The following is a 45,655-nucleotide window of genomic DNA, read 5'->3' on the forward strand; positions in this document are numbered from 1 at the left end:
TAATGGCGATGGCTCCAGGGCTGGTGCTGCCGGAAAGAAGAGTGCGGCATTACCCAAGGGCGGTAAAAAAGAGGCCACAACGTTATCCGTTGCGGCCTCCATTAAGATCTTAACTGACAAGCATTACTTACTGGTGCTGCCATTTAACCAGCCGGTGGCGACAGGAGACGGTTATTATCTGGTGTGGCCGAAAAGCCGGCTGGAAGCGCCCAACATCAAGCTATTGCTTCAATGGTTGCTTGATCAGGTGCCCGTGTTAAATAGCAAGAATTTGGAGTAATGGCGGCCTTAACACCGCCTGTCACTTATGGTTATGCGCTCTGACGCAGGGTAAACACACTGACGCTGTTCACCATGTTTGCCGCTTGCTCGCTGAGCATGGCGGAAGCAGCCAGGGATTGCTCCACCAGCGAGGCATTTTGTTGTGTCGTGATGTCAATTTGGCTGATAGCAGTGTTGATCTGACTGATCCCATCGGCCTGTTCGGTGCTGGCCTGGTTAATCTGTGACAGCACTTCCTTCATGTTCACCACGTTGTTCATCATTTCCGACATCAGTTTGTTGGCATCCGCTACCATGTCACGGCCATCAACGATGCGCGTGGAAGACTCCTCAATCAGATGGCGAATCTCATGCGATGAGGTGGCGGTTTTTTGCGCCAGCGCGCGCACTTCCTGCGCGACTACCGCAAAACCGCGACCGTGCTCCCCTGCTCGTGCCGCCTCAACAGCCGCATTGAGCGCCAGGATATTGGTCTGGAAAGCAATCGAATCAATCAGATTGATAATGTCTGCCATGCGACCGGCTGAATCATGGATCTCAGCCATTTTGGTCGACACGTTGTTCATCATAGTGGCGTTCTGCCCCACGGCGCTTTCCGCCTTTTCAGACAGATCGGCAGCAAAGTGGGTGTTATTGCGCGTGTTGCTAATGGTGGCAGTGAATTCTTCAACCGATGCTGCGGTTTGTTCAACCGAACTGGCTTGTTCTTCAGTGCGCGCGGCCAAATCATGTGTACCCGACATAATTTCGCTGGCACCTCCTGAGATTTGCTCTGCGCTGATACGAATATGACTGACAATGGTCGACATTTTATCCTGCATCTGCTGAATGGCGTTTATTAACTGCCCCATTTCGTCTTTACGTTTTTCATTGAAACTCGTACTGAGATCGCCATCAGCAACACGGCCAAGAAACGCAATCACGTTTTTTAATGGCACAGTAATGGATTGGATAATAATCCAGCCAATCAACGCAGAGAGAATAACCGCCGCAATAAATATCACCACCATTGAAATTTTAGTGGTGTGATAGGAATCCATAAAGTGTGTGTAGGAACCATTCATCTGCTGCTCTTGCAGTGCAATAAAACGCTGCACTTCACCCGTATAATCCTTTTGTTTACTCGCCAATGCTGTCAGATAATAATCCAGCGCTTTATTAGGATCCTGACTAGCGAGTTGCAAAAATTCATTACGGCCTTCTAAATAAGCTTTGCGTTTATCATCCAAAATTTTGAGATAAGCAATGGAATCGTCATCTGTTGACAGTGCATGGAGTTGACGATAAATCTCCGTAATTTGCCCGGTTGCCCCCTGAAGCTCATTCATGATGGCGCTGCGGCGCTCCGCATTGATTGGACTGAGCAACAAAGCCTGTCGCTGAATGGTAGTGTTAATCTCATTGATTAACTGATTGCCCAACGCAATGGTTGGGTAATCATCTTTCATCATGCCGTTGACGCCGGTTTGTGCCATAAACAGCGAATTTAAACCCAGTACCGCGACCAAAAGCAGCATACCGATATTGATGAGAGAAGAAATAATGAGTTTGCTGCGCAATTTAATATTACGTGAAAATCCTTGAACTATGTCCATTTAGAAACCTCAATGATTTTTATTAGTGAGTCATGAAATTCAGGTGTTATTAAAACAAAGAAATGGAGACGCTCCGCGTTCTCATCGGCAGCATCCCTGCTGTTATCGTCAGCATGCTCACTAACCTTAATGCTTTTACTTAAATATAACTTACTCGTGCAAAACAATTCACTTCCTGTGGAATTGCGCAATTAAACAATTTGATCAGTTATATTAAATTGTTGGCAATAATAGTCACCTGAGTGATCAGTGTGCTTTACTTATTAAACTGAGTGTGTAGCGCTTGATCCTCCGTTTAGATAAACGTAGCGGCTTTTTACTGCAGTTTATGCAATTGCCGTTAACGTGCAATCATTAATAATGTTGGCTATTTTCTCTGCGGGCAGCCAGCAAGCTGCCCGCAGAAAACACTACACCGCGCTTGATGCTTCACTTTCAGCCAGCGAGTCTATCGATTGATTCGCTGCTTCAGGCAAGTCCGCAAGCAGTTTGGCCGCCATTTGCGCTTCCTGTTGCAAGATCCGCTGAAAAATGTCCGCGCCTTCAGTGTCATCAGCCTGTCTGGCGGCGGCAATTAACGTGGTGTAAGTCGCAACTTTATAACTACAAAAGACATAGACGCTGACGGCCATCCGTGCGTCCTGCTCAACACGCAGCATATCGCTTGCTGCCTGCCCCACCACAGACAGGCGGCCTAATGCCTCTTTCAATGCCGACCAACTATCGTCATGGCATTTCAGAACCTCTTTCACCTGCAACTGCTGTGCGCGTGATTGCGCAAGATAATGCGCGATGTGACTTCCGATGGAAGAATCACTGTCGAGACGCTCCATCGCTTGTTTTAATAACGTTTCACCGTGCTTCTCCATCGCATGTGCATCACGTAGCCAATCCAGATAAACAGATTCCCTCGTCATTCATTCACTCCTGGTTGATGTGCTTTTAATGAACTACCTTTGGGGATGGTATGCAGTTGCTTAGCAAGCTAACCGCCTCAACGCCGTCGCTAATGGAATTATCTGGAAATAAGCGAAGCGTTAATTAACGGACTAACAATCATCTTAATTAAACGTAGCAAGTAAGCCCTTCTACGCAAGCCAATCGGCGCAGAACTGAGAGGGAGGATTAATATCACCACTTTGCCGCTTCGCTTATATTTACCCTCACAACACTCTTTACTCAACATCTAAAGTGCGCTAACAATCATCATTCAAGTGAGTTTCATCCGCTTATAAACAAAAATCGACTTATCCTTAAACAAACAGTCCGCAAAATAATAAAACTTAAGATTAATCCTGACTTGATTATGGTAAAAACAACGCTACATTTATTTTTGCTTTATGTTGGTACAAATATAATGAGGAGAACGCATGACGGACCCTAACAAGCATCCTGAAGAGGAAGAGAAAAAGACGCAACGTCGTGGGGGCACAGGGAACTTCGCCGAGGACAAGGAGCGTGCCGCTGAAGCAGGCCGCAAAGGCGGTCAGGTAAGTGGCGGCAATTTTAAAAACGATCCGAACCGCGCCGTTGAAGCAGGCCGGAAGGGAGGAAAGATCAGCCGCCGGAAATAACACTATCAATAATTCAACACTGGGTTACGTTCGCTAGCCTTCATCACAACACTCTCCTGACGTGTATTAGCGCTTCGCTTAAATGCATAATTCGCTACGTCAGGAGGGTTATTCCCATCGCTAACAACAAAAAATCGATCATTTCTTGATCAATCGTACATCATTTGCCGCTTCGCTTATCGAGAACTTTTCCTATATATATTAATGATCAATTTAGATCCCAGAATAAATAACTAAACACGAATTAACCAACATATTTGTACACGAAGATTCAAGTTGTACACCTTAGTCAAAATTAAGATTGGTGATGATTAAGTTAATTACGAAAGTGGAGGGGCAATGACCTTGTTGTCGGTGAGGGGATGAAATAGCTATTCACTAAAAAGACTTTCCCTCTCCCTCATTCATACTGACGGGTATCTGCAAAGCCTTCCGATCAACGTCCGTTCCTTCGGGTTCTTCCAGCTTTCGCAAGGATCGCATGACTTTTTTACAGGCTCTTTGATAAAAGCGTTGACGTGGTAGAACGATAATTCTACTTTTAACCCATGATCAAAAAAACAACTGATACACGGGATAAAATCCTGAAAACCGCCGAAGAGCTCATCTACCAGAACGGTATCCACGCTATGGGCATGGACCTTTTGGTCAAGACCTCTGGTGTCGCCAGAAAGAGTATTTACCGCCATTTCGCGAACAAGGAAGACGTGGCTTCCGCCGCGTTAACAGAGCGCGACGAACGGTGGATGCAATGGTTCAGAACAGAGTCTGACAAAGGCAAGACTCCTCAAGAGCGTATCCTGAATATGTTCACTGTTCTGAAGAGCTGGTTCGAGTCCGACGGATTCCGGGGTTGCGCGTTTATCAACACGGCGGGTGAGGTTGGCGATCCTGAAGACCCTGTGCGTCAGATAGCCAAGATGCATAAACAGAAGTTGCTGGATTACGCTCTGGAGCTTGCCGAACAGTTGAACGTTGAGCATCCGGATGATTTGGCTCGACAGTTGCTGATCCTGCTGGAAGGCGCGATCACCATGTCATACGTCATGGGGGACGGGAGTGCTGCCGACAACGCTCAGGACATCGCGAAACTCATGCTGGAACGAGCCTCCTCCCGGCCCTGAGGATCGCAAACGCTTTTCCCCTGAATGAAGATTTAAATGCGTTTTTGAATTCGATTTATCTTCAGACAGGCGGAACCGATAAATGGCCTCGCCTTCAATCTGTGCGTATACCCGCAGCCATCATCATACACAACAGCGATGTCACCACACCGCCTGCCCGGACGTTCGCGCCGCACATACAGTCAACAGTCAAAGTCATCTTCTGCAACGGGATAGTTAATTTTCTACGGATAACCCATAGCTCGATGGTGTTTCTTCTTATCGCCGTTTGAGTCTATCGGGCACTTCCCTGGCGCATTCATAAGCGACATTTTGTTCCCTTACTCTTCCCTGTTCAGACCTGAAACGGGCGAATTTCAGTTAATTTAAAACCAATTAAAACAATATCTTATTTCGATTTTAATGCCGAATATTCTCTGCTCCCGGCATTCATTTCAGAAAAAATCATTGACGAGGTAGAACGATCGTTCTACCTTTAAATCACAGACATGACGCCGCGCGATACCAAAGGGGAATCCCTGAATTTGTTGAAAGGTCTCTTATCAGAACGGTATTGGTGCCACCGATGTGAGCCTTCTGGTCAAGGCATCAAAAGTAGCGAAGTTTTTGCTGGAACAGGTCCCTCACTGAGTCCTAAGTCACGAGATCGATCTTTAGACTGAAACTAAATTTACAGGAGTTTTACCATGACTGATTCACAAGTTCGTCCACCGCTCCCGCCTTTCACACTGGAAACGGCCATCGAGAAAGTCCGTCTGGCTGAAGACGGCTGGAATAGTCGCGATGCTGCAAAAGTGGCTCTGGCTTACTCACTGGACACCAAATGGCGTAACCGCGCCGAGTTCGCCAACAATCGTGAAGAAGCGCAGAGCTTCCTCGACCGTAAATGGAAGAAAGAGCACGAATACCGCCTGATTAAGGAACTATGGGCATTTGGCGGTAACCGCATCGCCGTCCGCTATGCTTACGAATGGCACGATGACTCCGGCAATTGGTTCCGCTCCTACGGAAACGAAAACTGGGAGTTTGGCGCTGATGGATTGATGGAGCGTCGTTTCGCCTGCATCAACGACATGCCAATCAAAGAGAGCGAGCGTAAGTACTTTTGGCCGCTGGGCCGTCGTCCGGACGATCATCCTGGCCTGTCAGATCTGGGGCTGTAAGTCATTTCGAGAAAACGCTCCCGCTTAGATTAAGCGGGATATCGTCGCCAAAAACGCCGATCCTGTGTTCATTCCTTACCAGAAATTTTGAGATAAGAGTTCTTATAACCAGATGCACCACGCTCAGGTTTAGATTTATTTCACACCCGTTCCGTTTACTTCCCAGGCGCTGTGCCAGGCTTACACCTGAAGACACATCAATGGAGAATGAAATGAATAAGGTCGCCTGGATTGCAGTGATGTTACCTCTGAGCGTCGGTGCATATGCCGAAACGGGAGGATATGAAGCCGGTAAGACGCCCCCACCTCAGAATAAGGAAGATGCCGGGTATAAGGGGTCGGAAGATACGGCAGAAACACCGGTTACGCTGATCAAAGATTTTCGTCAGGGGGGCTATGTCACGCTTGAGGGCTATATCGTCAAAAAGATCAAAGGCGACACTTATCAGTTCCGTGACAGCTCAGGCACGGTCAACATCGATGCTCCGGCCAGCACTTTCAAAGGCAAAACGTACAGTGCAGAAGACAAGGTCCGCGTAAGCGGGAAAGTCTACGGTAAAAGCGAAAGCGCGCACCTTAAAGTTACCCGAATCGACGAACCTTAACAGACAGTTCAAGGCCTCAGCTAAGGTTTCTGCAGGGGCCGGAATGCTTTCATTTCACTACAGCTTCAATAGACAAAGGCTAAGCGTTAATTTCATCGCCGCCCGCCCTTAGCAACTTTGCGGCATCTAATGCAAACGCCTTTACCTGCAGGTCTGATGACCCCGCAGCGATGCGTTCAAGTTCAATGATGATACTCACCCTGCTAAGCGGTACTCCTTTTGCTGCCAGTTCGACTACAGCCGATCCGATGGCACATCCAATCATTCCTGCGCGATTTGAATTCATTTCGTTCATATCAAGTAAAGAAAACGCCGGTTTGGTTTAAGTACAAAGTTAGTCGGAAAATATGAACTTTCAAATATACCTAACGTCATAACTTATATGGAGATTATCCCATGTAACGAATTTCGCCCGCCGATGCGGGCCTTTTTTTGCCCGATGAAGTTCAAACGGGTGAAGAATCCGACACGTTCAAAGCGCTCACTTCATGCGTCACCAGCCCCACAACGATCACATCCTCAAGCAAATCATCCTCAAGAAGCAGCCCGTCTTCAGTCAGGATACGGTTTGGATGAAACATCTTCACACCCCATTCCAGCCTCCCCGCCACCTTCAGAAGCACGGTGCTACCGTTACCCGGCCGCCGGAGTTCATCCACAATGCAGCATCGCCCTCTTGACTCGACCAGATACCGGCTTACCGCGCAGATCAGGCCGGAACACCGTATCGCAGCTGGCATAGAATGAGTTCACATCCACCAGGGCAAACATTAACGGCCCATCGTCTGAATGGAGTGCCGGACCACGCCGAAGATTTCAAACTGATCGGCATCGGGGATCGGGATAATGGCGTGCGCGGCGTTCATCGGTTTCAGGTGCAGGGAAGGTCTCGTCATCAGCTGCTTGACCGTAAACTCGCCGGAGATGGCGGACACGATGATATCCCATGCTCCGCGGTGACTGAGCTGATCACCACCAGCATGTCGCCATCGTTAATACCACCCTCGATCAAGGAGTCACCGCTGACCCGGATGAAGTAAGTCGAACTTGGATGGCTGACCAGTAGATTATTAAGGTCCAGCCGCTGCTCAACGTAGTCCTGAGCCGGCGACGGAAAACCACACGGAACTCTGGCAATGAAAAGCGGCAACTCAAGAATGTCGCGGATTTCCGCAGGTCTGAAAAACTCCATGATGATAGCCCTGATTGAAACTGTATATATAATCAGCAATCTTAAACAGCACAATCGATCAAGCCCGGCAGGAAGACTTTTTACAAACGTGTTGTGGGTAAAGGGGAATTAATCTGAGGTGGGCGCGGCATTTAAGTTTGACCGGACCGGTTGCCATAAGCGCAGGCGTTTTAGATTTGAGCATTATTCAGGCCGACATAAACCAGAGATAATCAGCAGCAATCTCTTGCCGCTTCGGTTAACTCTCTGAAATTTAGTTTATAAATCGTCAATTCATATAACTTACTGGAAATTACTGGAATTTTATCGCTTTTGTTAACACATCCTACCACACAGTAATTAATAGTCTAAGGTATGGGGGTCAGTCGTTGACTGGCAGCACAGCACACAGGATGCGTTTCATACGAGAGAGACATTCCTTAGCCACTGCTTTTTTGCCCGCCCTGAGCGGGCTTTTTTTAGCTTACCTTTCCCCTGAAACGCGCGGTTGAAAACCAACTGCTCGTTTGAGTGGCGTTTAGCTGTGAGGCTGCCCGTCAATTTCCGCACCCTGTAAAAAAACCTGTGACTTCGCTATACGGCTACGCTTTTGGTCTGTGAAGACCTGCACTACGCTTAATGAGCAAAATGCCTGTGCGTTAACGCGGGGATACATGCTGCGTGCCTGGCAGGTGAATTATCAGCACGGCAGTGTCGGTGATTTCAGCGATGACCAACTGGCCAGCAGCCCGACGTCGTGTCTTGCTGGATGCCGCTCGTTTACCTGAGGTGACTTATGGATGTTTCACCAAGATTCGTTATTGTACTGAATATCGTGGCCATTGCGTTGTTAGCGATAGGTTTACCGGAATATCTGAACTCGTTTTAAAGCGCTTAGCCCGGCGCTTTGCAGGCCTTAACACGACATAAGTATCCATCGCTAAACCGCCGATACCATTGAACGGTAGGCGATGAATAAGGGCGGGTTTTTCATCGTTTCAAATTCTCGTGGTCAGACAGACAGGAGATTGAACATGCGATACCTGATCATACCGGCCGTCACCACTTTACTGGTTCTGGTGATTGTGTTTCTGGTACAAACCCAGTGGGGACCCACGCCCTGGTGACTCGACGCATCAGAGCGGGCAAATAAAAAGAAAACTGAGTAGTCAGCAATCTGCATGAACCGGGCTCACGTCTGGTTCATGCTTTTTTTTGCTGGCGATGAGCCCCTAGCCCCTACCGACAGTTATCAGGATGATTTCTCAGCACCCGTTGGGATTGAATACCTTGAGAGATTACTCATCCCCACAGCAGTCATCCCTGAATGTTTTCTGGTGCATCTCGATCTAGTTTTACTAAATACCTGTAACTCGTTTCATGTAGCCGAAAGCAGGACCTGAAACAGATTAAAGCACTCGGGTTGCGTATACAGGAGAGATACGTTCCTCGCTACCGCTTGCAGGCCGTCATGTGGGGGCATTTTTTAATGGCAATGCCTCGTTTCCATACGACTCCCTCAGCCAGGGGGAGGTATGTCGTACAGGTGATGTCATTACTCTGCCGGGGGCTCGAGGCGATCACTGATGACATTGTACCCCTGCTCGATAAAATCATCAGGGTGAACGGGCAGACTACGGCTTGGCTTGAACCATCCTCCCCCTTCACCATCGGCGAAGTACCAGACTTCAGGTTGCGTCTCACCCTTCTGGACCCAGTAAAAACCCTGTTCCATTTGCTCACCCCCACGAAATTGGTGTTCGTCCAGTCTCAGAAAAAACAGACATTAGGCTTCATCTGCGAATCGATGAATGATTCACGAAGGAAGCACGGGAAGATTCAGGTGTCGGAAGCGACATCAGATCAGAAGTGTCAGTCACCGCGCAACTCGGTGCGCGACAGGTTTTTGACCTTTGAGATTTCATAATTGCCCCTTGTCAGAGGGGGAATGGCCCAGGCAAAGCCCAGGAGATGAGATTAAAGCATGCGTCAAAAGGACGTAAAAGGACAGGACGTCTGGGTGTTCCTCAACAGAATTGTTATCTGAGCCGCTTAATAATCAGGCATCCACCAACTTATCTTACAGGCCGGTTACCTGAACGCTTTTTGTGTCTGACCTCTGGTGAATCCGTTGCTTTTACCGTGTCATCCTCTACACAGATAATTTTATAGAGATTTACGCAAGTACTTTGAGGTGTGCCATGGGTGCCAACAGGATCTGCACAGTGACATGTTCCGCCTCTTCTGCTCAGTAACGTATTAACTTGTTCAGCAAAATGTCTGGATGCAAGGATGGATGAGAACCTCATACTTCCTCCTGTTTCTTTTTTCAAAGCAAGGCCGGAATGATTCTAACCGGCCGACTGTCTGGCGGATTAACTTCCCTCGATTACCGGTTTGCGCCTGCGGCTGATTTGTCCGCCCTTGCGACCGGCCTCGACTGCGCGATCAGGACAATTTTTGAAATTCCCCCCGCTTGCGCTTCCTCCTTTACGCCCGGCCTCACGCGCGCGGTCCGCATCTTCAGCAAAATTACCGGCTCCACCTCTTTTTGATGGCATGTCTCCCCCTTATATATCAGTCGAATATTTAGCGTGCTAACGTTCCCAACAAGAAATAATATGGCTGAAATTTTTGATAAAACCACATTTAAAATACATGTTTACCGCTTCGCTTGTTTTTGTTTTAAAACAATAAGTTACCCGTTACGCTTATATTCAATTGCTTTTAAAAGGGAAATTTTTGAAGTTGTACAAAACTAATACAAGCTGTACAAAATTATTGGATTTTCTTTTATGTGACATGCGTCACGGTTTTTAATTTTGTAATTATATTGATCTGGATTTTTCATTTATTTCAGCAAGATAGGGGAATTAATGTCTTGCTGTTCACAATTTAGTCCCATTGAATAACGCATAATCAATTGCCTGCTACGGGGTGTACCCAATTGAGCGTGGCACACGTTGCTCAATTCCTTCCATTCGGATTAAAGACCTGAAACATGCGGTCCTCCCCCTCACTTGTCGAGATGTCCCGGAAAGTCGTTGTGTGCATCTCTATCCATTTGTTGGCGGCGCGTAGGGAGTAGCGCCAGTTCAGACGATCCAGCTCTTTCACAAAATCGAGTGTGCTGATGGTGTAACGACCAGCGGCATCGCGTTTTACCGCCTGCCTGAAGGCAATCATGATTTCATAGTCACGGGGCATATCGGTGCCCTCCCAAAATCAAACTGTATATACATACAGTAATCGCAGTCTCTGAGAGTGAGCAAGTGCGTTAAGGCCGTTTTATCAGAACTCATTGGTAGTAAAGCGTATTTAGTTTTACGGCTTCGCTTTCAAATGCCCGCAGATATGACCAGGCTTGGAAAGCAACATTGGGTTGCCTGGATTAATGAGGGGGGTGTTATGGAGAGCTTTTTAGGTGGAATGTTTGTCATTGCGAGTCTGATGGCACTGGCGGGCTGTCAGGAACCCGGTCCTGCAGTAGGCCCGGATGGTCGCCCTCACGCACCAAGCCAGCAATCCGTGCCGGGCGGCCCACAAGGTCAGGGCCCAATTGGCCAGCCACAATCCTGATTTTATCCCGGCAAGCGTGACGGGTATTTGATATGTGGCGATATTAATGATGCCCGGTGATGAGAAAGAGTCCTGGAAGGTTAAGATGCCCCATCAAGTTCTTCATGAAAGTCTCAGCAGTGGCTAATTTTGTTGTCTTTGCCATCATTTTTTAATGCACCTCTATGCCGGCGGTACTAGCCAACTCTGCCGCATATGAAATTGTGCCCAGTGCAGGCTCGCCAGCACAATGACTTTTTTCTAAAATCACTTTAAAGGGTGGGTTCGATGGGCAAGGCACCCTTATTAAGCGCGAAGAGTCATTAAGGATGAAAAAAGCCGCACTTTGACTGGCACAGCTCTTAATTTTTCGCAGCTTATATCATTATTTATAAATTGATAGAATGATTTTAAGAAGCGTATACCCCTGCATAGTGACTGCGTATTCAATCAGCTATTAATTTTTTTCTTATGGCCTTGGTTATCATCACGCTTATGAGGGATCTTACTATTCTCATTCGGATTATTACTAGCTGGATTATCTTCGTCCTCATACGTATGTCGGGCATTCGAAGCGGCTTCAGGCAGCCTTTTATGCACTCCCATACTTCCCTTTACTGTTCTTAAGTAAAAAAAACCCGCCGAAGCGGGGGTCATATGATAGTGACAACACCAGGGAAAATCGTTGTGGCAACTCATGCTACTGATTTGCTAACACATGATATTTAGCTTAGCCTTTTTCATATATGTTATTTGTAAATCGCAGTAAATATCTGATAAATGCTTCCCCGCCCCGCTTAATCATAATATTTAAGAATAGATTAGCATGGCAGATATTCTGTATTCCGGCCGAAATATAACGTCATCCAAACAACGTGTTGACCATTTTAAATTGAGGATCGCTAATTTGCATTCCCTGGTTTATTGGGCCTGTTTCGATTAAGCATTTGATGCGGTTCGTTCGCCGTCCAGGGGTAGGTTCATCCCCGTAAATTACATACCCGCTTTCATTTGGCCCAATGACCCCGTGTAAACGACTTCATCCGCCCCAAACCCAGTTGCGCACTTCAGGCATATCCTCGCCATGCTCTCTGACATAACGATGGTGCTCAGCGATTCGCTCCTGCAGATCATCGAGGAGTTCCGGATGACGCTCAGATAAACCCGGCACGTGCAAAATGGCCGACTGCGCCAGATGATAACGATCCAGTTCATTCAGCACCGTCATATCGAATGGCGTGGTGGTGGTGCCCTCTTCATTGAAGCCATGAACATGGAAGTTGCCGTAATTATTACGCTGATACGTCAGTCGATGAATGAGACTCGGGTAACCGTGGAAGGCAAAGATCACGGGTTTATCTGTAGTGAACAGCGCATCAAATTCCTGCTCAGGTTTGCCATGCGGATGCTGCTCCTGCGTCTGCAACGCCAGTAAATCCACCACATTGACGACTCTGATACGCAATTCCGGCAGATAGCCCCTCAGTAAATCTACTGCCGCCAGGGTTTCCATCGTAGGCACGTCCCCCGCACAGGCCATGACAACGTCTGGTTCACCCTCACAACTCGCCCATTTCCATATACTCATACCCGCCTCACAGTGAGCAATGGCACTCTCTACATCCAGCCACTGGGGTGAAGGTTGTTTACCTGCAACAATGACATTGATCCGGTCCCATGTTCGCAGGCAGTGGTCCCCGACCCACAGCAGCGTATTAGCATCGGGTGGCAGGTATATGCGCACTATGTCGGCTTTCTTGTTCGCGACATGATCAATAAATCCCGGATCCTGATGGCTGTAGCCATTGTGATCCTGACGCCAGACGTGGGACGACAACAGATAGTTCAGCGAGGAGATCGGCTGTCGCCAGCCCAGCTTGCGGGTGACCTTCAGCCATTTAGCGTGCTGGTTAAACATCGAATCGACGATATGAATAAAGGCTTCATAGCAGTTAAACAGCCCGTGACGCCCTGTTAGCAGATAGCCCTCCAGCCAGCCCTGACACTGATGCTCACTGAGGATCTCCATGACACGACCGTCACGTGACAGCTGTTCATCATAATCCTTGATGGGTTCCATCCAGGTGCGGGAGGTGACGTCAAACACGGGTGACAGACGGTTGGATGCCGTTTCATCCGGGCCTAACAGGCGGAAGTTATCAAGATTCTTTTGGAAGACTGCACTCAGGTAACGGCCAAACTGTTCGGTGGCCTGTCCCTGTGTGCTGCCGGGCTGACCGGTCTCGAGCGCAAAGTCGTGAATATCTGGCGTAATCAGTTTACGGCGCAGCCTTCCCCCGTTGGCATAGGGGGGTTGCACCCATACGCTTATTACCCTTCGGGGCAAGCGCGCGCAATTCAGGTGCAAGCGCTCCGCTTGGCTCAAACAGTTCCTGCGGCTGATAGCTGCGCAGCCATTGTTCAAGGATCTGGCGATGGCCATCATCCTCACGGCAAGCGGAAACAGGTACCTGATGGGCTCGCCAGAATCCCTCCACTTTTTTGCCATCCACCTCACGCGGGCCGGTCCATCCTTTCGGGCTGCGCAGAATAATCATGGGCCAGCGTGGCACAGCATCAGTTGCATTACCGCTGCGCGCCTGGTGCTGGATATCAGCGATGATGTCAAACGCCGTGTCCAGCGCGGTGGCCATCTGCTGATGCATGGCAAGCGGCTCGTGGCCGCTGACAAAGAGCGGGGTATATCCATAGCCACTAAATAGCTGCTGAAGATCTTCATCACTGCTGCGTCCCAGCAACGTAGGGTTTGCGATTTTATAACCGTTGAGATGGAGAATTGGCAGCACCGCACCGTCTCGTTGGGCATTCAGAAATTTAATGCCGTGCCAGCTGGCAGCCAGTGGCCCCGTCTCCGCTTCACCGTCACCGATGACACAGGGTACAACCAGTTCAGGGTTGTCGAAGGCCGCGCCAAACGCATGCGACAGCGAATAGCCAAGTTCGCCCCCTTCATTAATCGAGCCCGGCGTTTCAGGGGCAGCGTGGCTCGGTATCCCGCCCGGGAAAGAAAACTGTTTAAACAGCCTCTGCATTCCCTCTTCGTCTTCACTGACGTGAGGATAAATTTCGCTATAGCTGCCTTCCAGCCAGCTGTTAGCCACCATGCCGGGGCCACCATGTCCGGGCCCGCAGACGTAAAGGAGATCACGGTCCGCTGGCGAATAATGCGGTTGAGGTGAGCATAGATAAAGTTCAGGCCCGGCGTGGTTCCCCAGTGCCCCAGTAAACGAGGTTTGATATGTTCTGGCTTCAGGGGTTCCCGCAGAAGCGGATTTTCCATGAGATAGATTTGTCCCACAGAGAGGTAATTTGCCGCGCGCCAGTATCTGTCTATCAGAGCAAGTTCATTGGTCCCGGTGACTGTCGTCATACCTGTTCCTCCGATATTGCGTTCGTCGTTGACTTGTGAAGATGCGGCCCTCTTTCCGGACCGCCTTTCGTTACCTTTTTTTAGAAAACAGCTGGCTAGCCGTGTCTTTGAGTATCTGCGAGGTGCCATGATCGCCTTTTGCCATCGATGACATAAAGGCTTTAGCCTGTTTAAAGGTGATATGCGGTGGGAGCGGAGCCACTTCCGGGTCAGTTTTGACCTCCAGCAATACGGGGCGATCTGCGCTTAACGCACGTTGCCAGGCGCTGGCCAGCTGTTCCGGGTTGTCGACATAAATGCCCACCAGCCCCAGTGATTCAGCAAACTCAGCATACTTCACATCAGGCAGTTGCTGCGTGGCTTCGAAGCGGGGATTGCCCTCCATGACGCGCTGCTCCCAGGTTACTTGATTCAGATCTTGATTATTGAACACGCAGACAATCAAACGGCCATCCGCCCACTGCTGCCAGTATTTCTGGATGGTTATCAGCTCTGCCATGTTGTTCATCTGCATGGCACCATCCCCCACCAGCGCAACAACCGGACGTTCAGGGTGCGCAAATTTGGCCGCGATCGCATAAGGAACGGCTGCGCCCATGCAGGCCAACCCGCCTGACAGTGTGGCCCGTTGTCCCTGTTTCACGCGATAATCGCGCGCAAACCAGTTTGCACAGGATCCGGAATCAGAAGTGACGATAGCGTTATCCGGCAGCTGCGGAGACATCTCCCACACCACCCGCTGGGGATTAACGGGATTGGCTGGTGCCAGCGCTCGCTCTTCCATCTGCTTCCACCAGTCCTGAACCTGCACCGCAATCTCTTCCTGCCAGCTGCGGTCCTCTTTGTGATCCAGTAAAGGCAGGAGTGCACGCAGGGTTTCAGCAGCATCGCCGTGAAGATTCACCTCACAGGGGTAGCGTAAGCCGAGCATGGCCGGATCGATATCGATTTGCACGGCACGTGCCTGCCCTTCTTTTGGCAGGAACTCCGTCCAGGGAAAACCGCTGCCAATCATCAGCAGCGTGTCGCAGTGCTGCATCAACTCCCAGGAAGGTTTAGTGCCCAGCAGGCCTATCGAGCCGGTCACAAAAGGGGCGTCGTCGGGCAGGACATCTTTGCCCAGTAACGCTTTGGCGACGCCAGCACCCAGTTGATTTGCCGCCTGGACGACTTCAACCGCCGCGCCGCGTGCGCCAGAGCCGATGAGGATCGCCACTTTATTCCCCGCATTGAGCACATCGGCGGCGCGCTGCAAATCGGCTTCATAAGGGGTAATTTTGGGACGCTGATAGCCACTGCCTGAATGGGTAAACCCGTGCAGATGTGGCGGTGACTGCCACTCTTCATCCTGAATATCTTTTGGGATGATCAGCACAGCAACGCCGTTTTGCGCTTTGGCGATACGCACGCCACGATCGACGAGATGTCGAACCTGAGCCGGTGCGGCCGCTTCCTGCACAAAATTCGCCACATCCGCAAACACGCGATCAAGGTTCATCTCCTGCTGATAGCTTGCGCCTCTTGCCGTTGCCTCGGCCTGTCCGGCAATGGCCAGCACCGGCGCATGATCCATTTTCGCATCGTAAAGCCCTGTCAGGAGATGCGTAGCACCTGGCCCACCCGTTGAAAGGCAAACGCCCAGTTCACCGGTAAATTTTGCATGACCCGCCGCCATGAAGGCCGCCATTTCTTCATGGCGCACCTGAATAAATTCAATGCCTTCCCCTTTCTCATTCGCGCGCTGTATCGCACCCAGCACCCCATTGATTCCATCCCCCGGGTAACCGTAAATGCGCGTCACGCCCCACTCTTTTAGGCGCTGAACAAAAAAATCGCTGGTCTTGATGCTCATCGTTTTCATCCCTCTTTATTCATGCAATTCGTGAGGAGAGTTAGCAAAAAGTTGTCGGGTTTCCCCCATCATTCAAAGCATTGGTTCGCATTGAAGCGCTAAACTCTGAGAAAGATTTATCTGGCAAACGTTGGCCGGTATTAACCAGTCTGCTTCGGAAGGGATGTGACCGCTCTGTAAAGCGGCCACCTGACAAATAGCAGGATGAAGATGTCTCTCAGGCTGCATTGAGAATGCGCAGCGCTTCCCGATTGAACGCAGGCAGATCATCCGGCGTGCGGCTGGTGACCAGTTTATCGTCATCCACAACGACTTCTTTGTCATAAAAGTCAGCACCTGCATTACGCAGATCAATAGCGATGGCTTTTACACTGGTCATCTTGCGGCCGCGCACACCATTAGCACTGATAAGCAACTGAGGTCCATGGCAGATGGCAAACACCGGTTTGCCGCTGGCAACAAATTCTTTGGTGAAATTCACGAAACGATCATCACCGCGCAGTGAGTCAGGTGAGTGACCGCCAGGCAAAAGTAAGGCATCAAATTCTGCAGGAGTAACGTGATCGATGTCCCTGTCGATTTTGACTTCCGCCTTACCCTGTTTACCTTTCACAACCTTCCCCGCCTGCATCTCAATAGTCACGACTTCGTGGCCGGCTTTGGCATAGGCATCGGCGGGTGAGGTGAACTCTGAGTCTTCGAATTCATCGGTGATCAGGACAGCTATTTTCTTACCCATATGTTTCTCCTTGCGGTTAAAAACGCTCAGCGTTTGGGGCTCGGTTAACCCAATAAGTCTGGTCGCCATGGCATAAAACACAAGCCAGGCGGTTGGTGCTAAGCAGAAGAAAATGAAGGAGAGGAAATAACAGACACCTAAACACAACGAGTCATCAGATATTTATGCAGGATTTAACAACCATTTATGTATCCATGGCAAAATTCATCACTGAAACTGTAAACAGCATTTTGATGAACCGCCTTGTAAAGGTTAGCTCTATTTTCATGTTAAGAGTCGTCAAGTAAAAGAAATATACGCTCTAAGTATCCCGCCTCATCGAGATTTTGTTAGATGCGCCTTACAAGATTGTTAACCGTCTCGTTTAATGCAGATCAATCCCCAAAATAAACTTGGTGAGCTTTTTATTTAGTGACTACGCTAAATCATAACGTCTGTTTCGTGATGTTGGATAATTATCATAAATTACCGGAGAAATATCATGGCTGAGCCTTGGGTAAATGATGGTGCAATCGTCACAGATTCTTATGGCGGCCTGCCGCTGAAACGTATCTCATGGAGCGCGGTATTTGCGGGTGTTATCGCCGCGCTTATTGTTCATATTTTATTAGGATTACTCGGCACTGCGATTGGTGCTTCTGTCATTGACCCTCAACAGGAACGCAATCCGCTTGAACATATAGGGACGGGTGCGCTGATATGGACCGGTGTCAGTATGCTTATCGCCATCATTGCCGGCGGTTACGTCGCTGGCAGGCTGGCTCAACGTGAGGGCGCACTCCACGGTTTACTGATGTTTGGCGTCAGTACACTTATCACCCTCTGGCTGGCATTTTCACTGGCAACTGGGATTATCGGAGGCGCATTTAATATCCTTGGTGCCGGAGCAAGTGCGCTAGGAAGTGGTGTTTCGGCCGTTGCCCCGTCTGTCGGGAACATGGCCAAAGAGAAACTTCAGGAGAATAATATTAATTTAGATTCGCTCCAGAATGAGTTACAGGCCACCCTCCGTCAGACAGGTAAACCTGAACTTCAGCCGGATAAGCTTCAGCAGGATGTGAACAGTGAGGCAAATAGCGCACAAGATCAGGCTAAACAAACGGCTCAGAACCCGCAAAATGCGGATAACGATATCGTGAACTGGATCCGTGGGGTTATTAATCGTCATTCAGACACCCTTCAGGCTGCCGACCGGGATGCGCTCAAAAACATTATTAAAGCCCGGACAGGTAAGAGCGATCAGGAAGCTGAGCAGATCGTTAACCAGACGGTTGAGAGTTATCAAAAAGCCGTGGCACAGTTTCAGCAACTAAAACAGCAGGCTGAGCAGACAGCCCGTGAAGCCGCAGAGAAAGCCGCCGCCGCAACCGCCAGAGCCAGCTGGTTCACCTTCTTCGTATTGATTATTGAGGGCGTGCTGGCTGCTGTATTCGGACGCATTGGCAGACGTACTCAGCCTCATACCGTTCTGGTCGGTGAACGACCTCTCTGACACATTACGGTGAGAGAAATACTGTTTCGATGATCAGATCCTCTCGCTAAACCCCATGCCGCCCTGTGCATTAAAATCACATGGCGGCAAGCGAGTAAGTTCTATCCCCCTTGAGGTTTAAGTTAAGGAATCTTTTCTAAGGGGTAGTTAAATAATAAAATCCTCGTTTCGGTTTATGTACAGACGAATTTGCAGCTGCTTCGGCCAGCAAGTGAGCATATAACACCGCTGGCTCATCACTTTATCCAAATACTCCAGCGTAAGCTCCAAAAGAACAAACACCACAAAGGATGACGGATAAGACTGCGGCTGACAGCGTGTAGTTCTTCATTTTCTAACCTCATATTTACGTTTAATCATTCAGCCTGGCAGGAAATTCAATGCTGTAAACCTAAAGGCATTTTCCAGGACAAATCTGTATCTTCTTGCGATTAAATTTAATCATTCATAACCCAGGCAGAAGCCTTCTATCCGTAGTGTCATTAGTGCATGTGCTGACTTGTCTGAACCCCCTGTACTTGAGTTGGATAGAAATAATCAACTTATAAATTCTCAATGTGACGAAAAATGATGATTGTGACGTCAACAATCTGAATCCTGAGCAATATTCTGAAGTGAATTTTATATAACCTCATCCACTTAAATAAACGTTGAAAATTGTCACAAGTGAACCAGGCTTAAGTCTCAAATCAAAGGAGGCCAACAATGCCGTATAAATCACGAGATTCCCTACCAGACAGCGTCAGGCATGTCCTCCCTGCTCATGCGCAGGATATTTATCTGGCAGCATTTAACAGTGCCTGGGATGAGTATAAGGACAAAAAGGACCGTCAGGATGACAGCTCTCGGGAGGAAGTGTCACATAAAGTGGCCTGGTCTGCAGTCAAGCATTCCTACGAAAAAGGCCGCGACGATAAATGGCATAAGAAGTCCTGAACAATTCCTCGCCGATACAGGGTGGAAAACGCTCGTGCTTTACCAGAACGACGAGTGAATTTTGCCAGAATTTAAAAATCATTTTGGGTAAGAGTTTTGGCGAAAGGATTCAGGCCGCCCTTGCGGACGGCCTGTGATTCAGACCTGATTAATGCGCCGCCATCTGCGGAGGCAGGCGCAGCAGGGCTCGCTTGTCTGCCACCTCATCCGCACGAACCGGTTTTGCCGCATTTCCCCAGCTGTTCCGCAGGTAGGTTGCCACCGCTGCCACCTGTTCGTCCGAAAGCTTCCAGGCAAACGAAGGCATCGCACCGCTTGTTGGGTTGCCTGCTGTGACCGCGCCGCGTCCCCCCTGCAGCACCGTCGTGATGATGGAAGAGGCATCATCCGCTAACAGGCCAGGGTTATTCGCCAGGCTCGCCGCGAGGTTGGGAATCCCTTTACCGTCACTGTTATGGCAGGCAGTGCAGTTGGCTGAATAGACATTTTCACCCATCTTCATTTGCGCATTGTCCATCGACAACGGCTGCGGCAACGTCGTGGTTGAGGCAGGAACCTGCTTGAGATACACCGCAATCGCGCGCAAGTCAGCGTCGGTTAAGTGTTGTGTGGAGTTAGTCACAGCTTCCGCCATCGGGCCTGAAGCGACCGCCACATGATTGCTGCCGAGCTTGAGGTAATCCACCACCTGTTGCTCAGACCAACTCCCAATGCCAACATGAGGATTGGGCGTGATATCAGGCGCGTGCCATTCACCCAGATTACCGCCTTGCAGATAATCACTGCTGTCACCGCCAATCAGGTTCTTAGCCGTGTGGCAGGCGGCACAGTGTTCTGGCCCTTCCACCAGATAAGCGCCTCGGTTCCATTCAGCACTTTTACTGCTGTCTGGCTGGAAACCTGCGTTGCGGAAAAACAGCAGGTTCCAGCCCATCATCGCCAGACGAATGTTATACGGGAAGCCCAGGTTGGTTTCCGGCACCTGATAGTGAATTGGCTTAACCGAGCGCAGGTACATCCACAGGTCGTGCATGTCCTGATCCGTCAGCTTCACATAAGCGTTGTAGGGCATCGCAGGATAAAGGTGCTCCCCTTCTTTGCCCTTACCGTGACGCACGGCGCGGAAGAAATCACGCTCTGTCCAGCTACCGATACCGGTTTCGCTATCCGGCGTGATGTTGCTCGCGTAAATACCGCCAAACGGCGTGCTGATGGAGTAGCCCCCGGCCAGCGGTAGTTTGCTTTCCGGCATGGTATGACAAGCCGTGCAGTCACTGGCAATCGCCACATAACGTCCGCGCTCAATTGCGGCACTGTCTGCCGCCGTTGGCGGTTGGCTGGTGAGTACGTTGTCGCTGGCGACATCATCCGCGGAGGTATCACCGTTCATCCACAGCATGCCCGCTGCCACGGCCGCAGCAATCACCGCTACGCCCGCAATGAGTTTGGTTTTCTTCATCTCACACCTTCACCAACGGACCTGGGTTTTTCAGGTACTGTTCAATAATGGCTTTCGCCGTCCACAAACTCAGTGCGCCAATCGTGCCCGTCGGGTTGTATCCCGCATTGTTTGGGAAGGAAGACGCCCCCAGCACAAACACGTTGTGCGCATCCCAACACTGCTGATAACGGTTGAGCACCGACGTTTTCGGATCGTTGCCCATCACCGCACCGCCAATGGTGTGGTCGCTGGCAAAGTTATACGGCGAGTAAGCACCCGAAGCAGAGTTGGTGCCGATGACGATTTCCGCGCCCATGGCTTTACCGATCTCGACGCTTTTCTCTTCGATAAATTTCGCTGAACGGCGATCGTTATCGTTGTAGTCGAAGGTGACGCGCAGCAGAGGATTGCCGTTGTCATCCTTGTACTCAGGATCAAGGTCAAGATAGTAATCTTCGTGCGAGAAGCTGGTGCCCTGGCCGAAAATGAAGGTGGTGTTCTGGAACGCGTGGGTATAAGCCTTCTTCCACTCTTTACCCCAGCGTGGCGAGCCCGGCGGCAGTGCATCGGCGTTGCCGATAGGACGCGCGCCACGCGCCACGACCAGAATCCCTGCGCCACCGATAAAGCCCAGACCGGTATGGTCAAAGTTATCGCCGTTCCAGTCGTCCACCTGCGAAGAAAGGGCTCCGGCACCGATATACTGATTCAGATTTTCATCTTTGAAGTGGATCGCTGCACCCGATACCGTCTGGAAGCTGTAGGCACGCCCTACCACGCCGGTTTTGGTCACCGGGCTGTAAGGCACCCCAATTTTGGACAGCAGCAGCAGACGGACGTTTTGCATCTGGAAGGCGGATAAGATCACGATGTCTGCGGGCTGTACCCACTCTTTCTTGTTCTTATCGAGATAGGTCACGCCGGTGGCGGTTTTACCGTCTTCCGCTTTATTGACGCGAACCACTGCGGAGTCCGTTAACACCGTGAAGTTCTCACGTTGCATTAACGCTGGGATGACACAGGCGTTAGGGCTGGATTTTGAGAAGTTACCGCAGCCGTAATACAGGCAGTAGCCGCAATAGGTGCAAGGCCCCATGCGCACACCCAGTGGGTTAACATAAGCGCGTGACGCCTGGCCAGCGGGAACCATGAAGGGTTTCAAACCGATCTTCTTCGCGCCTTCGGCAAAAATATCCGTTAGACGCATACTCTCTAGCGCAGGCAAAGGGTATTCGCTTGAGCGGTTGCCCTCGTAAGGGTTGCCGCCTTCAATGACTTCGCCGTTCAGCTTACCGGCCTTGCCTGACACGCCGGCGATCTTTTCAAAGCGATCGTAAAACGGTTCCAGCTCGTCGTAAGTCACTCCCCAGTCTTGCAGAATCACCCCTTTGGCAATCTGCTGTTTTCCATAACGCTTCACGGTCTGGCTGTAAGGCTCGAAATCGAACGGCGTAAAACGCCATGCCATCCCAGCCCAATGGGTGCCCGAGCCTCCCACGTTGTAACCTAGCTCATTCAGGTTCCACTCACGAGTTGGCAGAGCCGTTTGCGTGGTGTTATTACGGAAAGTGGTGGTTTCGACGGCGGGCGGCAGCAGCATACTGCGGCGCGTATCCCAGCGCAGTTCATCGGTATCGACCGAGGGGGGAAAATCTGTCGCGGTTTCAAACCACGGGCCACGTTCAATGGCAACGACATTCAGACCAGCGCGGGTCAGCTCTTCGGCGATCAAAGAGCCGCACCACCCCAGGCCGACGATGGCGACATCAGCTTTTGGACGGACGTTATTCATAGTTTATTGCTCAGCAAACAAATTAAAGGGTGTTATCAATCAGGCTGGTAGGAATGATGTTGAGCTTCTGTCCTTTTTTCGGCAGCAGATCGCGGAAGTCGTAGCGAGCGCCAGGGAAGCCAATCATTTTCCAGCTGGTCATGTCTTTGTTCCCCCCATAAATCGGGTCAGACAGGAAGCCCTCACGCACGTTCTGCAGCAACAGTTCAAAGAACACTTTGGTTTCAACTTCCTCACCGAGATCGAGGCTGTTCTGCTCCATTGCGGTCAGCACCTGATCCTGCTGATCACCACGTAGTGAGAGGAAGTCTTTGCCATAGTGTTGCTGAAGGGCTTTATCCAGCGCAGCAATGCCAAGACGATAGCGTTGTGCAGGCGTCAGCGGAGATTGCGGACCCTGCTCAGCGGTGCCTTTGACAAATTTGCCTAAACGGTAGATCGCCACTGCGTTGCCGTAATCGCCCGCGAGTTGCCGATCAATAAAAATGGCGCACCCTGCCTCTTTGCCACTCAGGCTGGTTTCATCCGCTGGGATAAATCGTTCAGCGATGGCGCCTACCGTGTCAAATTCATGCTGAGTGAGATATTGCAGCCCCCCTTTTCTCGGCGGTGCGGGCGGCGTTTGGATTTTGCCGGGTTCCCAGGGCTGGCCACCCTTCACCTCATCGGCCTGCGCCAATGTCGGGATCGTGGAAGCCACTCCCAATGCGGTGATGGAAGTGAGAAATTCTCTGCGTTTCATGTTTTCCCTGCTTTCACATTGCAAACCAGGTCAAATAACAGACGTATTTGTGCCTGGCATTGAGCCATATAAATAAGGTTTATTGGATAAATAATGACGCTGCCCGGTGGGCTTTTATTAGATAAATACTGAGGTAAGTTTTTACATTCAAATCACGTAATTAATTAAATATTAACAACGCAGCAAAGAGTAATGACTCCCCCTTCGCTTTGAAAGGTTTTTGTTGATGGTTTCCCATCATTGAAGTTTTTAATAAGCCGGACTGGACGATGTAGAGTGTGGTTTCGTCTCGCAACATTTAACATCTTGCCAGTCACGAAACGTTGCGCATAATACGGCGAAAATAGACACCAGGCTGTGACCTGATGCGCACTCTGCGTAGTTGAAATAGTGAACATGAAATTTACTGGGGCTCAGAAACAAATGAAAAAACTCACCCTGATTAAAGTGGCTGAACTGGCCGGGGTTGGGATCGCCACGGTTGACCGGGTGCTGAATGAGCGTGGCGGGGTTCGTCCGGAAACGGTACGCAAAGTGCTGCGCGCCGCGCGTCAGGCCGGGTTACAGCGTTTACTGCCGGATGACACGCAGCATCCCTGGCAGATTGAAGTTTTCCTGAGCAGTAATGGCACCTGGTTTTTTCAGCAGTTAGCCGATGAATTTGCCAACATTGCCGATCGACTGGGTTATCGTAAAATAAAATTATTTCGTACACTGGTGACGGAAAATCCACCGGAAAAACTAGCGGAAAAGATAAAAAAAAGCGGTGAGTTGCGCGACGGTATTATTGTTTATGGGCATGACTATCCTGTTATTCATGAAGCCTTATCCTGGTGTAAAGATAAAGGTGTCCCGGTGGTTTCGCTGGTTTCAGACTTACCCAATTCACATCGATTCTGCCATGTTGGAATAAATCAATATCAGGCTGGGCGTACCGCAGGCTTATTAATGAGCCAGACTATGCCCCACAAGGGTGACGTGATCATGGTTAGCGGGCGTTTTGATTTCAGCGCACATATTCAACGTATTTCAGGTTTTCGTGATGCCATCACCCAACGCGCCCCCTGGTTACAGTTGCGTGAAGTATTGGCGGGGGAAGATGAACGGCACAAAATCCGAACGCTGCTGAATCACACGTTACAGCAATCAAGTAATGTGGTCGGTTTGTATAACTCTGGCGACAACAACAGCGATATCAGTGCTGTATTGCAGCAACACCAGTTACTGGGCCGCTGCTGCTACATCACCCACGAATTGTATGATGTGACGAAAGATCTGCTGCAAAGTGGCGCGCTCTCCTACACGCTGGATCAAAACGCCCGTCAGCACGCCGTGCTGGCCACTGACCTGCTGATACGGCATCTGGAACAGGGCTTTGAACCCGATCTGTATCAGGACGGCCGCGTTGAACTGCGCATTGTGACAGCGGAGAATCTGGATTAGTCAGTAGGTACAGCGTTACCCCACAAAATAAGAGGCTTAAGCGAAAGCAAGATAAGCGAACCGCAACAATTAAATATTCACTTGTTCAGCATGATTATTCTGCACATAAATGACAGAGCGGTTTACACTGGCAGGCCACCATTCAGGAAGAAGAGGTCATTGTGCTGTCGAAGATCCCCGATTATGAAACCGATCGCGAAGGCTATCTGGAGTTCATGACCCGCAGTAACGCGCTGCGCATGGAGCTACTGATTTTGTCGGAAAAGTTTGTTGAGGTGCACGGCTCTTATGAAGCGGGCATGGCGGAACTCGGAGAATGGCTACTTAACTATGCGGATAATGCCATGATTCAGAAGTTAAGTTCCGGCCCCATCAGCAAAGAATGGTTGTTTGATGAGTTGAAAAGACGCCACAAATAGTCGTCTGGTTCTATAAGTTAACGCCAACATTAACGCAGGGTCTTCAAGCTTAGATCTCATTAGCACGGTAATGGTCTCCTGCTGAAAATGTAATCTATAGTAATCAGTCAAACCAAAATGTGACAAATTTATGGCAGAAATAAAACTCAAACTGGCGAATCCGCCACTGCGAAAGAATCACATAACCAATTGTTTTTAATTATAAAACAAACAAATATCGATTTTATTGCATCTCAAAAATTTCATTTATATGACTAAATTTTGACAGTTCTGTCATAAAACTTTCATAAATTTTCTATATGTTAGCCGCACATATCGTTGTGCTTATGCTGCTTTAGCGATCTATAGGAAATTTTCACTAATGAGTGATTACGTTACGCCTCAGACTTTACATGTTGCCGCTTCACCGCTGTCTTCCGCGATTCCACTCCCTGCAAAAAACAGTAAGAAACCGCTTTTCCTGTTCGGCATGGTTTTACTCGCCGGCGTTCTCTTTGCGGGAACGCAATTAATCGGTGATATCCAACAAACCGGGGTCACCTTTAGCAGTGTGCTACCGCTGATGCTCCTGGGGTTTGCCTTGTTAGCGGCATTGGGTTTCGAGTTCGTCAATGGTTTTCACGACACGGCCAACGCCGTGGCTACCGTCATTTATACCCGCTCACTCTCTCCGACCGTGGCGGTGGTGTGGTCAGGAATTTTCAATTTCCTTGGTGTTTTATGCTCTTCTGGCGCGGTGGCTTTCGGCATCATCTCCCTGTTGCCAATTGAACTCATTATGCAAACCGGCAGCAGCGAAAGCTTTGTGATGATCTACGCCCTGCTGTTCTCGGCGATCATCTGGAACCTCGCCACCTGGTGGTTGGGCCTGCCCGCCTCCTCATCGCACACCTTAATTGGTTCCATTATTGGCGTGGGCATCGCCAATGCCGTGATGCACGGGCGTAGCGCCATGAGCGGCGTAAACTGGGGGCAGGCATTAAACATCGGCAATGCGCTGATCCTGTCACCGATTGTCGGCTTCTTCTGTGCTGCACTGTTGCTGGTGTTGATGAAGCGCGTGGTGAAAAAACCTGAGTTGTATGCCACCAGCAAAGATGAAGGTGCGCCTCCGATGTGGATTCGCGGTTTGATGGTGCTGTCCTGCACCGGCGTCTCTTTTGCACATGGCTCGAATGATGGCCAAAAAGGCATGGGGCTGATGATGCTGATTCTGGTGGCTGCCCTGCCCGTAACCTACTCTCTCAATCGTTCCGTGCCCCAGTCCGATATTCCACATCTGATCACACTGACCGAAAGCAGCCAGTCACAATTGCTGCAATTCAGCAACACACCCACTCCTGCTCAGCTTAATGATGTATTAGCGACTTATCTGCGCACTGGCCAACGCGATACGACGGTGGTCGCCGCGCTGGCTCAGGTCAGTGGCAACATCGGCGCCACGCTGAAGCAATATGGCGCGTTGCAGACAATCCCCGCCGATCAGAAACCTGCCGTGCGTAATGAGATGTATCTGGCAGCTGAAACCATCAAACGTCTGCAAGCCGATCACTCGCTGATTTTACCGGCTGCCACCCAGCAAAATCTGCAGGCGCTGAAAACTGCGCTGAACGGTGCAACGCAATTTATCCCGACCTGGGTCAAAGTCGCGGTGGCACTGGCTTTGGGATTAGGCACCATGGTGGGCTGGCGCCGCATTGTCACCACGCTGGGTGAGAAGATCGGCAAAAGCCAGCTTAACTATGCGCAAGGCATCAGTGCGCAGATGGTGGCGATGGGCACCATTGGCGCAGCGGATGCCTTTGGTCTTCCGGTCTCAACCACACACGTGCTCTCCTCAGGTATTGCGGGCACCATGGCCGCCAATCGCAGCGGCTTACAGTTCGGCACGCTGCGCAATATGGTACTGGCCTGGGTGCTCACCTTGCCTGCCGCCGCGCTGCTCTCTGCCGCCCTCTACTGGATCATGACTTCACTGTAACGCTCGCTTCGACAGGGATAAGACGATGTCTGCACATGAAATGAATAACAACAATATGTTTGATGCGCGCTTTTTACAGGAATTCTATGACAGCTATGACGAATCGCTGGAGATGGAGTTAGCGGATGTTGGTCTGGCGGCCAATAACGATCCGCAAGAGATGGCGTGGCGTCGCCGCTATTTTATGGAGTTACTTCATCTTCAGGGCGAATTGGTGAAGCTGCAAAACTGGGTGATTCGCACCGGCCATCGACTGGTGGTGATTTTTGAAGGCCGCGACGCGGCAGGCAAAGGCGGCGTGATTAAACGCATCATGCAGCGACTCAATCCGCGCTATTGCCGCGTGGCGGCACTGCCCGCGCCAAATGAACGTGAGCGCACGCAGTGGTATTTTCAACGTTACGTCTCTCATCTGCCGTCAGCGGGCGAGATCGTGTTGTTCGACCGTAGCTGGTACAACCGCGCGGGCGTCGAAAAGGTAATGGGATTTTGCAGCGATGCGGAGTACGAGGAGTTCTTCCACAGTACGCCAGAGTTTGAACGCATGCTGGTGCGCAGCGGCATTCAGATCGTGAAATACTGGATCTCCATCACCGATGAAGAGCAGGAAATGCGTTTCCTTAGCCGCATTCATGACCCGCTGAAGCAGTGGAAGCTGAGTCCGATGGATTTGGAAAGCCGCCGCCGCTGGGAGGATTACACCGCTGCCAAAGAGATGATGCTGGAGCGCACCAATATTTCTGAGGCGCCATGGTGGGTGGTGCAAGGCGTTGATAAGAAGAAGGCTCGGCTGAACTGTATTTCTCACCTGCTGCAACAGGTGCCGTATGAAGCCGCAGAAGGCGAGCAGATTTCATTACCTTCCCGCATTCATCATGAAAATTATGCCCGTCATCCGGTGCCAGAGAGCATGATCGTGCCCGATAGCTACTGAACTATACTTTGACCAGTCGATGAATATCAGGAGGGATTATGGCAGGCGGCTGGTCTGAAGATGGTGCAGTGCAAAAGCAGATTGATGCGACCGTGGATGATGCGATTGCGCGCGCCAGGAGTCACCTCAACCACGGCGAAAGTGCAGAGTATTGCGACGAGTGCGGGGAACCGATTCCCGAAGCGCGTCGCAGCGCGTTGCCTGGGGTGCGTTACTGCGTGAAGTGCCAAAGTGCGTTAGATAAACAAGAAGCCAGCCACAGCGGGTATAACCGCCGTGGCAGCAAGGATAGCCAGTTGCGGTAGATGAGTCGTAATCCCTTCAGGACGCCACTGAACATTGAACAGCTGGTCATGACGTGACAAATCGACCAGCCAGTTCCCGCTCGATGGGATGCGCAATTCCAGCTTAAGACTCTCAGGTCGCAGTTTGTTGCGCTTATAGAACCAGTGCTCAGGCGGTTCGTTCGTGAGGACGATACCACACACACTGTATGACACTTCTTCAATACCCAGACTGGCAAACCATTCAGCGACTTCGGGTTGGGTAGGATGGTCGAACATATTGGCTACGCTCCTGAGTCAAAGTGAGACAACGCAAAAGCCTATCGTTGAAAACACTGTTTTTAAATCCTTTATTTCGCTGCCTGGTAGCAAGTGCGGACGATGCTCCGATAGCGCACCTAAAGTTTAAACTTCGGTATTTCTGCAGAGAAGGGCCGTTAATTACGCAATTTTTCAATATCATCGGACATTATTGCCGTGATATTTTTGGTGATCTTTTCAACCGGCCAATTCCACCACGCCAGCTTTTCCAGTGTCGCGATGGTTTCATCTGGGAAGCGTTTCTTAATAATTTTTGCAGGATTGCCACCGACAATCGTATAGGCAGGCACATCGGAGGTGACGACCGAACGTGATGAAATGATCGCGCCATTACCGATTTTCACACCTGGCATAATCAGAGCGTCAAAGCCGATCCATACATCGTTGCCAATCACAGTGTCGCCTTTGTAGGGTAAATCACCGGCTTGTGGCATGGCGTTTTCCCATCCGTTTCCGAAAATATAAAACGGGAAAGTGGAGAAGCCAGAAAGTTTATGATTTGCCCCATTCATTATGAATTGAACGCCTTTAGCTATGGCGCAAAACTTACCAATGATCAGCTTGTCTCCAATAAAAGGAAAATGATAGAGAACGTTACGCTCGAAGTTTTCCGAGTCCTCTGGATCATCGTAATAAGTAAAATCACCCACGATGATGTTAGGGTTTTTTATCGTGTTTTTGATGAAGCAAACCTGTGGGAATCCCTCCATTGGGTGTGTATTGGATGGATCTGGTCCGTGCATAATTCCTCCTGATAAAAATAGTTTGTTGCTTGAAGGCTACCACATCACGATAAGGGTAGTGCTTTAATTATGAGCGTTCTTTTGCGCATTGCACTCCCCTCTTTTTGTTCTAAGCAGACAGTTCACGTCCTGAGAGCCGCTAAGTGCAAGGAGCAGACGTTAACGTACTATGACAATTTAAGGATAATTAGGGGTGATCTAGGCTGCTGATATAACCTTTCAACAGAATACCAGGTGCTTCGAAATGGGCTTTTTAGTAATATGCCAATCAGATGATCAATAAAGATGTCTCTGAATGCTCAAGGATTAAAACAATGCCACTGCCGGAAAGGATGAAACCTACCAAAGTCAGTAGTAAAAAGATTAGTGAACTAGCAAAAAAAGCTGAAATGATACTTTCCAAAATTGATGAAGGTGCAGAACAGGACGATGCTGATCTGGCGGCTATGATGGTCGAATGGAATAACCAGGTTGTGCACCCCTATACATTTTCTGATTTCAGGGACTTCTCCTCCTGGACAAATGCCAGAGAATTTACCAGGATGGCTTTTAATCTGGATAAATTTTATCCTGACTTTACGTGGGAAGAATTGCTTCAAACAATAACATTCATCTGTGTCTGCGAGGGCAAGGAGTCCGAGCAAAACTTCGCACTTTCATTACTTGAATGTAATTTTGCAGGTAATCCATCTGACCTAATCTTCTGGCCGGATAATTGGTTCCAGAATCCTGAAATGTTAAATGCTAACCTGAGTGTCGAGGAGATTGCCGGGTATTTAATGGCCCGCTCAGGGCGGAACTTAACGGATGCACCTGATATAGAGTTGAAATATTCAATACCGGATGATAATTGATTTTTGCATTGCCGCTACACCTACATTTCCCAGGCTGTATTTTTGAGAATGGTTGCAGGACAGCGTCCGCTTTCCGCTTACAGTAGCCCTTTCGCTTATGTCCTTAGCCAGTTCCATGCCACCCGTGGAAGTTTCTTGCTTATTTTAATGGTGGTTTACAGAAGCTATTCCGCTGGGGCTAAAAGGCCGGTATCAATTTCTGTTATGCAGACCTGATAATTTTTTTGGATATTTCACCGTTCAAGACCAAGTCATCGTGTGTTGAAATAAGCCATAATTCTCTGAGTTCATCTTCCCATAGCGTTTCATTACAAAAACGATTGAGGATCTCAGAAAGCTCAATTGTTTCAGGCTGATTGAGATGATCTGTCAGGTTAAAATAACCTACAAGGAAAAACTCTGATTGCTTAAGCCCAAGCAGTGACTGGATCTCACCGAATATATGCCCCGAACCGGTCGCTTCGGGATACACTTTTAGATAAAGTCTTCCAGTATTGACTGGCCCCATAAAAATCCCGCCAAGCCTGTATTTTTTTACTGGTTGTGTATCCATAAATGTCTGAAGTGATTCAATGGTAAGTTCTATGCAATTATCGTTCAATCCGCTACTGATTGTCGCATGTAACAGGTTTTTCCTTTTTTCCAGCAAGTCCCAGGCTATCTTATTTGTAAACGATGCGTTACGAAGAGCTTTCTCAATCTCGATAAACGTTGTTGTTTGGCGCAGGCGTTCATCACTAACGGGCAGTACTATAGAATGCCGGGGGGTATTATACGTCCCCATACAGTAGTCTTCATCACTGGTTATGACATCTGGATGGGACGAGTTAACCAATGGGAGGTGAGCGCGGCGGTAATTTTTGTCTAAAACAAGTTCGTCACCGGATGAATAAAACTGATGTGAACTGCCATATCCCAAAATTGTATCGTCAGTAAAAATCATCTCAGTGCTCCTTTTCTGCAAATGATAGTTAGAACGGTGGTAACTATAAAAAGGATAGTCTGTTGGCCTAAAGGACTTAAAGACCTGCTCAGAAATAAGCTAACAGGATATTCTTACAGACGTGTTCTGCCCCACCGTTGATTCAAATAGAGTGCTGTCATAAATGTCTGCAGATCGCTCGGAGCGTACATTAGCTGTTGTGGATGTCTGCTATGTGCCAATAGCGGATAAATTTACGCCACATGGTGACAAATAACACCACACAGCTATCATGGCTATACGAAGTCAATTTGTGGATTATAAGATCATGATAAATATGGAAGTGGGTACCCCAATTGATTACCCGATCTTACTGAAGGTTTGGGAATCATCTATACGTGCCACACATGATTTTTTAGAGGAGCAGGATATTCAGGCACTACGCCCCCTGATACTGCATACGTATCTTCCTGGCCTGACTATTACGCTAGCTCGTCGAAGCTATGACCATTCGATCGTGGGCTTTACTGGGGTAAGCAAAAATCGTATTGAAATGCTCTTTGTGGATGCAGATCAACGCGGTAAGGGCATCGGGAAACGACTTTTGCTACAAGCTACCCACGAGCAAGGTGCTGATGAACTTGATGTAAACGAACAGAATCTTCTGGCTATTACCTTTTATAAAAAACACGGTTTTGAAACTGTTGGTCGTTCTGAAGTTGACGGCCAGGGCATGCCATACCCTTTATTGCATATGAAGCTACGGGGAACATAATCTTCCCATACAAAATCAAGTCCGCTCACAACGGACCATCGCTGATAACTTCCAGCAACTAAAATTCATCCATCTTTTCGCCATCAGACCGTAGCCGTCAGGCCCGAAACGTCCATTCTGGCGGTGCGGCGGAGCTTGCCGGTCAGCACAGTCGGGCTGACGACTCGATACGCCTGGGAGCCAAAGGGGGCCATCTGGCTTCAGAGAGTTTCAGGTTTAATGGCCAGAAAACCGGGGATGCAGTTCCATTTACCGCGCGGGTTTTTAAACGTGAAATATTTTCGGTCGCCATAACCGCGACCGGTTCAATTAAAATGACCAGCGCACGCCCGCGTTGTAACGCCAGCCTTTCGCGCCGTTGCCGTCGATCTCTTTGCGGTAATCCGCTTCGGCGTAGAGCGCCACATCCTTGTTCACAGTTGCGGTGCCGCCCACGCCGATATCCCATATTTTGCCGAACTGGCCGCTGTCGAAGGTTTCACCATCACCAACATCCGCCGCGCCGATCTTCGCCTTCGCGGTGCCACCCCAACCCTGCGTGTAATTCACGCGCAGATACGGCGTGTACTGATTCGCACTGCCGTCCTGCCAGGTTTTATCCACGCGCGCGCCAACCCGGCCAATTGTCTGGCTGTAATCGTCGTAGGAAACGCGGGTGTTATCGCGGTCGGTGAAGCTGTCCATCTTCATTTGCAACCAGGTGATCTGCGCCTGCGGTTCGATGCGCACGCCGCCGCCCAGTTCCAGCGGATAACCGGTTTCAACCGAAGCCGTCCAGCCGTTGCCTTTTGGTTTGGCGACATCTTTCTGCCGTGCAATGTCAGTCGCGCCGCGATGCCAGCCCCAGCTCAGTGAGCCGTCCACGTAAAAACCGCTGTCGCGCAGCCATGTGCCGTACAGAGAAAGCGTGTCGCTGTCGAAGCTGGTCGAGCTGTAGCCATCTGCTGCGTGCGGGCGAATACGCGTGTTGCCGCGCGTGTAGGCCACGCCGCCACGCAGGCTACTGTCCGCGCCGTCCACGCGAATCACATTGCCGCCGAGTTGCACCGCGCTGTAGTTGAGATCGAAGTCGTAGCCGTAATGACTGACGCTTTGACTGGTCTGGTATTTCAGGTTGGAGCCGATATAGCGGATGAACATCTCGCCGCCAACCGCATCCGGGTTTGCCTGCTGCTTGCGCAGTTCACCGAGGCGTTTATGCAGATCGTCGGTGATTGCCAGCGAATAATAAGCGAGGCCAACCGGCGCAGAGAGGTAGGACGGCACCTGGGGCGTGACCGCCAGACGTGCGCCGCTTTGTGCGCTGCCTGCTGACGGCTGGCACAGGCTGCCGTCGTCGCACACGAAGGCGTTCGCCAGTCGATAATCCCACGCGCTGCCGCCTACCGCGCTGCGGGCTGCGTCATTGCTGCCCGGTGTGAAGCTGTATAAACCGTATTGCCACGGCCCGGATGCGACATAGCCGCTTTTCAGCACAAAGCTGTTGGCATTCGCGCTGCCGGAAACCTGCGCCAGCGACACACCTTCGTTCGCAGCGATCACGCCATCGCCGTTGCTGTCAAACAGCGGCGCGCCCGCGAGTTTTACGTCAACCTGCGTCACGCCCGATGCCGCGCCATTCACCAGCACCACATCGCTGCTGGCCGCTGTGGCGTTCAGCCTGACGCTGCCGCCCGCCGACGCCAGTTCGCCGTCAATCGTCAGCGTATTCGCCGCCGTGTTGCCGCCGTTGGTGAGATCCAGGGTGCCCGCGTTATTTACCACCAGTGAATCACGGGTTCTGCCCTGCAACAGCGGATTGACGTTGTCACCCGCGAACAGCGTTGAACCGCTATCGACGTTAATCGTGCTGTGCGCCAGTTTGATGTTGTCGGTTAACGTCCATTGAGTGTTGTGGAAGTTCAGCGTGCTCCAGCCCGTGCCGAGGTTGGTGCCTTTGCTCAAATCATCGCTGGCGAACGAACCGCCGCGCGCCTTGAGTTGGCTGAGATTAAGCGTGCTGCCCGCGCCATTTTCCGTGGTGATGTGGCGCGTATCAGCCAGACTCACCTTCTGCACCGAGGCCTGATTACCCGCACCGCTGCCCATCGTCAAACTGCCTTTGATGGAGCCGCCGGTGACAATCAGTTCATCGCGTCCGTTGCCGGTGTTGACATCGCCGACCACCACACCATCCAACAGTGCAATGACGTCATCGGTCGCGCCGCCCGCCACGACAACCTGATCAGGGAACGGCGCGTTGATGGTGCCTTCATTGATAAACACCGTTTGCCCGCCGCGCAGGTCGATCAGCGGCGCAACGCGACTTTGCGAACTGATGGTGCCCTGGTTAATCACCCGGCTGGCGGTTTGGGTGACAATCGCCGAGCCGCCGTTCGCCGCCTGAATATCAATCAAGCCCTGAGAAATCACGTTGCCGCGGGTGTTGGCGATCACGCCATTGCCGGTTCCTGTTACCACAATCGAATAATCCGGCCCGATCACCAGATCGTTGCTGGTGGTTGAGCCATTGGCGTTTTCAAAGCGATAACCGGTGCCCGAACCGCTAACGTTAATTTGCACACTGCCAGCGGAATTGAATGAGGTCGCCGAGCGAATACCGTTACCGTTTGCTACCTCTAAACGCACGTTATCCAAATTGATATTTGGTGTTTCGGCGCGGTTGTTGATCGCGCTGCCGCTGCCGTACGCGCCGATAGTGATGTTGTCGGCTTCGAACCCCTCCGCGCCGACAGCCAGCAACAAGCCGTCGGCGCTACCATTCGCCTGCATCACGCTGTAGCCCTGGCCATCGCCGTAGATTTTCATCCATGCGCCGCTGCCGACGCGCATCGCCGCAATGCCACTATCGACGCGTAATGCGCTATCGACCGGCACGTATTGGCCGTAACCGCTGCTGACATCGATGCCGATGCCTGACGCAATGTGCATGCTGCCGCGATTAATGAAGTTGCCGCCGTCATGCACGCGCGCGCCGGTGCTGTTCGATCCGCTGAGATCCACCACGCCCTGATACTGGTTAAACAAGCGTGCGCCGCCGCTGACGTCAAACGCCGTCGCATTCGCGCCGTTGCCGCTGATGGTTGAGGCCGCGTAGATTTCCGTTTCATCGCCGCTGGCAATCGCGGCAGTGGTATTTTCGCCGCTGAGCGTAATGCCGCTGCTGATCACGCCCTCGGCGCGGTTACTGGCATTCATTACGCTGGCACCTTTGCCGCTCGCGACATAATTGTCGGTGCTGGACACTTGTGTGCCTTCACCACTCAGCACAATGCCCCGGCTATTTTCACCGCTGAGCGTCACGTTGCCGGGATTCTGTGTATACAGCCACGCGCCATTGCTGATGTCATACAGCGTCGAATTGGCGCTGCTGACATCCACATTGTTGCCGTTGCTGATGAATTGTGTGCCCTCATCAGAGGCGCGATAGCCAGTTTGATTCGGGTCGTTGAAGGTGATGCGGCTGTCTGGGCCAAATGTGATACGACCGCCTAAAAAGGCGCTAGCGCCCATCGCTTCTTCGCCATACAGATTGATGGCGCCGTTTTGGTAGATGCGCGCCAGATAATTGCTGGCGACCAGGCCGATGGTGGTATTCAACTCAAAACTGTCACGGTTGAAGATGTTGATGGTGCCGCTGTTGGAAATTTCGGTCAGCGGGGCGCTATCTAAGCGACGCTGCAAACCATAGGCATACAATGCTTGCCCGCGCAGCGTCATGTTGATGGTGCCGCTGTTGGTCACCTTCCCACCGTCTTGCGCGTAAATGCCGGTGCTGTCCTCGCCGGTAAAAGTGATGTCGCCGGTATTGGTAAGCTGAGCCAGATTGCTGGCGATTAAGCCGGTTTGGAATCTGCCGCTGCCGTTTATCTCAGCATGGTTGGTGAGATGCGTGTCGGTATTGAATCCGTGTTCGAAATCAATGGCCGCGCCTTGCAACGTGTAGGCTAAGCCATCGACTTCTGCCGCCAACACGCTAGAACCATCAAGGTTAAAGCGTGTCGCGGCATCAATCATCCCTTGCGCGCCATGCGCAATTTTCAACCCGGCACCTCCGATACCCCCATTGCCCCCGTTGCCAATATTAAACGTTGCGCCGTTAGTATTTACCTGGGTTCCCACGCCGCCGCCATATACGCCCGTAGTACCCCTTTCGTTCGTGGAAAGCGTTAAACCGCGGCCGTCAAAATCCGCGCCATCCTCGACGCGGAAAATCGTGCCGTCGACCACCGATGTCGAGAAGCTGCCATTTTTTGGCAGGTTAATTTTGGCGTTTTCGCCTTTGGTGTAAAAACTGATTTGCCGCTCCAGGCCAAATATAACGCGCGGTCCGGCAACCGGAATCGCGTTGGCACTGACGTTCACCGTGGCGTTGCCTTCGGCGCGAATACCGATCGCATCGTTGCCGCCAAGCTGAATCGGGCCGCTGACGTTGGCGACGGCATTGCCGCCCTCTTCGCCGATGACCCAAACGGCAGTGTTGTGATCGGTTGTGCCATATTGGCCAGCATCGCTGAGGATATTGATGGCACCGTGAGAATAAGCTTTTGCGCTTTCGCCCTCGTGGGCGATGACTTTGAGGCCGGTACTGTTGTAGCCGTTGAGGTTGATGGTGCCCGCTTTGCCATTGCCGACGTCGCCACCGCTGCCGGCATCCACCACCAGCATGCCGACGTTCTCGCGCGGTTGCCCTTCAACCGTGCCGTTCACATCGATGACACCGTTATTGCGCGCGATGGCACTTGAACCGTATTGAGCCAACATGCCAACGGCATTTTGCACCAGCGAGCCGATCACGATACGGCCATTGTTAACCACGCTGGAACCGAAAAACGCACTGATGCCAGTGACGCCGCCACTGAGATTTACCGCCACATCGCTGGATATATCTGTTTTGCGATTTTGCGGCGTGCGCCCGATGTAAATCGTGCCGTTTTTGGCATTCGTAAAATCGCCGGTGACACTCACGCCATCGGAGCCCCAACTGCCTACAGTTTCAGTGACACCGATATTAATGTTGCCGTGATTAGTCGCGCGCGCATCGTAGATCGAAATCGCCTGGCCGGGGTCATCGCCGGGTTGGAAGTTGATTACGCCATAATTGCTAAAGCGGCTGCCGTCGCTGACGAGCACGCCGCTTTCCCCACTGCCGATAGTGCTGCTATCCACGCCTTTGCCGTTGGCGTTGTTGAGGAACCCGGCATTGATCACACCGTTGTTACGGCCACGCGCGTTATTTATTAACTCTAAACTTGTGCCAGTACTGGCGAGCTTGCCACTAATCAACGCTTTCGCGCCATTGCTGGCACGCATCACTGCGCTGTGGCTGTCCAACACTTCCAGAGTTTTGCCACGATTGATTTTGACGCTGGCATCCGGGCCATCGGCGCTCAACACCACCTGATCATAAATCTGTTGCGTCACTTCATCGTCAACGTTGTTAACGCCCATGCGATACACCAACTGTCCTTCACGCAGGCTGAAGGCATTGTGGAATTCGGCGTTATAGCGGTCGGTACTGAGGTTGGACACGCTGACCTGCTCGATCAGCCAGTTATTGTAGTTGCGCAGATCGTTGATATTTTTGATGTTGAAACGGGTAGTACCACCATCCAGGGTTGAAACGCTGATGGCTCCGGCATAATCCACCACGCTTTCGGCAGTGTACACCAACTGATCATCGCCAGGGGGCGTAGCCGCGGTAAAAGTGATGCGATTATTCGCGTTCCAGTTGATATGTCCTTTATTGGTAGCTGTAAATAGTTGGCTTTGTTTCGCCGCCATCGACCAGCTATTAGTAGAGGAATTAGCCGCCGCACCATGTTCACCAATATCGATATTTAGCGTGCCGTTGCTGACGGAACCGATGCGCGCATTAATATATTGTTTGTCGTTTACATCATAATAATCTGGCACTACGGCATCGAGGCCGACACTCGGTAAATCCACTAAATCGGCGGTGTTATATACGTCGTACGTTGTATATGTCCAATCTTCGAAATTCGGTATTTGAATAGTGAGATTCTGCTGGCCAATTTGTAATCGCTGCTCGCCAATCAGGTTGTCATTGATTATTCGACCAATACTTTGCAATTCGCTAAACGCCACCGTGGTTGCCCCGTTTTCTCCCGGCGCGAATTGCGGTAAACCGCTGAGCGTTTGCGTCGAGCCATTGCATAAGCAATAAGCTCCAACTTTATTGTCATTAAATTCAGGCGTATAAGGTTTTAACTCCGCCGCCCACGACAGCGAAATAGGGAACATCAAACCTTGCGCCGCCACAAGGCTTAGTAACACCGGATTTAATTTGAACACAACGTATTCCTCAACAGAGAAAGACAACGCACGCAACGGCGCTCCGCTGCGCTGGAAGTTAAGTCGCTGATATAATTTGTTTCAGAAATTTAATGTTTGGCATCTGGTGTAATGAGTATCTACGTATTGCGCGGGAAACGTCTAGTTTGAGTTAAGGAATTGTGAGGCGGGAGATGGGATTTAGGAATTTGGCTAGAGAGCCGTTCATTATTAATTGGCACTAATTTCTTAAATGGCCACTTTAAGTAAAGTGGCCTTTGCATTTAATATTACGGTTTATTACTCGCAAACTTAATAAACAAGTCGTTAAATTCATCACTTCCAATTGGCACTTCTGCATTATGAGAGAAGTTCCTGACATAATACTTTCCATCAAATGGAGTTGGCGACTGCCCTCGCTTAGCAATTAAAATTAATATTTCCTTATCTTTATAGGTGAAGTTAACGCTGTTTTGTACGATACTTTCTAAAAATGCTTTTGTGGCTTTAGTGCTATTTTTCAGCAAATCCTTTATTTTCTTGATGTAAGAGTCAACAGAGTCAGATATGTACATAGCTTCAGAATCAATGCCAGTTATGTACACATCTGAATATTTTATATAACTTTTCCCAAAAGCCGCTTGGTGGTTTTTTGCACCTTCAATATTTTCTGCAACACCAACAATCACCATGCACTCGCCAGTGTAGGTATTTGTCATAGCTGATAGGGTTTTAATTATCTTATCAACTAGTTGCAGATTAATACTATCACTGAGAGGAGATGTTGTTACCAAGCCAGCCTTATAATCATAGTAATTTGATTCTGTTTTTGATTCATTAATTATGTTTTCAAGATTCTTTATCCAACCACCGGGTTCAAAAGTACCGTCTTTAGAATTACTAAAGTTATCTTCAATAACTCCAATGGTTGACTTTATCAAAGAATGACGGTCTGTGTTTGACCATTTTTTATCTTTAGATAAGATATTCTGATAATGTTTATCATATGCACCGCATAACGAAGTGTGTAAATTCTTATAGTTATTAATCCTCTTTCCTTTAATGATTATTAATTCGTAAATAGCCAGAAAAACAACTTGAAAACTTAATGCGGATTTAATCTTCTTTCCATTCCCATAAACAGATTCTGAAAAATTATCGCGATCATCTTTATAAATAGTCTGCATTTCATCAAAAACATGATTAAAAGTCTTAATAATATAATCTTGCGAGTATTTATATATCTCTTGACTTAAAAGTTGACTTTCATCGGAGCTATGATCATACAAACGATCCAAATAGTATGATGTTGTATGAGATTTATCTTTTAGTAGAGCATAAGAGAGCAAGTGAGCAATTAATTCTTCATCTCGAGATTTTTTTACATCCTCTTTAAGTATAATATTATTTTTAACCCAAAAAATATCTTTTATATTTATCCCGTAATTTAAATCATCATCCGATATGCTTATATTTTTCATCCCCCGTAAAGTTACAACGTCTGTTCTTGACGAGTCTTTACGTATATAACTAGCTATTTTATTGATGGTGTCAGGAATTAAACCTAGTGAACCTGCTTGTCGAACGTCCTGCTTAGAAAGAGTTCGTCCTCCAGTATTAATTCTTCTGAACGTCTCATCAATGAATTCATTAGTATTGCTGCTGCTCGTAGAGAATGGAACTTCATAATTTAGTAATCTTGAACAATTTTCACTTGAAAGAACCGGTTCTTTCTGACTTAACGCACCATTTTCTTTCAATTGCTTTGTCAGTGTGATTGAATCCAGATTAAAATAATGACCATTTAAAGAGTACTCACATTCAATAAAAGAAGTAATTGCATTTAACCTTTGCAATCCGTCCAATATTTCTATTTTGGTTGAATCGTTGTTTTGTTTAGAAGTTATTATCAATGGTATCGGATAGCCATTGACTAAAGAATCAATGAATTTTTCTTTTTCTGCAAGTGACCATACTAATTTTCTCTGATATCTTCTATTGACTGTCAGAATTTCTTTTTGATACATTTCAAACAGTGTTTGAACTAGTTTAGGCGTAATATTTGAACTCATCATTTTCACAACTCCTTTTACAAAAAATAAAATTTCGTACTATTTTTCTTTAAGTAATCCAATATAAATATATATCCGTTTGAGTATTAACCTCTTTTTTAAAGGCCAAGCCACCATCCCCTTTATCTCCTTCAGCACAAACATACTCTGCATCTATTTAATCCCCGGCAATCGACGAATGACCGACATCGCGAAATCCGCATACGCATCCATATCTATTGAAATCCGCATCGCCGCCGATGCTGTAGCAGGAAACCACATTATCTAGCGCCATCACTTCTTGTTCGAATTTGCGGGATTCGGCTTCGCTGTGGCTATCAATGATGACGCGCACAAATACCAATACATTAAGGCCAATCTTTTTTCGATTAATCACGGCGCGATAACCTTGGAACACATCGTCCTCTGCCAGCTTGCGGACTTTGCGCCAGGTCGGCGATGCTGAGAGGCCAATTTCATCGGCAAGGTATTGATTAGTTAAACGCGCAGCCTGCTGCAACTGCTGGAGGATTTTAATATCTGTCTTGCTTAAGCTCATCAGAGGAAGATCCTTTCCGTTTAACTGCAGTTATCAAATGGTTAGTCCCTAAATCACTCTTTTTGCAATGCATTGCGCAAGCACGCTTCTCACGCCCTGCCGCATACTGCTTGCACATTAACCGCTTAAATGAGAAGCCAATGAAATCCGACGCAAACACGCATCGCTGCACTATCGTGATCGATCAACAGCAGCCCGCCGGATTAGTAATGAACGCTGCAAGTGTTATCGGCATCAGTTTTGGAAAGTTGATGGGTAATTTAGTTGGAACGCGTCTCCGGCAATCGCGTTACCCGCGTGCTGCCGTCATCGCATTGCTCAATTTCGCAATGCGATGACGGCAGCCCCTAAAGATCTTCAGAGCAAATAGTCGGAAATTGCCATACACGATGTAGCAACCTTCATTCCGGTGCGGTGATAATAGGCTCTGATTCCTGGAATCTGGCATTAATAAAAATTGAATAGTGCAATTTTAACTTCCTGAGCATGTCTCTGATTTGCCATAAGGCTCAAGTAGTCAGGCCCAAAACAATGCGCATAACGGTTCGGCGAAGCCAGCCACTTTGCGCCTTAATGTAATCAGACTGACGAAACTATCTACCGTGGAGCTTAAAGTCGCTTCGGAGAGAGAGATACGAATGGCATCTGTGTGCCAAGAGCGGACATTCCTTTCAGGATAGCTTTCACTCCTCTTTTGACCTATAGGATGCCAGTTATTTCGGCTATTCATGGTTCAATGCAGTTGATTGAGTAAGTAATAGATCTGACTCGTTATGCAGGCCCTAGCACCAAAGCTTAAACCTGTAGACAAATTGCACAATCTGAATGTATAACGAACAATTGGGATTATTCTTATTTGCTAAATGGTATCTGGCACCCTACCCACGGCTCTCACCTGGATGACAAATGTGGAAATTGAGAAAAAAACGATTGATGATGTTATGCGGGCTGTGTTTGAAAATATCCTGTCAAATGGTGTTCCTGTTGAAACAACACGGGGACCGACAAAAGAGATTCTGGGTACACACATCATTTTGAGCAATCCGATTTGCAGGATTAGCAGAACAGAATCCAGAGGTAAAATATTCACCTGTCTTGGTGAGTTGATGTGGTACCTATCGGGCAGTGACGAGGTTGAATCTATTCGCTATTACATCTCAAAATACCAGGATTCTGCAGAAAGTGATGGCACAATTAATGGCGCTTACGGACCTCGTCTCTTTGGAACCAAGAATGGAATTAACCAGATTGAGAATGTCATCCGGCTTTTGAAAAAACGCAACACATCTAGGCGAGCAGCCATACAGCTGTTTGACGCAAACGATATAGCCCATCCCTTCGTTGATGTCCCCTGTACTGTCGGGCTCCAGTTTGCGATTAGGAATGATTCCCTCGATATGTTCACATTCATGCGCTCTAACGATGCGCGAGCAGGACTGGTTCACGACATATTTGCATTCACGATGCTTCAGGAAATGATTGCAAAAACCCTTGGTTTAAATTTGGGCGTTTATCGCCATTATGCGGCAAGTCTGCACATCTATACCGAGGATATTCCCCTCGTCGAAGCTGCGCTTAAAGAGGGTTACGCGCCATCTGCACCAGTTATGATGGCAATGCCCACAGAGGATATAAATCACTACTTATGCATTATTGTTGATGCAGAGAAACGTATCCGAGAGGGCGACATTCCAGACATTGATACGCTAAGCCTTAGTGAATACTGGAAAGATGTCCTTCGTATGCTGGCGATATTCAGATGCAAAAAAGACAAGGACTTGCCCGCTGCCCGGTCCATTGCCGGGAAATTGCAAAATCAGTCATACAAAATTTATCTTGAATGGTTGTGAGGGAGAAAATGAAACGACAGGATCTAATTAATGAAATTTCAGAGCAGCTCGAATCGTTCAGTACACACGAAATCCCGCTCAGGGGATTAGATACCCCCGACAAAATCACAACGCTCGCCGCACAGATACTCGACAGCAAGCGTCGTATTGAGTACGTCGAAGCCATTGGTAGAAATAAGATATCCCCGCTTCGGGGAAATCCCCACAGCGACATTTTTGATCCGCTACGAGCTGCGTGGTTGCATGTTTATGAAGGGAATGTAGATGAGGCGTGCTGGCTTATTTTCCTGTCCACCCACTTTGGCAAACATCTGAAATATGGTTGGCAATTATGCGCCGACATTTATGGTGGACTCGGTGGCGATGTATGGACTTGGGAGAAAGTGGTTGCGGAAGTGGACACCTTTCACGCCTGGTATGAGGGCTGCTATCGCCAGATGCTGGCAGACGGTCAGAAAAGAAGGTTTGGGAACCATAGAAAGTACGAATCCCTCAAACCGGACAGCAAGCGACCCCTTCCACGCATTATCAGCTCATACGTAGCGTGGGTAGGAAACGTAGGTAGTCACGAAGCGCGATTTGCTGAAGCCAAAGCCGCATCTAGTAGTCAGGAAGAGTACTTTGATATTCTTTACCGGAGCATGAGGGCTGTTTTGTCATTTGGGCGGGCAGGAAGGTTCGACTTTCTTACAATGCTCATCAAGTTCTGCATTATTGATGCCAAGCCGGGAACACTGTATCTGAACGGGGCAACAGGACCTCTGGATGGCGCAAACCTTTTATTTTACGGTGAAGCGAGAAATGCGGCCAATTATAAGGTATTAGACGATCTTCTGGCGAGGCTCAGCGCCTTCATGGACATGGGACTGCTTGAAATGCAAATTCTTGAGGATGCTCTTTGCAACTGGCAGAAATCACCCTCTCGCCACGTTTACTTTGGCGGATGATTTCAGGAAAGATCTTCACGGTTATATTTGACTTTGAATTTGGCAAAATGATCAAAGGGGATTTTTTGGGCGTGCTGTAACTGCCCCAGCACTATCCCTTTTGATACACCAATTTTCCGAGCAAATTTAATAATATTTTTCCAATTCCGCCCACTCAGCGTATCAAACTCTGCACGGTATGCTGGGGGAATCAGGACGTTGCTAGAAAACTCGTTTGCTTCCTGTTCTTCTTTTTCAGAAAGGCCACTCATTCCTTCTATGCGATGCTGTTCACAGTTGTGCAGAACCAGATGGCCAATCTCATGAAACAACGTAAACCAGAAATGATCGTCTCTGAGATACCGAAAACTCATTATTAGTGTCGCTTTGCCAGACTCAAAAAAACAGGTAGCGCCGCTCGCTGGACAACCTGTTGGCGTTGGCAGGATCACAAGCGCTACACCAGCGTCAGCGAGTATGCTGCGTATCGCAGGAAGAAATACTTTGGGATCAGCTTCAAGAGAATGTTTTCTTAACGCTTCTAGGCTGCCTTTAAGTATTTCCTTATCCCATGCATAAGTTCTCTGTTTTCGCGAAACATATTCAGCTTTCTTGAGCCATGTTATTACGGCCATTTCTTCCGTTCTGAAAGCTTCAGATTTTCTGAAAGCTATAGCAGTCTGTTTACTTTTATAATAATTAAACCATTCAGGTACAGATGAAACGCCGAAAAAAATCAGGCAATACTCTACTTTTTTATTACCACTCAGGCCTTTCGGGATCCAACCAAGTTTACTCATATCTGATGTAGGCAGAGACTGAACCCATTCATTATTTTGACGAATGATGGCATCTTTATGTTGGCGATATTTATTTTCACGACTGAGCCAGAAAGTCGTGCTGACATTGAAGAGAGATTCAAGTTTGTTGGCAATCTTCTCAGTGAGAATAAGCTCACCAGAAATCAACTCACGACTTTTAATCATGGAAAGGCCAACTCTTTTACTGAGCTCTTCTTCGTTGAAACCAAATTCGTCCATGAGGTCTATTATGGTATCTCCGGGGGCTGACACCCAATCCGTGTTAAATCCGTTATCAGAAACCATAATCTTCGCCTATATGAACCAATTTCAACCGAGTTACCCGACCCCAATCAAGTGAATTGTCTGCCTGACGGGGTGGTTTGAGATGACCATTTACAAAGTACATCTTAACCCCTTCGCTAAGGTTAATTGTAACGTAATCGCATCCATTTTCGCATAAAAACTCTGTTTTAAGGAACCCCGGAAGCTCAGCTATCGATGCTGAAGACCAGATATCAGCACACCGCACTCGCAGTTTTGCAGCTACGGCATCACCGAACAAATTTATCCCTGCTTCTTTAAACTCAACTGAATCTCTGAGTTCGGAACTGTCACAAAAAATCTGCAATGGGTTACCAACGCTGAGCGATTTATCAGAGAATATTATATTGTAATGTATAAAAAATCCACGATTTAACGGGCAGGTACATGAAGATGTCAATGAAATTTCAATAATTACGCTCACCGCTTAATAGAAACTGTCATCTAGGAACAGTGAACGAAGCTTATAACTAAAATCTCCTAATTTTTCCGCTGTAGCTCTCTGGTCCTACCCAAGAAATGCGAACTCACTTTGTTGCGGCCAATATTAATCTCCATTCGGCATTTTATTCTTTATCATCCATTTGGAACGTGGAGTTGCCCCCGCTAAAACGGACACGGTTAATTTATAGCTAGTAGCGAACTTCTGTATTCCCTTGGTGACTGCATTTTCAGCCCTTTATGGGGATGCCAGTTATTATAGTCTTCCATCCATTCT

Annotated in this window: 34 protein-coding genes and 5 pseudogenes; 19 read left to right on the plus strand and 20 right to left on the minus strand. The window is 49.1% G+C overall.

Annotation, left to right across the window (positions count from 1 at the left end; translation table 11 throughout):
- Positions 1 to 280, plus strand: a pseudogene (locus F3J37_RS26150) (hypothetical protein); the annotation flags it as partial.
- 31 nt (positions 281 to 311) lie between these two features.
- On the opposite strand, the gene F3J37_RS26155 reads toward F3J37_RS26150, so the two are convergent.
- Positions 312 to 1,877 (minus strand): methyl-accepting chemotaxis protein, encoded by a 1,566-nt coding sequence (locus F3J37_RS26155; protein ID WP_166936540.1) that lies wholly within the window; start codon positions 1,875 to 1,877, stop codon positions 312 to 314.
- A gap of 410 nt (positions 1,878 to 2,287) precedes the next feature.
- Positions 2,288 to 2,794, minus strand: a complete 507-nt coding sequence (locus tag F3J37_RS26160; protein ID WP_052127411.1) for a YciE/YciF ferroxidase family protein — start codon at positions 2,792 to 2,794, stop codon at positions 2,288 to 2,290.
- A 453-nt stretch (positions 2,795 to 3,247) separates the two neighbouring features.
- Here F3J37_RS26160 and F3J37_RS26165 point away from each other — a divergent pair, with 453 nt between their 5' ends.
- From F3J37_RS26165 to F3J37_RS26180, 4 genes are all read left to right on the plus strand, one after another.
- A complete protein-coding gene (locus tag F3J37_RS26165; protein WP_034822638.1) occupies positions 3,248 to 3,451 on the plus strand; it encodes a con-10 family general stress protein in 204 nt (67 codons plus the stop codon).
- Between the two features lie 548 nt (positions 3,452 to 3,999).
- On the plus strand, positions 4,000 to 4,575 hold the full coding sequence (locus F3J37_RS26170; RefSeq protein WP_166936542.1) for a TetR/AcrR family transcriptional regulator: 576 nt from the start codon (positions 4,000 to 4,002) through the stop codon (positions 4,573 to 4,575).
- Between the two features lie 686 nt (positions 4,576 to 5,261).
- Positions 5,262 to 5,738, plus strand: a complete 477-nt coding sequence (locus F3J37_RS26175) for a nuclear transport factor 2 family protein (RefSeq protein WP_034822635.1) — start codon at positions 5,262 to 5,264, stop codon at positions 5,736 to 5,738.
- A 212-nt stretch (positions 5,739 to 5,950) separates the two neighbouring features.
- Positions 5,951 to 6,343, plus strand: a complete 393-nt coding sequence (locus F3J37_RS26180) for a YgiW/YdeI family stress tolerance OB fold protein (protein ID WP_166936544.1) — start codon at positions 5,951 to 5,953, stop codon at positions 6,341 to 6,343.
- Between the two features lie 446 nt (positions 6,344 to 6,789).
- Here F3J37_RS26180 and F3J37_RS26185 read toward each other — a convergent pair whose 3' ends face one another.
- Complete coding sequence (locus tag F3J37_RS26185) at positions 6,790 to 6,930, minus strand: hypothetical protein (RefSeq protein WP_166936546.1); 141 nt, start codon at positions 6,928 to 6,930, stop codon at positions 6,790 to 6,792.
- Positions 6,931 to 7,113: 183 nt separating this feature from the next.
- A pseudogene (umuD, locus tag F3J37_RS26190) lies at positions 7,114 to 7,535 on the minus strand (translesion error-prone DNA polymerase V autoproteolytic subunit).
- A 1,525-nt stretch (positions 7,536 to 9,060) separates the two neighbouring features.
- Between umuD and F3J37_RS26195 the strand changes: the two are divergent.
- Complete coding sequence (locus F3J37_RS26195) at positions 9,061 to 9,441, plus strand: hypothetical protein (RefSeq protein WP_166936547.1); 381 nt, start codon at positions 9,061 to 9,063, stop codon at positions 9,439 to 9,441.
- Positions 9,442 to 9,889: 448 nt separating this feature from the next.
- Here the strand turns inward: F3J37_RS26195 and F3J37_RS26200 are convergent, their stop codons facing one another.
- Both F3J37_RS26200 and F3J37_RS26205 read right to left on the minus strand, forming a co-directional pair.
- The gene (locus tag F3J37_RS26200; protein ID WP_166936549.1) at positions 9,890 to 10,075 is read right to left on the minus strand and encodes a con-10 family general stress protein; all 186 of its coding nucleotides are present in this window, start codon (positions 10,073 to 10,075) and stop codon (positions 9,890 to 9,892) included.
- Between the two features lie 406 nt (positions 10,076 to 10,481).
- On the minus strand, positions 10,482 to 10,721 hold the full coding sequence (locus tag F3J37_RS26205; protein WP_166936551.1) for a DNA polymerase V: 240 nt from the start codon (positions 10,719 to 10,721) through the stop codon (positions 10,482 to 10,484).
- A gap of 201 nt (positions 10,722 to 10,922) precedes the next feature.
- On the opposite strand from F3J37_RS26205, the gene F3J37_RS26210 reads away from it, so the two are divergent.
- Entirely contained in the window at positions 10,923 to 11,093 is a 171-nt protein-coding gene (locus tag F3J37_RS26210) for a hypothetical protein (protein ID WP_166936553.1), read from the plus strand.
- Between the two features lie 1,018 nt (positions 11,094 to 12,111).
- Here F3J37_RS26210 and F3J37_RS28550 read toward each other — a convergent pair.
- The 4 genes and pseudogenes from F3J37_RS28550 to F3J37_RS26225 all read right to left on the minus strand — a co-directional run bounded on the left by F3J37_RS28550 (position 12,112) and on the right by F3J37_RS26225 (position 17,054).
- Positions 12,112 to 13,392: a phosphoketolase family protein gene (locus F3J37_RS28550; protein ID WP_369410698.1), complete on the minus strand. Its 1,281-nt coding sequence runs from the start codon at positions 13,390 to 13,392 to the stop codon at positions 12,112 to 12,114.
- Positions 13,352 to 14,592 (minus strand): annotated as a pseudogene (locus tag F3J37_RS28555) (phosphoketolase family protein). The gene F3J37_RS28550 and the pseudogene F3J37_RS28555 overlap by 41 nt, the downstream one beginning before the upstream one ends.
- A complete protein-coding gene (locus F3J37_RS26220) occupies positions 14,534 to 16,315 on the minus strand; it encodes a thiamine pyrophosphate-requiring protein (RefSeq protein WP_166936554.1) in 1,782 nt (593 codons plus the stop codon). Before F3J37_RS26220 ends, F3J37_RS28555 begins: the two are co-directional and overlap by 59 nt.
- Before the next feature lie 217 nt (positions 16,316 to 16,532).
- Complete coding sequence (locus tag F3J37_RS26225) at positions 16,533 to 17,054, minus strand: type 1 glutamine amidotransferase domain-containing protein (protein ID WP_058960710.1); 522 nt, start codon at positions 17,052 to 17,054, stop codon at positions 16,533 to 16,535.
- Between the two features lie 481 nt (positions 17,055 to 17,535).
- Here F3J37_RS26225 and F3J37_RS26230 point away from each other — a divergent pair, with 481 nt between their 5' ends.
- Together F3J37_RS26230 and chaB are read left to right on the plus strand one after the other, a co-directional pair.
- Positions 17,536 to 18,546: a YrzE family protein gene (locus tag F3J37_RS26230; protein ID WP_166936556.1), complete on the plus strand. Its 1,011-nt coding sequence runs from the start codon at positions 17,536 to 17,538 to the stop codon at positions 18,544 to 18,546.
- 705 nt (positions 18,547 to 19,251) lie between these two features.
- Positions 19,252 to 19,482, plus strand: a complete 231-nt coding sequence (chaB, locus tag F3J37_RS26235; RefSeq protein ID WP_166936557.1) for a putative cation transport regulator ChaB — start codon at positions 19,252 to 19,254, stop codon at positions 19,480 to 19,482.
- Positions 19,483 to 19,630: 148 nt separating this feature from the next.
- Here the strand turns inward: chaB and F3J37_RS26240 are convergent, their stop codons facing one another.
- From F3J37_RS26240 to F3J37_RS26250, 3 genes are read right to left on the minus strand one after another with little or no spacing between them, the layout of a single operon-like run.
- The gene (locus F3J37_RS26240; RefSeq protein WP_166936558.1) at positions 19,631 to 20,941 is read right to left on the minus strand and encodes a c-type cytochrome; all 1,311 of its coding nucleotides are present in this window, start codon (positions 20,939 to 20,941) and stop codon (positions 19,631 to 19,633) included.
- A gap of 1 nt (position 20,942) precedes the next feature.
- The gene (locus F3J37_RS26245) at positions 20,943 to 22,715 is read right to left on the minus strand and encodes a GMC family oxidoreductase (RefSeq protein ID WP_166936560.1); all 1,773 of its coding nucleotides are present in this window, start codon (positions 22,713 to 22,715) and stop codon (positions 20,943 to 20,945) included.
- Between the two features lie 22 nt (positions 22,716 to 22,737).
- Positions 22,738 to 23,457 carry a gluconate 2-dehydrogenase subunit 3 family protein gene (locus tag F3J37_RS26250; RefSeq protein WP_166936562.1) on the minus strand — a complete coding sequence of 240 codons (720 nt, stop codon included), beginning with the start codon at positions 23,455 to 23,457 and terminating at the stop codon, positions 22,738 to 22,740.
- Positions 23,458 to 23,880: 423 nt separating this feature from the next.
- Here F3J37_RS26250 and F3J37_RS26255 point away from each other — a divergent pair, with 423 nt between their 5' ends.
- The 5 genes from F3J37_RS26255 to F3J37_RS26275 all read left to right on the plus strand — a co-directional run bounded on the left by F3J37_RS26255 (position 23,881) and on the right by F3J37_RS26275 (position 28,539).
- A complete protein-coding gene (locus tag F3J37_RS26255) occupies positions 23,881 to 24,900 on the plus strand; it encodes a LacI family DNA-binding transcriptional regulator (RefSeq protein ID WP_034822592.1) in 1,020 nt (339 codons plus the stop codon).
- A gap of 161 nt (positions 24,901 to 25,061) precedes the next feature.
- Positions 25,062 to 25,319 (plus strand): hypothetical protein, encoded by a 258-nt coding sequence (locus tag F3J37_RS26260; protein WP_034822590.1) that lies wholly within the window; start codon positions 25,062 to 25,064, stop codon positions 25,317 to 25,319.
- A gap of 361 nt (positions 25,320 to 25,680) precedes the next feature.
- Positions 25,681 to 27,300 (plus strand): inorganic phosphate transporter, encoded by a 1,620-nt coding sequence (locus F3J37_RS26265; RefSeq protein ID WP_166936564.1) that lies wholly within the window; start codon positions 25,681 to 25,683, stop codon positions 27,298 to 27,300.
- A gap of 25 nt (positions 27,301 to 27,325) precedes the next feature.
- A complete protein-coding gene (ppk2, locus tag F3J37_RS26270) occupies positions 27,326 to 28,234 on the plus strand; it encodes a polyphosphate kinase 2 (RefSeq protein ID WP_166936566.1) in 909 nt (302 codons plus the stop codon).
- Positions 28,235 to 28,272: 38 nt separating this feature from the next.
- Positions 28,273 to 28,539 carry a DksA/TraR family C4-type zinc finger protein gene (locus F3J37_RS26275; RefSeq protein WP_160866876.1) on the plus strand — a complete coding sequence of 89 codons (267 nt, stop codon included), beginning with the start codon at positions 28,273 to 28,275 and terminating at the stop codon, positions 28,537 to 28,539.
- Here F3J37_RS26275 and F3J37_RS26280 read toward each other — a convergent pair.
- Both F3J37_RS26280 and F3J37_RS26285 read right to left on the minus strand, forming a co-directional pair.
- On the minus strand, positions 28,471 to 28,797 hold the full coding sequence (locus F3J37_RS26280) for a hypothetical protein (RefSeq protein ID WP_205299054.1): 327 nt from the start codon (positions 28,795 to 28,797) through the stop codon (positions 28,471 to 28,473). The genes F3J37_RS26275 and F3J37_RS26280 overlap by 69 nt on opposite strands.
- A gap of 158 nt (positions 28,798 to 28,955) precedes the next feature.
- Positions 28,956 to 29,582, minus strand: a complete 627-nt coding sequence (locus F3J37_RS26285) for a Vat family streptogramin A O-acetyltransferase (protein ID WP_166936568.1) — start codon at positions 29,580 to 29,582, stop codon at positions 28,956 to 28,958.
- A gap of 314 nt (positions 29,583 to 29,896) precedes the next feature.
- On the opposite strand from F3J37_RS26285, the gene F3J37_RS26290 reads away from it, so the two are divergent.
- Positions 29,897 to 30,436 (plus strand): hypothetical protein, encoded by a 540-nt coding sequence (locus tag F3J37_RS26290; protein WP_166936570.1) that lies wholly within the window; start codon positions 29,897 to 29,899, stop codon positions 30,434 to 30,436.
- 202 nt (positions 30,437 to 30,638) lie between these two features.
- Here the strand turns inward: F3J37_RS26290 and F3J37_RS26295 are convergent, their stop codons facing one another.
- The gene (locus tag F3J37_RS26295; RefSeq protein ID WP_166936572.1) at positions 30,639 to 31,379 is read right to left on the minus strand and encodes a hypothetical protein; all 741 of its coding nucleotides are present in this window, start codon (positions 31,377 to 31,379) and stop codon (positions 30,639 to 30,641) included.
- A gap of 310 nt (positions 31,380 to 31,689) precedes the next feature.
- On the opposite strand from F3J37_RS26295, the gene F3J37_RS26300 reads away from it, so the two are divergent.
- On the plus strand, positions 31,690 to 32,133 hold the full coding sequence (locus F3J37_RS26300; protein ID WP_370662143.1) for a GNAT family N-acetyltransferase: 444 nt from the start codon (positions 31,690 to 31,692) through the stop codon (positions 32,131 to 32,133).
- A gap of 309 nt (positions 32,134 to 32,442) precedes the next feature.
- Here F3J37_RS26300 and F3J37_RS26305 read toward each other — a convergent pair whose 3' ends face one another.
- The 3 genes and pseudogenes from F3J37_RS26305 to F3J37_RS26315 all read right to left on the minus strand — a co-directional run bounded on the left by F3J37_RS26305 (position 32,443) and on the right by F3J37_RS26315 (position 41,037).
- Complete coding sequence (locus F3J37_RS26305; RefSeq protein ID WP_166936573.1) at positions 32,443 to 38,448, minus strand: autotransporter outer membrane beta-barrel domain-containing protein; 6,006 nt, start codon at positions 38,446 to 38,448, stop codon at positions 32,443 to 32,445.
- 269 nt (positions 38,449 to 38,717) lie between these two features.
- Positions 38,718 to 40,502, minus strand: coding sequence for a GmrSD restriction endonuclease domain-containing protein (locus F3J37_RS26310; protein WP_166936574.1), 1,785 nt, complete (start codon positions 40,500 to 40,502; stop codon positions 38,718 to 38,720).
- Between the two features lie 36 nt (positions 40,503 to 40,538).
- Positions 40,539 to 41,037: pseudogene (locus F3J37_RS26315) on the minus strand (Lrp/AsnC family transcriptional regulator).
- Between the two features lie 140 nt (positions 41,038 to 41,177).
- Here F3J37_RS26315 and F3J37_RS26320 point away from each other — a divergent pair.
- The 3 genes and pseudogenes from F3J37_RS26320 to F3J37_RS26330 form a co-directional block, all read left to right on the plus strand.
- Positions 41,178 to 41,306, plus strand: a pseudogene (locus F3J37_RS26320) (DUF2000 domain-containing protein); the annotation flags it as partial.
- A gap of 639 nt (positions 41,307 to 41,945) precedes the next feature.
- Entirely contained in the window at positions 41,946 to 42,887 is a 942-nt protein-coding gene (locus F3J37_RS26325; RefSeq protein WP_166936575.1) for a thymidylate synthase, read from the plus strand.
- 8 nt (positions 42,888 to 42,895) lie between these two features.
- Complete coding sequence (locus tag F3J37_RS26330) at positions 42,896 to 43,834, plus strand: alpha-glutamyl/putrescinyl thymine pyrophosphorylase clade 3 protein (RefSeq protein ID WP_166936576.1); 939 nt, start codon at positions 42,896 to 42,898, stop codon at positions 43,832 to 43,834.
- A 2-nt stretch (positions 43,835 to 43,836) separates the two neighbouring features.
- Here the strand turns inward: F3J37_RS26330 and F3J37_RS26335 are convergent, their stop codons facing one another.
- Positions 43,837 to 44,919, minus strand: a complete 1,083-nt coding sequence (locus F3J37_RS26335; protein WP_166936577.1) for an ImmA/IrrE family metallo-endopeptidase — start codon at positions 44,917 to 44,919, stop codon at positions 43,837 to 43,839.
- Positions 44,920 to 45,655 lie beyond the last annotated feature (736 nt).

The sequence above is a fragment of the Candidatus Pantoea communis genome, from assembly GCF_011752685.1.
GTDB classification, from domain to species: domain Bacteria; phylum Pseudomonadota; class Gammaproteobacteria; order Enterobacterales; family Enterobacteriaceae; genus Pantoea; species Pantoea communis.

What these genes read in the sequence shown, in the direction of transcription:
- F3J37_RS26200 (WP_166936549.1), bottom strand. Translation starts at nt 10,075, where the DNA reads ATGCCATCAAAAAGAGGTGGAGCCGGTAATTTTGCTGAAGATGCGGAC.
- F3J37_RS26245 (WP_166936560.1), bottom strand. Translation starts at nt 22,715, where the DNA reads ATGAATAACGTCCGTCCAAAAGCTGATGTCGCCATCGTCGGCCTGGGG.
- F3J37_RS26240 (WP_166936558.1), bottom strand. Translation starts at nt 20,941, where the DNA reads ATGAAGAAAACCAAACTCATTGCGGGCGTAGCGGTGATTGCTGCGGCC.
- F3J37_RS26160 (WP_052127411.1), bottom strand. Translation starts at nt 2,794, where the DNA reads ATGACGAGGGAATCTGTTTATCTGGATTGGCTACGTGATGCACATGCG.
- F3J37_RS26310 (WP_166936574.1), bottom strand. Translation starts at nt 40,502, where the DNA reads ATGATGAGTTCAAATATTACGCCTAAACTAGTTCAAACACTGTTTGAA.
- F3J37_RS26155 (WP_166936540.1), bottom strand. Translation starts at nt 1,877, where the DNA reads ATGGACATAGTTCAAGGATTTTCACGTAATATTAAATTGCGCAGCAAA.
- F3J37_RS26210 (WP_166936553.1), top strand. Translation starts at nt 10,923, where the DNA reads ATGGAGAGCTTTTTAGGTGGAATGTTTGTCATTGCGAGTCTGATGGCA.
- F3J37_RS26225 (WP_058960710.1), bottom strand. Translation starts at nt 17,054, where the DNA reads ATGGGTAAGAAAATAGCTGTCCTGATCACCGATGAATTCGAAGACTCA.
- F3J37_RS26265 (WP_166936564.1), top strand. Translation starts at nt 25,681, where the DNA reads ATGAGTGATTACGTTACGCCTCAGACTTTACATGTTGCCGCTTCACCG.
- F3J37_RS26285 (WP_166936568.1), bottom strand. Translation starts at nt 29,582, where the DNA reads ATGCACGGACCAGATCCATCCAATACACACCCAATGGAGGGATTCCCA.
- ppk2 (WP_166936566.1), top strand. Translation starts at nt 27,326, where the DNA reads ATGTCTGCACATGAAATGAATAACAACAATATGTTTGATGCGCGCTTT.
- F3J37_RS26295 (WP_166936572.1), bottom strand. Translation starts at nt 31,379, where the DNA reads ATGATTTTTACTGACGATACAATTTTGGGATATGGCAGTTCACATCAG.
- F3J37_RS26220 (WP_166936554.1), bottom strand. Translation starts at nt 16,315, where the DNA reads ATGAGCATCAAGACCAGCGATTTTTTTGTTCAGCGCCTAAAAGAGTGG.
- F3J37_RS26335 (WP_166936577.1), bottom strand. Translation starts at nt 44,919, where the DNA reads ATGGTTTCTGATAACGGATTTAACACGGATTGGGTGTCAGCCCCCGGA.
- F3J37_RS26180 (WP_166936544.1), top strand. Translation starts at nt 5,951, where the DNA reads ATGAATAAGGTCGCCTGGATTGCAGTGATGTTACCTCTGAGCGTCGGT.
- F3J37_RS26165 (WP_034822638.1), top strand. Translation starts at nt 3,248, where the DNA reads ATGACGGACCCTAACAAGCATCCTGAAGAGGAAGAGAAAAAGACGCAA.
- F3J37_RS26280 (WP_205299054.1), bottom strand. Translation starts at nt 28,797, where the DNA reads ATGTTCGACCATCCTACCCAACCCGAAGTCGCTGAATGGTTTGCCAGT.
- F3J37_RS26175 (WP_034822635.1), top strand. Translation starts at nt 5,262, where the DNA reads ATGACTGATTCACAAGTTCGTCCACCGCTCCCGCCTTTCACACTGGAA.
- F3J37_RS26170 (WP_166936542.1), top strand. Translation starts at nt 4,000, where the DNA reads ATGATCAAAAAAACAACTGATACACGGGATAAAATCCTGAAAACCGCC.
- F3J37_RS26255 (WP_034822592.1), top strand. Translation starts at nt 23,881, where the DNA reads ATGAAAAAACTCACCCTGATTAAAGTGGCTGAACTGGCCGGGGTTGGG.
- F3J37_RS26230 (WP_166936556.1), top strand. Translation starts at nt 17,536, where the DNA reads ATGGCTGAGCCTTGGGTAAATGATGGTGCAATCGTCACAGATTCTTAT.
- F3J37_RS26330 (WP_166936576.1), top strand. Translation starts at nt 42,896, where the DNA reads ATGAAACGACAGGATCTAATTAATGAAATTTCAGAGCAGCTCGAATCG.
- F3J37_RS26250 (WP_166936562.1), bottom strand. Translation starts at nt 23,457, where the DNA reads ATGAAACGCAGAGAATTTCTCACTTCCATCACCGCATTGGGAGTGGCT.
- chaB (WP_166936557.1), top strand. Translation starts at nt 19,252, where the DNA reads ATGCCGTATAAATCACGAGATTCCCTACCAGACAGCGTCAGGCATGTC.
- F3J37_RS26290 (WP_166936570.1), top strand. Translation starts at nt 29,897, where the DNA reads ATGCCACTGCCGGAAAGGATGAAACCTACCAAAGTCAGTAGTAAAAAG.
- F3J37_RS26275 (WP_160866876.1), top strand. Translation starts at nt 28,273, where the DNA reads ATGGCAGGCGGCTGGTCTGAAGATGGTGCAGTGCAAAAGCAGATTGAT.
- F3J37_RS26205 (WP_166936551.1), bottom strand. Translation starts at nt 10,721, where the DNA reads ATGCCCCGTGACTATGAAATCATGATTGCCTTCAGGCAGGCGGTAAAA.